General features: G+C 34.8%; 57 protein-coding genes and 1 riboswitch (2 of these 58 only partly in view). Of the genes, 28 read left to right on the top strand and 29 right to left on the bottom strand.

Going from position 1 to position 57,671, the window contains the following annotated elements:
- A protein-coding gene (locus tag PBT91_RS07450) for a peptidylprolyl isomerase (RefSeq protein WP_270061150.1) crosses the window boundary here: on the top strand, positions 1-277 show its 3' end. It extends 482 nt beyond the left edge of the window; the window shows 277 of its 759 coding nt (coding positions 483-759); its start codon lies off the left edge, out of view; its stop codon occupies positions 275-277.
- Between the two features lie 149 nt (positions 278-426).
- Here the strand turns inward: PBT91_RS07450 and PBT91_RS07445 are convergent, their stop codons facing one another.
- The gene (locus tag PBT91_RS07445; RefSeq protein WP_270061149.1) at positions 427-1,140 is read right to left on the bottom strand and encodes an RDD family protein; all 714 of its coding nucleotides are present in this window, start codon (positions 1,138-1,140) and stop codon (positions 427-429) included.
- A 38-nt stretch (positions 1,141-1,178) separates the two neighbouring features.
- Between PBT91_RS07445 and PBT91_RS07440 the strand changes: the two genes are divergently transcribed.
- The 8 genes from PBT91_RS07440 (at position 1,179) to PBT91_RS07405 (ending at position 9,231) form a co-directional block, all read left to right on the top strand.
- A complete protein-coding gene (locus PBT91_RS07440) occupies positions 1,179-2,144 on the top strand; it encodes a stage II sporulation protein M (protein ID WP_270061148.1) in 966 nt (321 codons plus the stop codon).
- The gene (locus tag PBT91_RS07435) at positions 2,134-2,997 is read left to right on the top strand and encodes a hypothetical protein (protein WP_270061147.1); all 864 of its coding nucleotides are present in this window, start codon (positions 2,134-2,136) and stop codon (positions 2,995-2,997) included. Before PBT91_RS07440 ends, PBT91_RS07435 begins: the two co-directional genes overlap by 11 nt.
- The gene (locus tag PBT91_RS07430) at positions 2,994-3,767 is read left to right on the top strand and encodes a DUF4129 domain-containing protein (protein WP_270061146.1); all 774 of its coding nucleotides are present in this window, start codon (positions 2,994-2,996) and stop codon (positions 3,765-3,767) included. The genes PBT91_RS07435 and PBT91_RS07430 overlap by 4 nt, the downstream gene beginning before the upstream one ends.
- Positions 3,760-4,998: a DUF4350 domain-containing protein gene (locus PBT91_RS07425; RefSeq protein WP_270061145.1), complete on the top strand. Its 1,239-nt coding sequence runs from the start codon at positions 3,760-3,762 to the stop codon at positions 4,996-4,998. The genes PBT91_RS07430 and PBT91_RS07425 overlap by 8 nt, the downstream gene beginning before the upstream one ends.
- 55 nt (positions 4,999-5,053) lie before the next feature.
- Positions 5,054-6,067, top strand: a complete 1,014-nt coding sequence (locus tag PBT91_RS07420) for an AAA family ATPase (RefSeq protein WP_270061144.1) — start codon at positions 5,054-5,056, stop codon at positions 6,065-6,067.
- Positions 6,068-6,069: 2 nt separating this feature from the next.
- Entirely contained in the window at positions 6,070-7,398 is a 1,329-nt protein-coding gene (locus PBT91_RS07415; protein WP_270061440.1) for a DUF58 domain-containing protein, read from the top strand.
- 274 nt (positions 7,399-7,672) lie between these two features.
- Positions 7,673-8,101, top strand: coding sequence for a DUF2141 domain-containing protein (locus PBT91_RS07410; protein ID WP_270061143.1), 429 nt, complete (start codon positions 7,673-7,675; stop codon positions 8,099-8,101).
- A gap of 167 nt (positions 8,102-8,268) precedes the next feature.
- Positions 8,269-9,231 (top strand): LysR family transcriptional regulator, encoded by a 963-nt coding sequence (locus PBT91_RS07405; protein WP_270061142.1) that lies wholly within the window; start codon positions 8,269-8,271, stop codon positions 9,229-9,231.
- A gap of 60 nt (positions 9,232-9,291) precedes the next feature.
- On the opposite strand, the gene PBT91_RS07400 is transcribed toward PBT91_RS07405, so the two are convergent.
- The 3 genes from PBT91_RS07400 to PBT91_RS07390 all read right to left on the bottom strand — a co-directional run bounded on the left by PBT91_RS07400 (position 9,292) and on the right by PBT91_RS07390 (position 10,944).
- Positions 9,292-9,489 carry a hypothetical protein gene (locus tag PBT91_RS07400; RefSeq protein ID WP_270061141.1) on the bottom strand — a complete coding sequence of 66 codons (198 nt, stop codon included), beginning with the start codon at positions 9,487-9,489 and terminating at the stop codon, positions 9,292-9,294.
- Between the two features lie 125 nt (positions 9,490-9,614).
- On the bottom strand, positions 9,615-10,415 hold the full coding sequence (locus tag PBT91_RS07395) for a TIGR00266 family protein (RefSeq protein WP_270061140.1): 801 nt from the start codon (positions 10,413-10,415) through the stop codon (positions 9,615-9,617).
- Between the two features lie 67 nt (positions 10,416-10,482).
- Positions 10,483-10,944, bottom strand: a complete 462-nt coding sequence (locus PBT91_RS07390) for a DUF4442 domain-containing protein (protein ID WP_270061139.1) — start codon at positions 10,942-10,944, stop codon at positions 10,483-10,485.
- A 283-nt stretch (positions 10,945-11,227) separates the two neighbouring features.
- On the opposite strand from PBT91_RS07390, the gene PBT91_RS07385 reads away from it, so the two are divergent.
- The 6 genes from PBT91_RS07385 to PBT91_RS07360 all read left to right on the top strand — a co-directional run bounded on the left by PBT91_RS07385 (position 11,228) and on the right by PBT91_RS07360 (position 16,338).
- On the top strand, positions 11,228-11,719 hold the full coding sequence (locus PBT91_RS07385; protein WP_270061138.1) for a DUF4870 domain-containing protein: 492 nt from the start codon (positions 11,228-11,230) through the stop codon (positions 11,717-11,719).
- Between the two features lie 10 nt (positions 11,720-11,729).
- A complete protein-coding gene (locus tag PBT91_RS07380; protein ID WP_270061137.1) occupies positions 11,730-12,125 on the top strand; it encodes a hypothetical protein in 396 nt (131 codons plus the stop codon).
- Between the two features lie 17 nt (positions 12,126-12,142).
- Positions 12,143-13,015, top strand: coding sequence for a DUF5694 domain-containing protein (locus tag PBT91_RS07375; RefSeq protein WP_270061136.1), 873 nt, complete (start codon positions 12,143-12,145; stop codon positions 13,013-13,015).
- A 70-nt stretch (positions 13,016-13,085) separates the two neighbouring features.
- A complete protein-coding gene (locus tag PBT91_RS07370) occupies positions 13,086-13,430 on the top strand; it encodes a PadR family transcriptional regulator (protein ID WP_013071826.1) in 345 nt (114 codons plus the stop codon).
- Positions 13,423-15,156 (top strand): PspC domain-containing protein, encoded by a 1,734-nt coding sequence (locus PBT91_RS07365; protein ID WP_270061135.1) that lies wholly within the window; start codon positions 13,423-13,425, stop codon positions 15,154-15,156. The genes PBT91_RS07370 and PBT91_RS07365 overlap by 8 nt, the downstream gene beginning before the upstream one ends.
- A 363-nt stretch (positions 15,157-15,519) precedes the next feature.
- Positions 15,520-16,338 (top strand): GIN domain-containing protein, encoded by an 819-nt coding sequence (locus PBT91_RS07360; protein WP_270061134.1) that lies wholly within the window; start codon positions 15,520-15,522, stop codon positions 16,336-16,338.
- Positions 16,339-16,519: 181 nt separating this feature from the next.
- Here PBT91_RS07360 and trxB read toward each other — a convergent pair whose 3' ends face one another.
- Positions 16,520-17,500, bottom strand: a complete 981-nt coding sequence (trxB, locus tag PBT91_RS07355) for a thioredoxin-disulfide reductase (protein ID WP_270061133.1) — start codon at positions 17,498-17,500, stop codon at positions 16,520-16,522.
- A gap of 184 nt (positions 17,501-17,684) precedes the next feature.
- Between trxB and PBT91_RS07350 the strand changes: the two genes are divergently transcribed.
- Positions 17,685-18,314, top strand: a complete 630-nt coding sequence (locus PBT91_RS07350) for a trimeric intracellular cation channel family protein (protein ID WP_270061132.1) — start codon at positions 17,685-17,687, stop codon at positions 18,312-18,314.
- Between the two features lie 150 nt (positions 18,315-18,464).
- Here the strand turns inward: PBT91_RS07350 and PBT91_RS07345 are convergent, their stop codons facing one another.
- The 8 genes from PBT91_RS07345 to PBT91_RS07310 form a co-directional block, all read right to left on the bottom strand.
- Entirely contained in the window at positions 18,465-18,878 is a 414-nt protein-coding gene (locus PBT91_RS07345; RefSeq protein WP_270061131.1) for a DUF6691 family protein, read from the bottom strand.
- Between the two features lie 3 nt (positions 18,879-18,881).
- Complete coding sequence (locus PBT91_RS07340) at positions 18,882-19,442, bottom strand: YeeE/YedE family protein (RefSeq protein WP_270061130.1); 561 nt, start codon at positions 19,440-19,442, stop codon at positions 18,882-18,884.
- 151 nt (positions 19,443-19,593) lie between these two features.
- Complete coding sequence (locus PBT91_RS07335; RefSeq protein ID WP_270061129.1) at positions 19,594-20,496, bottom strand: NAD(P)-dependent oxidoreductase; 903 nt, start codon at positions 20,494-20,496, stop codon at positions 19,594-19,596.
- Positions 20,497-20,806: 310 nt separating this feature from the next.
- Positions 20,807-22,351 carry an acyl-CoA carboxylase subunit beta gene (locus PBT91_RS07330; RefSeq protein WP_270061128.1) on the bottom strand — a complete coding sequence of 515 codons (1,545 nt, stop codon included), beginning with the start codon at positions 22,349-22,351 and terminating at the stop codon, positions 20,807-20,809.
- A gap of 147 nt (positions 22,352-22,498) precedes the next feature.
- Positions 22,499-23,953, bottom strand: coding sequence for an acetyl-CoA carboxylase biotin carboxylase subunit (gene accC, locus PBT91_RS07325; protein ID WP_270061127.1), 1,455 nt, complete (start codon positions 23,951-23,953; stop codon positions 22,499-22,501).
- Positions 23,954-23,980: 27 nt separating this feature from the next.
- Positions 23,981-24,466, bottom strand: coding sequence for an acetyl-CoA carboxylase biotin carboxyl carrier protein subunit (locus tag PBT91_RS07320; protein WP_270061126.1), 486 nt, complete (start codon positions 24,464-24,466; stop codon positions 23,981-23,983).
- 202 nt (positions 24,467-24,668) lie between these two features.
- Positions 24,669-26,006, bottom strand: coding sequence for an MBL fold metallo-hydrolase (locus tag PBT91_RS07315; RefSeq protein ID WP_270061125.1), 1,338 nt, complete (start codon positions 26,004-26,006; stop codon positions 24,669-24,671).
- Positions 26,007-26,022: 16 nt separating this feature from the next.
- A complete protein-coding gene (locus PBT91_RS07310) occupies positions 26,023-26,904 on the bottom strand; it encodes a sterol desaturase family protein (protein WP_270061124.1) in 882 nt (293 codons plus the stop codon).
- A 205-nt stretch (positions 26,905-27,109) separates the two neighbouring features.
- On the opposite strand from PBT91_RS07310, the gene PBT91_RS07305 reads away from it, so the two are divergent.
- Positions 27,110-28,102 carry an aldo/keto reductase gene (locus tag PBT91_RS07305; protein ID WP_270061123.1) on the top strand — a complete coding sequence of 331 codons (993 nt, stop codon included), beginning with the start codon at positions 27,110-27,112 and terminating at the stop codon, positions 28,100-28,102.
- A 247-nt stretch (positions 28,103-28,349) separates the two neighbouring features.
- On the top strand, positions 28,350-29,912 hold the full coding sequence (locus tag PBT91_RS07300; RefSeq protein ID WP_270061122.1) for a M1 family metallopeptidase: 1,563 nt from the start codon (positions 28,350-28,352) through the stop codon (positions 29,910-29,912).
- A 1-nt stretch (position 29,913) separates the two neighbouring features.
- Here the strand turns inward: PBT91_RS07300 and PBT91_RS07295 are convergent, their stop codons facing one another.
- The 3 genes from PBT91_RS07295 to PBT91_RS07285 all read right to left on the bottom strand — a co-directional run bounded on the left by PBT91_RS07295 (position 29,914) and on the right by PBT91_RS07285 (position 34,995).
- Positions 29,914-30,459 (bottom strand): hypothetical protein, encoded by a 546-nt coding sequence (locus PBT91_RS07295; protein WP_270061121.1) that lies wholly within the window; start codon positions 30,457-30,459, stop codon positions 29,914-29,916.
- 63 nt (positions 30,460-30,522) lie between these two features.
- Positions 30,523-33,924: a VIT domain-containing protein gene (locus PBT91_RS07290; RefSeq protein ID WP_270061120.1), complete on the bottom strand. Its 3,402-nt coding sequence runs from the start codon at positions 33,922-33,924 to the stop codon at positions 30,523-30,525.
- A gap of 39 nt (positions 33,925-33,963) precedes the next feature.
- Positions 33,964-34,995: an MBL fold metallo-hydrolase gene (locus tag PBT91_RS07285; RefSeq protein WP_270061119.1), complete on the bottom strand. Its 1,032-nt coding sequence runs from the start codon at positions 34,993-34,995 to the stop codon at positions 33,964-33,966.
- 174 nt (positions 34,996-35,169) lie between these two features.
- Here PBT91_RS07285 and PBT91_RS07280 point away from each other — a divergent pair, with 174 nt between their 5' ends.
- Positions 35,170-35,583 (top strand): hypothetical protein, encoded by a 414-nt coding sequence (locus tag PBT91_RS07280; RefSeq protein WP_270061118.1) that lies wholly within the window; start codon positions 35,170-35,172, stop codon positions 35,581-35,583.
- Positions 35,580-35,774 carry a helix-turn-helix transcriptional regulator gene (locus PBT91_RS07275; protein ID WP_270061117.1) on the top strand — a complete coding sequence of 65 codons (195 nt, stop codon included), beginning with the start codon at positions 35,580-35,582 and terminating at the stop codon, positions 35,772-35,774. The genes PBT91_RS07280 and PBT91_RS07275 overlap by 4 nt, the downstream gene beginning before the upstream one ends.
- 51 nt (positions 35,775-35,825) lie before the next feature.
- Here the strand turns inward: PBT91_RS07275 and PBT91_RS07270 are convergent, their stop codons facing one another.
- The 7 genes from PBT91_RS07270 to PBT91_RS07240 all read right to left on the bottom strand — a co-directional run bounded on the left by PBT91_RS07270 (position 35,826) and on the right by PBT91_RS07240 (position 42,457).
- Positions 35,826-36,881, bottom strand: a complete 1,056-nt coding sequence (locus tag PBT91_RS07270) for a glycoside hydrolase family 43 protein (RefSeq protein WP_270061116.1) — start codon at positions 36,879-36,881, stop codon at positions 35,826-35,828.
- A gap of 78 nt (positions 36,882-36,959) precedes the next feature.
- A complete protein-coding gene (locus PBT91_RS07265; protein WP_270061115.1) occupies positions 36,960-38,003 on the bottom strand; it encodes a cytochrome d ubiquinol oxidase subunit II in 1,044 nt (347 codons plus the stop codon).
- Positions 38,004-38,005: 2 nt separating this feature from the next.
- Positions 38,006-39,307, bottom strand: a complete 1,302-nt coding sequence (locus PBT91_RS07260) for a cytochrome ubiquinol oxidase subunit I (protein ID WP_270061114.1) — start codon at positions 39,305-39,307, stop codon at positions 38,006-38,008.
- A 210-nt stretch (positions 39,308-39,517) separates the two neighbouring features.
- Entirely contained in the window at positions 39,518-40,333 is an 816-nt protein-coding gene (locus PBT91_RS07255) for a sulfite exporter TauE/SafE family protein (protein WP_270061113.1), read from the bottom strand.
- A gap of 78 nt (positions 40,334-40,411) precedes the next feature.
- Positions 40,412-41,044 (bottom strand): Crp/Fnr family transcriptional regulator, encoded by a 633-nt coding sequence (locus PBT91_RS07250; protein WP_270061112.1) that lies wholly within the window; start codon positions 41,042-41,044, stop codon positions 40,412-40,414.
- A 62-nt stretch (positions 41,045-41,106) separates the two neighbouring features.
- Positions 41,107-41,751: an HD domain-containing protein gene (locus PBT91_RS07245; protein ID WP_270061111.1), complete on the bottom strand. Its 645-nt coding sequence runs from the start codon at positions 41,749-41,751 to the stop codon at positions 41,107-41,109.
- 355 nt (positions 41,752-42,106) lie between these two features.
- Positions 42,107-42,457, bottom strand: coding sequence for a winged helix-turn-helix transcriptional regulator (locus PBT91_RS07240; protein WP_270061110.1), 351 nt, complete (start codon positions 42,455-42,457; stop codon positions 42,107-42,109).
- Positions 42,458-42,643: 186 nt separating this feature from the next.
- On the opposite strand from PBT91_RS07240, the gene PBT91_RS07235 reads away from it, so the two are divergent.
- Complete coding sequence (locus tag PBT91_RS07235) at positions 42,644-43,291, top strand: DUF2652 domain-containing protein (RefSeq protein ID WP_270061109.1); 648 nt, start codon at positions 42,644-42,646, stop codon at positions 43,289-43,291.
- 80 nt (positions 43,292-43,371) lie between these two features.
- On the opposite strand, the gene PBT91_RS07230 is transcribed toward PBT91_RS07235, so the two are convergent.
- Positions 43,372-44,256, bottom strand: a complete 885-nt coding sequence (locus tag PBT91_RS07230; RefSeq protein ID WP_270061108.1) for a sugar phosphate isomerase/epimerase family protein — start codon at positions 44,254-44,256, stop codon at positions 43,372-43,374.
- A gap of 197 nt (positions 44,257-44,453) precedes the next feature.
- A riboswitch (TPP riboswitch) is annotated at positions 44,454-44,547 on the top strand.
- A 64-nt stretch (positions 44,548-44,611) separates the two neighbouring features.
- On the opposite strand from PBT91_RS07230, the gene thiM reads away from it, so the two are divergent.
- From thiM to tenA, 4 genes are read left to right on the top strand one after another with little or no spacing between them, the layout of a single operon-like run.
- Positions 44,612-45,406, top strand: a complete 795-nt coding sequence (gene thiM / locus PBT91_RS07225) for a hydroxyethylthiazole kinase (RefSeq protein ID WP_270061107.1) — start codon at positions 44,612-44,614, stop codon at positions 45,404-45,406.
- Positions 45,406-46,053 (top strand): thiamine phosphate synthase, encoded by a 648-nt coding sequence (thiE, locus tag PBT91_RS07220; protein ID WP_270061106.1) that lies wholly within the window; start codon positions 45,406-45,408, stop codon positions 46,051-46,053. The genes thiM and thiE overlap by 1 nt, the downstream gene beginning before the upstream one ends.
- Positions 46,040-46,873 (top strand): bifunctional hydroxymethylpyrimidine kinase/phosphomethylpyrimidine kinase, encoded by an 834-nt coding sequence (gene thiD / locus PBT91_RS07215; protein WP_270061105.1) that lies wholly within the window; start codon positions 46,040-46,042, stop codon positions 46,871-46,873. Before thiE ends, thiD begins: the two co-directional genes overlap by 14 nt.
- Positions 46,860-47,507, top strand: a complete 648-nt coding sequence (gene tenA / locus PBT91_RS07210) for a thiaminase II (protein WP_270061104.1) — start codon at positions 46,860-46,862, stop codon at positions 47,505-47,507. Before thiD ends, tenA begins: the two co-directional genes overlap by 14 nt.
- Here tenA and PBT91_RS07205 read toward each other — a convergent pair whose 3' ends face one another.
- Together PBT91_RS07205 and PBT91_RS07200 are read right to left on the bottom strand one after the other, a co-directional pair.
- Positions 47,508-48,359 carry a universal stress protein gene (locus tag PBT91_RS07205; protein ID WP_270061103.1) on the bottom strand — a complete coding sequence of 284 codons (852 nt, stop codon included), beginning with the start codon at positions 48,357-48,359 and terminating at the stop codon, positions 47,508-47,510.
- Positions 48,360-48,423: 64 nt separating this feature from the next.
- The gene (locus tag PBT91_RS07200) at positions 48,424-49,446 is read right to left on the bottom strand and encodes a helix-turn-helix transcriptional regulator (protein ID WP_270061102.1); all 1,023 of its coding nucleotides are present in this window, start codon (positions 49,444-49,446) and stop codon (positions 48,424-48,426) included.
- Positions 49,447-49,743: 297 nt separating this feature from the next.
- Between PBT91_RS07200 and PBT91_RS07195 the strand changes: the two genes are divergently transcribed.
- From PBT91_RS07195 to PBT91_RS07185, 3 genes are all read left to right on the top strand, one after another.
- Complete coding sequence (locus tag PBT91_RS07195) at positions 49,744-50,820, top strand: glycosyltransferase (protein WP_270061101.1); 1,077 nt, start codon at positions 49,744-49,746, stop codon at positions 50,818-50,820.
- A 74-nt stretch (positions 50,821-50,894) separates the two neighbouring features.
- A complete protein-coding gene (locus PBT91_RS07190; RefSeq protein WP_270061100.1) occupies positions 50,895-52,652 on the top strand; it encodes a metallophosphoesterase family protein in 1,758 nt (585 codons plus the stop codon).
- Positions 52,653-52,753: 101 nt separating this feature from the next.
- On the top strand, positions 52,754-53,305 hold the full coding sequence (locus PBT91_RS07185; RefSeq protein ID WP_270061099.1) for a hypothetical protein: 552 nt from the start codon (positions 52,754-52,756) through the stop codon (positions 53,303-53,305).
- Between the two features lie 178 nt (positions 53,306-53,483).
- Here the strand turns inward: PBT91_RS07185 and PBT91_RS07180 are convergent, their stop codons facing one another.
- From PBT91_RS07180 to PBT91_RS07170, 3 genes are all read right to left on the bottom strand, one after another.
- A complete protein-coding gene (locus PBT91_RS07180) occupies positions 53,484-54,599 on the bottom strand; it encodes an alkaline phosphatase (protein WP_270061098.1) in 1,116 nt (371 codons plus the stop codon).
- 66 nt (positions 54,600-54,665) lie between these two features.
- Positions 54,666-56,474: a RagB/SusD family nutrient uptake outer membrane protein gene (locus PBT91_RS07175; protein ID WP_270061097.1), complete on the bottom strand. Its 1,809-nt coding sequence runs from the start codon at positions 56,472-56,474 to the stop codon at positions 54,666-54,668.
- Between the two features lie 16 nt (positions 56,475-56,490).
- Positions 56,491-57,671, bottom strand: the 3' portion of a protein-coding gene (locus PBT91_RS07170; RefSeq protein ID WP_270061096.1) for a SusC/RagA family TonB-linked outer membrane protein. 1,729 nt of this gene lie beyond the right edge of the window; the window shows 1,181 of its 2,910 coding nt (coding positions 1,730-2,910); the start codon falls outside the window, past its right edge; its stop codon occupies positions 56,491-56,493.

Here is a 57,671-nt window from a genome sequence, read left to right as displayed (position 1 = left end):
TTTAATCCCGAATGAATTAAATGCAGGCCACACCCATAATCGTAGAGCTTTTTCTGCAGCAAAGTATGCGGAGCAGAATACCAGCAAAGCATCGAGTCCGTTTGAATTTTTCGTGGTTTTAAATCCTAATGGAGCGCATCATTTGGACGATGAACATACTGTTTTTGGGTATGTTTCCAAAGGAATGGATGTTGTAGATAAAATTTCTAAAGTCGAAACTGGACAATCAGAATGGCCAATCGATAATATCGAAATGAAGGTCGAGATTATTGAATAGTTTTTCAGTTTGCAGTGAGCAGTCTCAGTTGGCAGAGATCAATTAACAATTAACAGTTAGCAATTATCAATAATCTAAGTTTTACGGTGCTATTTTTAATGAAGAATGTCTAGGTTCTAGGCTCTAATATCTTAAATCTAACTTCTAACCTACTGTTGCGTAAAATAATTATAATCTTCGATCACTCTTTTTACAAAAACCATTGGTTTTTCTTCAAATTTCACTCCCAGTAAGTTCGATAATTTTTCAGCTAAAGCAATGATCACATTATGATTTCCATTCATTCTTGCTTTTCTGTAAATTTCTTTAATTTCTTGTACATCCCGATCGTTTAAAACTGTTACCTGTGGATATTTTGGACTGTAATCTTCAGGGATTTCAACAGCTAAGGTATTCGCTAAACTCACTTTTCTTTTTTCAGAAATTACTGTGGTTTTTGCGGCCATATCGCCTAAACGCTGTCCTTTACCATTAAGTAAAATAGTAACTACAGCGATGCTACCACTTCCTAAACTAATGTCGATAGTTCGCAATAACCATCGGATAAGATAATTTGAAAAAGCCGGCCGAGATCCATCCAATTTCACCACTCGTATTTTTAATGCAGACTTCCCAGGAGTTTTACCGTCCCAAAAAGTTTCAAATAATAAATAATAAAGAAAAATAGGCAAACCTATCACCACATAATACACGCCTTCGCCAAAACGATCGGCTTCTAAACCTGCCAATAATAGCATGCTAAGAATACCATAGGCGGCAATTATAAAAAGATCTATTAAAAATGCTAAAATTCGATCTCCGATAGAAGCCGAATTTTGCTGAATTCCGATATTTTGAGCGGTTTCAATTTGAAAATTATCCATTAAATATGTTTCTTTGAGGATCTAATCTAATCCTGAATATGCGCGAGGCTGCTTTTGTGAAGCAAAATAAAGATAAATGGCTTAAGTTTGAAAGTCTCCTGAAAAATAATAGTAATATTTCTCCGGATCAGCTCTCTGCTTTTTATGTAGAAATTACCGATCACTTAAGCTACGCCAATACTTTTTATGCGGGAAGTAATACAGCTCGTTATCTTAACGATCTTGCATCTTCTGCGCATCGAATGATTTATAAAAATAAAAAGGAATCGAAGAATAAGTTTCTTTTATTTTATACGAAAGAGTTTCCTTTATTCTTTTATCAGTACCAGAAACAACTCTTATTTAGTTTTTTAGTATTTGCGATTTTTGCCATAATTGGTGCTTTTTCCGCGGCAAGTGATGCTAATTTTGTACGCGCAGTTTTAGGTGATGCTTATGTAAACGCGACACTAAATAATATTGAGAATAACGATCCCATGGCTGTTTATAAACAGGCTTCAGAAACCGATATGTTTTTGGGGATCACCATAAATAATGTTAGAGTTGGCCTAATGGCCTTTACCCTTGGCGTTCTTGGCGGTTTAGGAACCTTGGTAATAATCATGCAAAACGCAATCATGTTAGGTTCATTTCAGTATTTCTTTTACGATAAAGGCTTACTTTGGGAATCGGCACGAACCATTTGGATACATGGTACCATAGAAATTTCAGTAATAATTATCGCAGCATGCGCCGGTTTGGTTGTCGGAAAAAGTATTTTATTCCCAAAAACCTACAGCCGATTGCACTCTTTTGTTACTGGTATTAAAGACGGATTAAAAATCATAATTTCTACCGTTCCTTTTTTTATTATTGCCGGATTTTTAGAAGGATTTGTAACAAGACATACAGAAATGCCAGATGCTCTGGCTATTTTAATTATAAGTTTATCTTTTATTTTAATCCTTTGGTATTACGTAATATTACCACATCGTTTACATAAAAAATTTGTTGATGGAAAATAATATATTCAGATTTAGAAAAACCAGAGATTTTGGAGACTTACTAAGTGATACTTTCAAATTCTTAAGGGAAAATGCTAAAAGCTTTTTCAGTATAAATTTAAAAGTTTGTGCTCCATTTTTGGTGGCATTAATCTTGACTAATGCCTACTATACGTATATGACCATTGGCACTGGCTTTGAAGGTTATACAAATTTAACAGGATTTTTGATCCCGGCGCTCATAAACATGCTCGCTCTTTTTGTTTATATTACCGCACTTTATTTAAGCGTATTTAACTATATAAAATCATATATAGCAAATGACGGTATTGTAAGTGAAGAAGATGTAAAACAAGGTCTCAAAAACGATTTAGGCAGTGGTCTGGCATTAAATTTAGTTGTAGCAATATCTATCTTTATAGCCTTTCTTTTCTTAGTCTTACCAAGTATATACCTAGGTGTGGTCTTTACTTTGGCTTTACCCATATTAGTTTTTGAACAGAAAAGTTTGGGAGATACGATATCCTCTTGCTTTCAACTAATTAAAGATAATTGGTGGATGACCTTTGGTCTTTTAATTGTTTTTGGAATTATCATGTATGTGATTAATGTAGTTTTCCAACTTCCTTTAATAATTTACATGCTGGTAAATATGATCTCCGGATTTGATGCAGGAATAACAACAGTTGCCGAAAATATGCAAAGTAAAGATCCAATTCTAATAATACTATCTGTGCTTTCTTCCATAGCGCAATACGTATTATACATTATCACACCATTATTTACTAGCCTTTTATATTTTCATTTACACGAAGAGAAAAACTTTACCGGAACTTTTGAAAGTATTGATAAGCTTGGTAGCGATCGCGAATGAAAGTCTTAATTTATTTTCTTTTATTACTGAATTTCCATTTTGCGTTTTCGCAGCAAGATTCTATTGTCCAATCTGAACCTGAAAGTGAAAGTAGAAGCGTACGTTATGATGAAAATAATAATATAAGTCCGCTTAAGTTTGAAAAAACTACGATTGAAAATCTAAAACAAAATGAAGATTTTAATTATTTAGAAGAAGAGCAACATAAAAACTGGTGGCAGCAATTTAAAGAGTGGATCAATCAAAAATATCAGCAATTCCTCAATTGGCTATTTGGAGATTATGATGCTGGCAGCTTTTTTGGGCTTATCATAAAAATAATTCCTTATATCCTTTTGGTTGGTATTGTTATTTTGGTGATCTGGTTATTTACGAGAATAAATCCCGGTAAAAACATTTTACAAGAACCAAAAGCGGCAAATGTAAATCTAGATAACGAAGAAGAAATAATCCAAAATGCTGATATCCCGGCTTTAATAAAAGAAGCTATTGAAAATGGCCAATATCGTATGGCTGTTCGTTACTATTACCTTCAGGCGTTAAAAGAATTAGATCTCAAAAACGTTATCGATTTTGAAGCGCAAAAGACGAACGACGATTATATTTCAGAAATAAGCAATTCGCAGTTAAACAACATTTTTAAAAAAGTTACTCGCATTTATAACTTTATCTGGTACGGCGATTTTCAGGTTTCTAAAGAAGACTTTTTGTTAGCAGAGAAAGGTTTTTCAGAATTAAATACCAATATTAAAAACACCAAAAATGAGTAAATTTTATAAAATTTCGCTTGGTGTTTTTATCTTCTTAATAGCCTTTCTCACCTATTTAGAAGCTATCGAGCCTACGCCCATAAACTGGTATCCCAGCTACGCTAAACAAGATAAAATCCCTCTAGGAACTTATGTTTTTTATGAAAACTGGAAAGCCAGCAATCCAGATAATTTTAAAGAGATAAATATCCCTCCTTTCGAGTATCTAAGCGATAGTGCAGGTATTGAGAATGGCACCTATTTCTTTTTAAATAATTATGTGAGTTTTGATGAAGATGAATTAAATAAATTGCTGAATTGGGTTGAAAAAGGAAATACGGCCTTTATAGCTTCAGATGTATTTGGCGAGCATTTCTTAGACACACTTAATTTAGACACCAAACCTTACAACAAGAAAATTGAAGATGAAATTTCGTTTATCCCCAAAACGGAATTAGACCTGGTAAACCCAAATTTTGGCGAGAATGGCCCATTCGAAGTTCCGCATGAGTTTAGTTCTATTTACTTCAGCAAAATAGATACCTTAAAAACGACTATTCTGGGAACCGTAAAATATGATGACGATACGATAACTGAGCCGCAAATAAATTTTATTGAAACTGAATTCGGAAAAGGAAAAATCGTTTTACATAGTACGCCAGAAGCTTTTGGAAATTATTTTGTACTGAAAAACAACAATTTTAAATATGCTGAAAATGTATTGGCTTATATCGATCAAAATCAGCCTATTTATTGGGATAATTATTACAAAACCGGTAAAGCCCAACCTACAAGTCTATTGTATATCATCATGCAAAACAAGCCATTAAAATGGGCCTATTATCTTATGATCATTGCATCGCTGCTATTCATTATTTTTGAAGGAAAACGGAAGCAGCGCGCAATCCCGGTGGTAAAACCTTTAAAAAATCAGTCGTACGAATACACACAAACGATTGCCGATCTTTACCTTGAAAAAAAGCAGGTGGACGAGTTGACAAAAAAGCGTATTCAGCATTTTAAGGAATATATTCGTACAGAAATGAAACTGGATCCCGATAAAAAAAGAGATGAATTTTATCCAATTTTAGCTGATAAAACAGGAAATTCTATAGATTTTATAAAAGAATTGTTCGAAAATATAGAAGCGGTAGAAAGTAAGAAAGCTACCGCACAGGATTACGAAACTATATGTAAAGGCATCCATAAATTTAAATATGCAAATGCCATAAAAACCAAAAATATCGTTTGATTTTCTATAAAATCAACTAAAAATAAAACTTCGAAAGAAGAAAAACCGAAACCCAATGGAAGAACAAAATATACAACCAGAAAACGACCAAAATAAAGAACTGAATTTTGACAATCGAATTCCGCTAGAAGACTTAAAAAATTCAGTCGAAGATTTAAAATCTCAGCTTTCGCAGATTATTGTTGGTCAAACCGAATTTGTAGAATTGCTTATTGTAGGCTTACTTTCTAATGGCCACGTTTTGATAGAAGGTGTTCCCGGCGTTGCAAAAACGATAACAGCAAAACTTTTTGCGAAATGCCTGCAAACCGATTTCAGCAGAATTCAGTTTACGCCAGATTTAATGCCGAGTGATGTTTTGGGAACTTCAGTATTAAATATGAAAACCTCAGACTTCGAGTTTAAACCAGGCCCGGTATTCTCAAATATCATTCTTATCGACGAGATAAACCGTGCACCTGCAAAAACACAAGCCGCTCTTTTTGAGGTCATGGAAGAACGACAGATTACAATCGATGGAAAACGCCATCAATTACAAGATCCTTTTATGGTGTTGGCTACTCAAAACCCCGTAGAACAAGAAGGAACTTATGCGTTACCTGAGGCGCAACTGGATCGATTTCTTTTTAAAATTGAAGTTGATTATCCAAAATTAGAAGAAGAAATTGAAATTCTTAAAGGTCACCACGAACGAAAAGGCCAAAAACCTGAAAGTAACATCACTTCCATCCTTTCACCTGAAAAATTAAATGAACTAAAAACGCAAATTTTCGATATCAAAATTGATGAAAAGTTATTGCATTATATTGCAGAGATTGTAAGTAAAACACGCCAGCATGCGCATCTCTATTTAGGTGCTTCACCAAGAGCTTCGATTGCGATAATGAATGCAGCAAAAGCCTTCGCTGCCATAAATGGGCGTGATTTTGTAATTCCTGAAGATATTAAGAAATCACTAAATCCTGTTTTAGGACATCGTATTATCCTTTCGCCAGATCGTGAGATGGAAGGCATGAAAACCAAAGATGTAATTCAAATGATTAGCCAATCTGTAGAAATTCCGCGATAGTGATCAAATTTCTAAAATCCTTATACTTAACTAAGCATTTCTTTTACGCGATCGCTGCGATTGCTGTACTTTTCCTATTTTCATTTTGGATACCTGCAATCTATCCTGTTATTTGGGTGATATTGGTGATTTTAAGCATTGCTTTATTATTTGATATTATAGCATTATTTCAGGGAAAGGGATTGACCGCAAAACGAATTTTACCAGAAAAATTCAGTAATTCTGATGCGAATTCAGTAAAAATTCAGATTAAAAATGCTTATTCTTTTAAGGTTTTTGCTGAAGTGATCGACGAGCTTCCAATTCAGTTTCAAAAAAGAGATTTTTTATATACTTCCGAAGTAAAACCTACTAAAAACTTCGAATTTGAATATGAAGTTACGCCTTTAGAACGTGGGGAATATATCTTCGGAAAATTAAATATTTACGCCCAAACCATACTAAAATTAGCCAAAATCAGGAAGGTTTTTGATGCTGAACAAATGGTAAAAGTTTATCCGTCGTTTATCCAGATGAAAAAGCTGGATTTCTTGGCGATTGATAATAGAATTTCGCAATCTGGACTCAAAAAAATACGTCGCCTGGGGCACACGATGGAGTTTGAGCAGATTAAAGAATACGTAAATGGCGATGATGTAAGAACCATTAATTGGAAAGCCACCGCCAAACATCGAAATTTGATGGTTAATCAATTTCAGGATGAAAAAGCACAACCCGTTTATTCAGTGATCGATACGGGCAGAGTGATGAAAATGCCTTTTGAAGGACTTAGTTTGCTGGATTATGCTATTAATAGTAGTCTGGCTTTTTCAAATATTGCCCTACGGAAAAAAGACAAAACAGGACTAATTAGTTTCTCTTCTAAAGTTGAAAAAATATTAAAAGATTCCTCCAGGATGAGTCAGTTACAGCGAATCATGGAAAGTCTTTATAATGTAAATACCGATTTTAAGGAATCTGATTTTGGAAGTTTATACGCCGGTATTAATAGGTTTATCACGCACCGCAGCTTATTAATGCTCTATACTAATTTTGAGCATCCATCGGCTTTAGAACGACAATTACCTTATCTAAAAGCGATAAATAAGCGCCATGTTTTAGTGGTTATTTTCTTTGAAAATACCGAAATCACTAAATTGCTACACTCCTACCCTGAAAATCTTACCGAAAGCGCACACCAGGGAATTGCTGAGGAATTTAGCCAAAATAAAATAAAAATGGCTAAAGAACTTCAACGAAACGGTATCCAAACCGTACTTACAAAACCAAAAGAATTAAGCGTAAATACCATTAATAAATATCTTGAAATTAAAGCACGAGGATTGATTTAAATTATTCGAATATGGGATCGTTGGTATTTTAGAACTTTTGAATGCTGAGAATATGCATTTTACTTCTCCTACCATATTACCATAAACTTCAAGCTTTAACACATTTCAGTTTTAAATTGAATTCCAGTTCTCGCTAATTATTAATGTTGACTGGCAACTGTAAACCCAAAAATACAATTCAGCAGTAAAAAATTACAGTTCAGTAGGTTACTTGCTATTTCATAGAACATCTTTTCTACTTTTACAGTGTTCAACTAAATAAAACTATCTCATTATGAAAAATTTGGCAATTATTTTATTCCTACTTATTACTGGAGTATCTTCCAAGGCCCAGGAAACATCAAAAGGTGCTACCGGAAGCATTACTGTAGAAATTGAAAATATTAGCAGTGATAAGGGGAAGATTTCATACGGTCTTTATACCGAAGACACTTTTATGAAAAATCCAAAATATTCTAAAACTGCAAAAATAAAGGATGGAAAATCGACAGTTACATTTGATAAAATTCCTGAAGGAGAATATGCCGTGATATGTTACCATGACAAAAATGATAACGATCAAATGGATTTTGAAACCAACGGAATGCCGAAAGAAGATTATGGTATGTCGAACAATAAAATTAATCCTTATGGCCCACCAACCTGGGATGATGGTAAGTTTGGCTTTGATGGTTCTTCCAAAGAAATAGGCATCAAACTCTAAACTCCATATAAATCTTTAAATAGCCCCATAATTGATGAACTTCAATTATGGGGTTTTGCATAGATAAACTTTAGGTTTTATATAATTTCAATAGAAAAAACTAATATATTTGTAGTAATGATAAAAAATTAAGCATCAAACTTACACTATAATATTGTTCACAAATTATGACGATTACACAGTTACATTACGTTCTTGCGGTTGCAGAGCATAAAAATTTTACCAGAGCTGCACAAAAAGTATTTGTTACCCAACCCACTTTAAGTATGCAAATACAAAAATTGGAAGAAGAGCTGGATATTCAAATTTTTGACAGAAGCAAAAAACCGATTGAACTTACCGAAACCGGAAAGAAAATTGTGACCCAAGCAAGGAATATTGTAAATGAAAGTGATCGCATTCAGGATATCGTAGATCAGCAAAAAGGATTTATTGGTGGTGCTTTTCGCCTTGGAATTATTCCAACGATTATGCCTACCCTGCTTCCCATGTTTATCAATAACTTTATTAAAAAATATCCAAAGGTTAAACTTCAAATAGAAGAATTACATACTGAAGCTATTATTGAAAAACTAAAGGAAGGGCATCTTGATGCCGCTATTGCTGCTACACCACTTAGTATTGATGGAATTAAAGAGAATGTGTTGTATTACGAGCCTTTTGTAGGTTATATACCACCCAGCCATCGATTGCATAAAGATCATAAAATTGATGTAGGAGATTTAGATATTGATGACATCTTATTATTACAAGACGGCCATTGTTTTAAAGATGGAATCATCAATTTGTGTAAGACTGTAAAATCTACTGAAGCCGAACATTTTAGACTGCAAAGTGGAAGTTTCGAAACCCTAATCAAATTGGCCAATGAAGGTTTAGGAATGACGTTATTGCCTTATTTGCACACATTGGACCTTCCTGATAAGGATAAAAATAATCTGAGAATGTTTAAAGATCCCGTACCGGCCAGAGAGGTTAGTTTAATTTACAATCGTAGTGAATTGAAAATGCAAATAATAGATGCGATGCGTAAAGTAATAGGATCTGTGGTGAAAGGTGCGATTGCATTCCAGAATGTAGAAATTATAAGTCCCACACAACAAAAGAAAAAGAACGAATTAAAATATTAAATAAATAGTGATATTAAAAATTAAAAGCGGCTTTTAGCCGCTTTTTAATGTTTTATCATTTTACGAATTTAAATAGATTAAGCACTGGTTTAGTTCCGGATTCTGCTTAGTAAGCGCTTCTAACCAAATTTTGAGTTCTTCAACTTCATGAGGTAATAATCTAGAAATTGCTTTTTGAACTTCTTTACAGAATAAATTAGCATCAAAACTCACCTTATTTAGGATGACTTTTGTGTAATCAAACATCGCTCTCGCCATAATTTGATAATTTTAAAAATACATGAATTAATATAATGTAATTTTTTCTATAAGCTGAAAATAATTAGATGCTTAAATATAATAAAAATCGATGCTTACTTTAAGAGTAAACATTATTTTAACTTTTAAAATCTGTTATCACCACTAATAATATCACCCAAACCTCCTAAAATACTTCCTTCTCCTTTATCTTTCCCGCCAGCTTGCGGTGCTGCCTGTAAAACTCTATTTGCTAACCTGCTAAATGGTAATGATTGTATATAAACCACACCAGGACCTGTAAGTGTTGCAAAGAAAAGTCCTTCACCGCCAAAGATCGTATTACGAATTCCGCCTACAAATTCTATATCATAATTAACAGTTTGTGTAAAACCAATAATACATCCCGTATCTACTTTTAAGGTTTCTCCTATAGCTAATTCTTTTCTAGCCATAGTGCCGCCGGCATGCACAAATGCCATCCCGTCGCCTTCTACTTTTTGCATTATAAATCCTTCACCCCCAAAAAAGCCTCTTCCAAGTTTTCGGCTAAATTCAATTCCTATAGATACTCCTTTTGCTGCACACAAAAATGCATCCTTCTGGCAAATAAATTTACCGCCAAATTGCGTAAGATCGATAGGGATAATTTTCCCGGGATAAGGAGATGCAAAACTAATTTTCTTCTTTCCCTGCCCCATGTTCGAAAAGATCGTCATAAAAAGACTTTCTCCGGTAAGTAATCTTTTTCCGGCACCAAGCACTTTACCCAGAAAACCTTCATTTTCTTTACTTCCATCACCAAAAATGGTATCCATTTTAATACCATTATCCATCATCATAAAATTACCGGCTTCTGCAATTGCAGCTTCTTTTGGATCTAACTCCAGCTCTACATATTGCATTTCTTCTCCAAATATTTCGTAATCTATTTCGTGGGCATTCATATTTTAAGTTTTAGTGGTTTTATAATTAGAGTTGAAAAATCTTAAAATGTTACAAACTAGATTAAGTTTATTTTTTGGCCTTTACCTTAACCGTCCATTCAAATTCAAAAGTAGAAACCTCTACGCCATCTCCATTAGTTCCTATGGATTTCATCCAAAAGGTTTGTCCTTCTCCGGTTTCTAATGTTTTGGCAATCGCATTATCTATTAAAGCACCATCTTCACATTTAAAGGTGATCTTTCCCGTTGCCTTTTTGCTGAACACAGACTTATTTTGAGCTACCAACATCGAGATTGGTTGTTTTTGTGCTCTTATTTTCGAAATCACTAAAGCGCCAGTACTTAATTCAGCAGCCATTGCCTGAACCGCAAAATACATGCTTCTAAAAGGATTTTGATTGATCCATCTATGTTTTACCCCAACACTGCAATCTGTTTTAGAAATTGCTTTCACCCTTACCCCACATATCCATGCGCTTGGTAACTTGAGCATTAAAAATTGATTGAGTTTCTTAGGCGTTATTTGCATATCCTTAATTATTTCTTTTAAAGATATTTAAATTATTTCACATGTAAATCACGATCAAAATCATAATTAAATGTTAATTTTTAGTACTATGCTTTGCAAAATACCTTCTTTTAACCATATATTTGTATAAGAAATTAACTGGTATAGTACTTTTACATTTAATTAGTTAAGCTTTATAATAAGTTATCAATCAAAAACCATCCTTCATCAGGATATTGAAACCGGACTTAAAACCATCAAATAACCATCATTTTAAGTCCGGTTTATTAAAAAAGAAAACGCAATGGAATCATCAGCAATCAAAAAACAAGATCAAACCCTGGCCACGATCATCCACCTTTCGGTTTTTTCAAAATTATTTATCCCTTTTGGCAATTTCATCTTTCCAGTGATTATCTGGCTGGTAAGTAAAGAGAAGAAATTTGTAAATCATCATGGTCGAAATGCCGTAAACTTTCAGTTAAGTTTAATCCTGTATTATCTCGTTATCGCATGCCTACTCATTATCGCGTTACTTATTTTTGTTGCCAGAATTCCTCTAGAATTTTTAGAATTTAATGAATACAATATCAGGATTGATACTGTAGATAATGAGCAGGTCTTTCCTTTGCTAGTCATTCTTATTACCGGCGGCTTCTTCCTTTTTGGACTGATAGTTCTCGAACTGTATGCAGTAATTAGCGCCGCAAAAAATGCAAGTGAAGGAAAAGAATTTAAGTTTCCGCTATGCATCAATTTTATCAAAGAAGATACTACTCTAAAAGAAGCTTCTTAAAACATTTATCATGAAAAAGTTAATCAACATCAGTCTAATATTAGTCATTTTATTCAACATTTCTTGTGTGAAAATTGAAAATGAATTTGCAGATACTAAAAGCTACGATCTTGACGGAAGCTGGGAATTACACGACGGTAAAAACGATATTAAAAGAATCGATTTTGAAGATAATAAGGTAGTTCTCAAATCTGAAGATGAAACTATACAAGGAAAATTAGGGACTTACATTACAAGCACTTCTTCTATAGATTTATTTATTTTCTCTACTGTAAAAAACAAGAAAATACCATCAATAGAATATTATAACAGCGAAAAAAAAATAGAAATCCCTATTTATTACGAAATCCTGGACGACGAGTATTTTATCACTTTAAATGACGACGTATATCAAAAAATAAAATAATTATTAATTTATCGAATATGAATCCATCAATCAAAATATCACAAATCATCATCGCCATTTTGTTTGCTTTCCAATCAAGTTTTGGTGTAGCTCAGCAAAATGAAAAAATAGAGATCATGCTTGTAGGTTTTGCACACTTAAGCCAAATGCAAAATGGCACTGAGGCTGCAAGTATGTTTAATCCTAAAAAACAACAAGAGCTTGAAAAATTAACATTTAAAATTGCACAATTTCAACCAGATGCGATTATAGTTGAATTGACTCCGCAGGAACAAGAGTGGGTAGATAGCCTTTATCAGTTATATAAAAACGATAAGCTAGATCTTAAGAAGTTTGAGTATGGTGCAGGTGAGACTTACCAGATAGGTTTTAGGCTAGCGAATCAGCTTCATTTAGATCATGTTTACGGAATCGACTTCAATTCTTCTACATCACAGAATTTACTAAACGAAGGCGATCATTTTGAGTATTTCCAAGAGCAATTAAAAAAGCTTCAGCAAACCGCGAAACCTTTAGGAAAACAAGAGATGGAAAACTATTTATCACTATATGATTTTACGAAAAAGATCAACGAGCCAGAAATGCTTGATCTTTCTTATAGAGCCGTTTTCAACTATCCTGCTTATGTGCAAAACGGTGATTTTGATAAGGAGGGTATTAATTACAGAGAATTAAATTCCGAAGAAAAAAGATATGCAGGCGCCGAGTATATTAGTCTGTTTTTCGATAGAAATATTAAGATTTATTCAAACATTTTAAACATACAATTAAAAACCGGAAGCAAGAGAATTTATGTAATGATGGGACAGGCTCATATTGGGATTTTAAAAGATCTTTTAGAAGATAACCCCAACTATGAGATTGTAGACGCTCTTGCTTATTTAGATTAATCATCCAATTTATCAAACATAATCATCAATCAAAAAATGAACATTTTAACAACATTCAAAACCAAGCGCTATGAAGATAGAGAACACCAAAGCACAAATGCGTAAAGGTGTACTGGAGTATTGTATACTTTCGGTTTTAAAAGATGAAGATGCTTACGTAGCTGAAATCTTAGACACCTTAAAAGATGCCAAATTACTGGTGGTTGAAGGAACGATATATCCTTTGTTAACCCGACTTAAAAACGCCGGACTTCTCTCCTACCGTTGGGAAGAGTCTACCAGTGGGCCACCAAGAAAATATTATGGATTAACCGAAACTGGCAGATTGTTCTTAACCGAACTTTCCTCGACCTGGGATGAGCTGCAAACCGCAGTAAACATTGTAACCACTCAAAAAAAGAAAAATCATGAATAAGACGATAAATATAAATCTTGCGGGCATGTTCTTTCACATCGATGAGGATGCCTTTAACAAACTTCAACACTATCTAGATGCCATAAAGCGATCGTTTACCGATAATCAGGGACGTGATGAAATTATAATGGATATTGAAGCTCGTATAGCTGAACTTTTTGCTGAAAAAAGAGCAAATAAAAGTCAGGTGATCAGCATGAAAGATGTAGATGAAGTGATCGCCATCATGGGCCAACCTGAAGATTATATGGTAGATGAAGACATCTTTGAAGATGAACCGGAAACCACTTCGGCTAAAACTAAAAAATCATCGAATAAAAGACTTTATCGTGATACTGAAAATTCTTATGTTGGTGGTGTAAGTAGTGGTTTAGGTCATTATTTAGAGATCGATGCGATTTGGGTTAGGTTACTATGGGTAGTATTAACGCTGGCTTCCAGTGGTATCTTTTTGTTGATCTATATCGCCTTCTGGATTTTTACCCCAGAAGCAAAAACGACGGCTGAAAAACTATCCATGCGAGGTGAAGAAGTAACCATCTCGAACATCGAAAAAAAAATAAGGGAAGGATTTGATAATGTTTCAGAAAAAGTAAAAAATGTAGATTATCAAAAATATGGCAATCGCGCAAAAGCCGGTGCGGGATCTGCAGCTTCAGCATTTGCAAGAATCATCAACGTATTTTTAAGGATCATTGTGGCTTTTGTGGGTATTGTTATCTTATTAACCGCAGGTTGTGGTTTAATTGCTTTATTTATTAGTCTGTTTACGTTTGGCACCTTTGGTATAATCGAAGCTCCCTGGAATGATCAATTAATGATGCATATCTCAGAAACTTCCATCTGGGTAGGCGCTATACTAAGCTTCTTTGCTGCAGGAGTTCCTTTGTTTTTTCTGTTTATATTGGGATTAAAAATTCTGGTAAAAAATCTAAAATCAATTGGAACCACAGCAAAATTAGTATTGCTAGGATTGTGGATACTTTCGGTTATAGGATTAGCAATAATTGGTATTAGAGAAGCCACCAGTAGAGCTTTTGATGAAGAAGTGACGGAAACTTATGTTGTTCCCACTAAGGCACAAGATACGTTAATGGTAGCTATGAGAAACAATTCACAATATTCTTCCCATTTTGGATGGAATTCTGATGAATTTGAATTGAAATACGATGAAAATGAAAATAAAGTACTTTACAATGAAGATCTAAAGCTAATAATTCGCTCTACTAAAGACACTGTCGCAAAATTGGATATTATCAAATCTGCAGAAGGTCGAAGTATTTTGGACGCCAAGAAAAGAGCAGAAAATATTGAATATCACTTCGAATTTTCAGATAAAACGCTCTATTTAGATAGCTATTTTTTGGTAAAGGGAGATCTAAAAGCCAGAGATCAGGAAATCGATCTAGTGTTATGGCTGCCAGAACAAAGCTTTATTATTGTAGATAAAAATATAGAAGCTTATCACAGAAACAGTTATTCTTCTTACGATATTTTACAAAATGGACAGGAAGGTTACACACTACGTGTAGAAAACGACAATGCTGTTTGCTTAGATTGTCCTGTAGAATTAATCGAAGAAGAAGATGAGGACGTTTTCGATACAGAAGATGATGGTTTTAATACCACAGCAGAAGAGAAAAAGTATCTCGAGGAACAAAAAAAGCGATTTGAACAAGACCCTGAAGGTATGGATGAACCAACTGACGCTTCAGATGATTTCTGATGCGTTAGTTTCTTATACTAAAAAAATGTATAAATATCATTGCTAAAACTTAAGCATCAATCAAAAACCAACCAATTATGATTAGTCTTTTAAATTTGATCATCGGTTTTCTTATGCTTGTACTTTCCTCTCGATTGGAGATTGCACGACAAAAGGATAAAATTCTTGAAGTTTCCAATAAGATTGAATGTAGTTATAAAGAAAATGATTTTTTAAATAACATTTGAACTATTTTAAAGCCTCTATTAGTTAGCTAAAGAGGCTTTAATTTTTTTCCGCTAGATATTTCGTATTTTAGTTTTCAATACAATCTGTTTTATGGCGTTCTTTTTGATATTGCTTTATTGAATGAAAAATAGAATTATGAAAAAAGGTATTAGTCTCCTACTGTTTTTAGCTACGTTCATTTCACAAGCGCAAGTTGTGGGAAACCGAAATGTTGTTAATAAAAAAAGAAATCTTGATAATTTTACTGAAATCCACATCACTGGAGAATTTGAGGTAAGCCTGGCAAGAGGAAATTCGGCTTTTGCAGAAGTTGAGGCCGACGAGAATCTCCATGATCTAATTCGAACCGATGTGGTAGATGGGGTTCTTTTTATTAAACCGGCAAAAAAAATTAAACGTTCTAAACGACAGGAGATAAAAGTTGAATTTCCAGAAACCATTACCAAAATTACACTTGAAGAAGATGCTGAGTTAGATGCTTCAAAAGGTTTAAATCTCTCTAATGTTGAAATTGAAACCATGGGTAAGTCCAAGCTGTTTCTAACCTTAAATGCCACAAATTTTAAGCTTAAAAATGGCGAAGATGCTCAAATTGAATTAAATCTGGAAGCTAAAGAAGCTTATTTCCAACTAAATGGAAGTAGTAAAATAAAAGCTTTGGTTAATGCTCCAATTTTTAAATTAGATAATTACGAACGTGCTGAGGCTGAAATTGAAGGAGCAGTTGAAGATTTTCAGTTAAGAACAGAACACACCAGCTCTTTTGAGGGTAAAAATCTTACTGCAACTAATGCTAAGCTTATTGCAGAAGGACGTTCTAAAAATGAAATTTCAGTAACCGAAAATTTAAGCATCACCGCTGAAGATCGCAGCGAAACCATCATTTTTAATACACCAAAGATCGAAATCGAAAAATTTACAGGAGAAGCTGTTTTAAAGAAAGCTGAGTTTTAATATTTCAAGTAAATTACCTCTGGGCAAGCCAATAAGACATTTATCAGAAAATTATTTATTATTTCGAGGCAATCTTCGGAGCATTTAACCTCGATGATTATCGAGTAAATATTTTAAAATAGCAAGGCCGGATTTTAAAATCCGGCCTTGCTGATAGTTATGAGTAAATTACTACTTATACTTAGGCAGTAACTTCTTTTTGCTCTTCTTCTGTGGTTTCAATTTCAGCTAAATAACGTTCAGCATCCATTGCAGCCATACAACCAGTCCCGGCAGCAGTAATTGCCTGGCGATACTCTTTATCCTGTACATCTCCAGAGGCAAAAACTCCGGGTATATTTGTTTTTGTAGATTTTCCCTGAGTAATTAGATAACCGGTTTCGTCCATATCTAAATGCCCCTTAAAAATATCTGTATTTGGTTTATGACCAATTGCAATAAATAAACCGGTGATCTCGATTTCTTCTTTCTCGCCAGTCTCATTATTTATCATTCGTAAACCTTCAACCACTTGCTCACCAATAACCTCGTCTACTTCAGTATTATAGCGAACTTCCAAATTTTTGGTGTTATTTACACGATGTTGCATCGCTTTAGAAGCTCTCATTTCGTCTTTTCTAACCAACATCGTAACTTTTCTACAGATGTTTGCTAAATAAGTTGCTTCTTCTGCAGCAGTGTCTCCACCACCAACAATCGCTACATCCTGATTTTTGTAAAAGAATCCGTCACAAACTGCACAAGCTGAAACTCCGCCTCCTCTTAATTTTTGTTCACTAGGTAATCCTAAATATTTCGCCGTAGCTCCTGTAGATATAATTACAGTTTCAGCTTCTACCCATTTAGAATTATCGATACAAGCTTTATGGATTCCACCAGCTTCTTTGCTAAATTCAACTTCGGTAACCATTCCCATACGAACTTCTGTACCAAAACGTTCAGCTTGCTTTTGTAGATCCATCATCATGGCCGGTCCATCTATACCTTCAGGATAACCAGGAAAGTTATCAACCTCGGTAGTTGTAGTTAACTGCCCACCAGGTTCCATCCCGGTATACATAATTGGTTTTAGATCTGCTCTGGAAGCATAAATCGCTGCGGTATATCCGGCAGGACCAGATCCAATGATCAAACACTTAATTCTTTCGATTGTCTCGCTCATATGTTCTTTAAATCTTATTCTTTATTTAGATTGTAAAAGTAGTAACTTCAATTAAAAACTTACAGTAAATCACATATAGATTTACTATATATCGATAGTTGCAGCATATTAGTCTGTTTAACTGACTAATAATTACTTACTGCATTTTTACAAATTTAAAACAATAAAATTACCTTTGCCAATTATGGAGTTTAGTCTGTTTAATATACTCGATATTCTTGGTACCGCAGCTTTTGCGATTTCTGGTGCATTATCTGCTATGAACCGCAGGTTAGATCTCTTTGGTATTTTTATCATTGCATTTGTAACTGCTATTGGTGGTGGCACATTACGCGATGTTTTGATTGGTAATACTCCTGTTACCTGGATGGAAAACACACTCTACATCTACCTTATTAGCGTAGTGACAATATTGGCCATTTTATTCAGAAATTATTTAAATCATCTAAAGAAATCACTCTTCTTATTCGATACGATCGGTCTTGGAGTTTTTACAATCACCGGCGTAGAAATAGGAATTAGAAATGAACTAGATCCTATAATTTCTATTGCATTAGGTGGAATGACGGGTGCTTTTGGTGGTGTAATTCGGGATATTCTTTGTAACGAAATTCCCGTAATTTTTAGAAAAGAAGAAATTTATGCGACGGCTTGTCTGGTAGGCGGACTCATTTTCGTAATCATGCACGATCAAAATATAAATACTGATATTACTTACATGGTGACGTCACTAACCGTAATTATCTTAAGACTATTGGCCGTAAAATATCATATCACACTTCCCGACTTTTATCCTGAAAAAGAGCAAAAATAAACTTCCTAAGATCTAAGCCTTGGGGCATTTATCTTAATTTTTCTCTCATTTTGAAGCAAGCCATGCATTTAACCTTCTTTATCGAGTGAATCGCTAAAATTGGAAAATCACTATTTAAAATTATGCTTTAAATCGCATTAGTAGAATTTTCTAATGTGGCAATTTCTTCCGAAGTAATCCATATAAAAAAGTACCCAGCATCGCACCGGCAAAAACTACCAATATTGGCAAGTATCCTGCTCCTGCCAATACGTAAATAGGGCCAGGACAAGCTCCTACTAATGCCCAGCCTAATCCAAAAATGATCCCGCCAAACATATAGCGGCTAAAGCTTTTATCCTTCGGAACAAAATTTATTGGCTTTCCGAAGAAAGATTTAAGATTCTTTTTCTTAATTATCTGAACGCCAATCACCCCAAATAATAGCGCTGAACCAATGATGCCGTACATGTGGAACGACTGAAATTTAAACATCTCGTAAATCCTAAACCAAGAAGCAGCTTCAGACTTAAACATCACAATCCCAAAAAATATTCCTATCACTAAAAATCCTATCTGTTTCATGCTCTAAAATATTAATGGATATAAAAAATGAATCATTACCAAACCACCAATAAAAAAGCCAATTACGGCAATTAAGGATGGTAATTGCAGATTGCTTAATCCTGAAATTGCATGCCCAGAGGTGCATCCACCGGCATATCTTGCTCCAAAGCCAATTAAAATTCCGCCTGTTAAAAGCACCAAAAGCGTAAGCGGTTCAGAAAAAACATCTGTTGAAAATAACTCTTTTGGCAAATAGGCTTTCCCAGCACTTTCAAACCCAAGATTGTTTAAATCCTGAACTGTTTCTGAAGAAATCGCAACGGTAGTTGGATCTTCGCTCAAATAAAAATGTGCGATAAAACCACCAATTACGGCACCTAGCAATACCAGTAAATTCCATTGCTGTGCTCTCCAATCGAAATTAAAAAAATCTGCTTTCTTATCTGCACCACAAATGCTACACATGGTTCGCAGGTTGGAAGACATTCCAAACTGACGGCCCATAAATAGGAGCAAAAACATGGTAAAAGCAATCAATGGTCCGGAAACATACCACGGCCAGGGTTCAAAAATCCAATTCATACTCTTCTTTTGTGCAAATAAACCGGAAATTAAGGAAACAGCTTGTAACATTAGTTACACTATTGAATAAACATAAAATCTAAGATTTGATATTCTCGTCATTCCGGACTTGATCCGGAATCTCATATTATGATTCATTTCGAAAATTACATCAATTTTCCTGAAGGTATTCTTTAAAATTACTCAGCACTTTCTCCGATAATCGCTCTTGCGTTTTCAGCGTCCAGCCGGCGCTTTTCTTCCCGATCACTACATTATTTCTTTTCTGAATATCCTGCGGAACATCTTTTTTAGCATCTCCATCGAAAATCGCAAAATTTGAGGTCGATTTTATCCAATTTCGAAAAGCTTCTAAATCGAACGGCATTCCTAAAGAAGTATTGATAAATATTTTTTCGTTACCAAATTTCTCAAAATGCTCTGGTTGAAGAATCTCCAGATTTTTGGGAAGATGAATTGAAATTACATCAACGGTTTCCAGAAGTTCATCCAGTTCTAAATATTCCAGTCCCTTTTGTTCGTATTGAAGTTTTCTACTTCTGCTGAAGTAATACAAATCTGCACCAAAAGGCAATAAACAATCGGCTAAAAGCTGCCCGGTAACCCCAAGACCTATAATCCCAATTTTAAGATCGGTAAGTTCTTGCGGAATTTCCTTCCACTGCTTTTCAGCATAACCGTGGATAAGCATGATCAATTCTGAAATCACAAATTCTGCTACTCCGGGATCGCCATAATCAAAAATTCCGGTTACCGTAATTCCTTTATCGCGTGCATAATCTACTGCAACATTGGCTGACGCATCATCGAATAAACTACAGCACATCCCAATATATTTAAGATTAGGGCTTTTTTGAATAATTTCTTCTGTGATCTGCGTTTTCCAGGAAACAAAGATCACCTCAGCATCACCAATTCTATTTAAAATTTCCTCATCGGTTTCCGGGAAATCATCAGGATGAATTATTTTTTCTTCGGAATATTCCTGAAGCTGAGCAATAGCTTCATCATTCATTTTTGTATAATCGACACAGGCGATTTTATTGAATTTCATCTATATTTTTTTGGGAACATAAGAAAAAATAGAAGATTTTTAGCCATTAGCACTCAGCTTTTAGCTTTAAATATCATCAATAAGGAATCACATATAATAGATTATCCAAACTAATAGGATGAGATCCTGAATCAAGTTCAGGACGACTTTACTTATTATAATATCAAAATCGCTATACAATTAATCCTATTCTTAGTTCTTGCCAACTGACTCATTCATACAACATTCAGCATTCAAAATATAAAAAATCCAGATTCTAAAAGCGAAGCGATCTAATATCTCAAATCTAAAAAGCTTAGCCGTCTAAACTCTATAATGGAATATTCCCATGCTTACGATCTGGTCTTAGAACCGTTTTATTTTCGAGCATACTAAAGGCTTTTAATAATTTTCTGCGCGTGTCTTTTGGCATAATTACCTCATCAATGAATCCGCGTTGTGCAGCTTCAAAAGGATTAGCGAATTTTTCTGCATATTCAGCTTCTTTTTCGGCTAATTTTTGTTCGGGATCTTCAGCTTCTTTAATTTCTTTTCTGAAGATTATTTCACTTGCTCCTTTGGCTCCCATTACGGCAATTTCAGCACTTGGCCAGGCAAAATTCATATCGGCACCAATATGTTTGCTGTTCATAACATCGTAAGCACCACCATAAGCTTTTCTGGTAATCACGGTTACTTTTGGCACGGTCGCTTCGCTAAGCGCATACAACAATTTAGCACCATTCAGAATAATCCCATTCCATTCCTGATCGGTTCCCGGTAAAAATCCAGGTACATCAACTAAAACCAATATCGGAATATTAAAACAATCGCAAAAACGTGTAAAACGAGCCGCTTTTTTAGAACTGTCCACATCTAAAACTCCGGCTAAACTCATAGGCTGATTGGCAACAATACCAATACTTCTACCACCTAATCTTGCAAAACCAACGATAATGTTATCGGCATAAGCTTTATGAATTTCAAAGAAAGAATCCGCATCGATAATTCCTTCAATAACCGAATGCATATCGTAAGGTTTGTTCGAACTATCGGGAATAATTTCATCCAGTTTTTCACGAATTTCATCCTGAGGCTCAAAAGCTAATTTTTCCGTTTTTTGCTTATTATTTTGGGGCATATAGCTTATCAGCTTCTTGATCTCTTCTAAGCAGGTAATATCGTTATTGGCCGTTAAATGAGTAACACCAGATTTTGTGGAATGCGTACTCGCACCACCCAACTCTTCTGAAGTTACATTTTCATTAGTTACCGTTTTTACCACATTTGGTCCGGTCACGAACATATAACTGGTATCCTCTACCATGATTGTAAAATCGGTTATTGCGGGAGAATACACCGCTCCCCCAGCACACGGCCCCATAATAGCGGAGATCTGCGGAATCACTCCTGAAGCTTTAACATTACGATGAAAAATATCGGCATAACCACCAAGAGATTTAACGCCTTCCTGAATTCGCGCTCCTCCAGAATCATTTAAACCAATTATCGGCGCGCCGGTTTTTACCGCCAAATCCATTACTTTGCAGATCTTTTCAGCATGAGTCTCAGACAGCGCTCCACCAAAAACCGTAAAATCCTGAGCAAAAACATAAACAAGTCGGCCATTAATCGTACCGTAACCCGTTACAACCCCATCTCCATAGAACTTTTGATCCTGCATTCCAAAATCGGTAGTACGATGCGTTACCAAAATCCCTATTTCTTCAAAAGAACCTTCATCTAGCAGATAATCAACCCGTTCTCTTGCGGTAAGCTTTTTCTTTTCATGCTGCTTCGCTATTCGCTTTTCACCACCGCCAAGATGCGCCTGTTCAATTCTTTGATTTAATTGCTCTATGTTTTTCTTACTCATGGGTTTTAATGTTTAGCTGTCAGCTGCTAGCATTCAGCTTTCAGTAGTAATGCTATCGATTAGAATTTCAAAATTGACAAATTAGCACATTTTCAAATTTACCCTCACTGATAACTGTCACTACCCACTGATAATCGCCTACTGCTCTTACTCTCTGGCTTCAGTAATTGGTAATCTTAGTTTTTTCTGATCTTTTAAATATTGTCTCAAAGCAATTAGAGCGGCCAGGCTGGATTCTTCTTCAATTTCATTTTTAAGCTTTTCAGGGGAATAATATTTCTTTACAAAATGGGTATCAAAATTCCCTGAAGTAAAAGCTTCATGTTCAAAAACAAATTTCCCGAAACTCAGCGTTGTAGAAACACCTTCCACCTGGTAATCATCTATGGCTTTGATCATTAATTGGATCGCTTCTTCTCGATTTTTTCCGTAGGTAATTAATTTTGCCAGCATAGGATCGTAATAAATTGGTACGTCCATTCCTTCTTCAAATCCATTATCTACCCGAATTTTCTCTCCGGAAGGAATTTTATATTTCTCTAATTTCCCAACGCTTGGCAGAAAATTGTCCATAGGATCTTCGGCATACACCCGCAACTCCAGCGCATGACCAGTAATTTTCAATTCCTCCTGTTTGATGCTTAGCTGCTCTCCCCTTGCAATTTTAATTTGCTCTTCAACTAGATCTACTCCTGTGATATATTCGGTTACGGGATGCTCTACCTGAAGTCTTGTATTCATCTCTAAAAAATAAAAGTTTCGATTTTCATCGAATAAGAACTCCACGGTACCGGCTCCAACATAATCGCAGGCTTCTGCAACCCGAACGGCTGCTTTTCCCATTTCGTCCCGAAGTTTCTCATCTAAAACTATAGATGGAGCTTCTTCTATCACTTTTTGATGCCGACGTTGTACCGAACATTCTCGCTCAAATAAATGCAATGTATTCCCATGCATATCGGCCAAAATCTGAATCTCGATATGTCGTGGAGAAGCTACATACTTTTCGATAAAAACAGAACCATCCCCAAAGGCAGATTCGGCTTCACTAATGGCACGTTTCATTTGATCTTCCAGATCTTTTTCCCGCTCTACCACTCGCATTCCTTTTCCGCCGCCACCTGCGGAAGCTTTTATCAATATAGGGTAACCAATTTCTTTAGCGATGTTTTTAGCTTCCGCCGTATCGGTGATCGCTTCATCGATCCCGGGGACCATAGGAATATCGTATTTTTTCACCGCGTCTTTGGCAGCGAGTTTGCTTCCCATGATTCGTATGGCTTTACTACGCGGACCGATAAACGAGATCCCGGCCTCTTCTACAGCTTCAGCAAAATCGCCATTCTCACTTAAAAATCCGTATCCGGGATGAATTCCGTCAACATTCAATTCTTTACATATTTCAATAATTTTATCTCCTAATAAATAAGACTGATTAGAAGGTGCAGGGCCAACACAAACTGCTTCATCAGCAAATTTAACGTGCGGCGCATTTCTATCGGCTTCAGAAAAAATAGCCACGGTTTTAATGCCCATTTTCTGAATAGTTTTTAGTACTCGCAAGGCAATCTCACCACGGTTAGCTACTAATATTTTTTTCATTTTTCCTGATTTTTAAGGCAATAGAGATTACTCCATTTCGATAAGCAATTGATTTTTCTCTACAGTTTCACCATTTTTGATCTGGATACTTTTTACTACTCCGTCTCTGGGTGCTGTAATTGTATTTTCCATCTTCATGGCTTCCAAAACCAGTAAATAATCACCTTCTTTCACAACTGCGCCTTCTTGAACATTTACTTCCAGAATCAATCCAGGCATAGGCGCTTTAATGTTATTGATCAATTGCGCAGATCCCAGGGAAAGACCCATTTTTTCTATTAAAAGATCTAAATCGTTTGCGATACTAATATTGTAAAGATTGGAGTTGATTTTTATCGAATACTGCCTTTTTAGAAAATCACTTTTTTCAACGGAAGCTTTAAAGGATTTATGTTTATGAAGTACATGAAAACTTGCATTATCAGTAGTTTGAATGTCTAAATCTGAAATCTGGTCTTCGGTAAACTCAAATTCTGATGTTTCATTCACTTTAAGCTTAAACTTTTTCCCCATATTTGATCAAATTTTGCTCATTTTAAGCAACAAGCTTTGTAAATATAGAAAATTATTAAGGTTTTTAATTAATTATTAATAATTTATAAATATTCTGAAAATAATGCTCCGAAACATCGAATTTCGACATAAAGAAAAATCCCAATTTCAATTAGAAATTGGGATTCACTCAAAATTTTATAAAAGAAAATATCAATTATAATTATTTGAAATCATTTACAGCATCACTTAGATCAAAAACTTTAATTCCGCTTAACTGCTTATCTACAATGCTGCTTCCGGCTGCAGATCGATAGCCGCCGGCACAATGCACAACGACTGGTTTATCTGTTGGGATTTCGTCTGTACGATCTCTTAATTCATTTAGCGGAATGGCAATCGCACTTTCAAAAAACTTCCCTTCTTCAACTTCAGAAGTATTTCTAATATCTACAATCGTGTATTCTGAAGGATTTTCTTTAAAATCGTCTACCGCTAAAAATTCGGTAGAACCTTCAAGATCTTCAGCAACAGTAATGATCGCTTTCAGATGTTTTTCGTAACCAATTTTAGCAACACGCTCCAACAAAGCATCAATGTCCTCAACTGAAGGCGCCACTAAATAAAAAGCTTCTTTTGGCTGAATGATCGCTCCTAACCATGTTTCAAACTTTTGCTTAGGCGATGTCGCCATAATATTGATACTTCCCGGTAAATGGGATTTTTTAAAAATATCTCCGCCTCTACTATCAACGATCGGTAAACTTTCTTCAATTTCATCTACATTAAGGAAAATCGGAACATTATATTTTGCTTTCTGCACGTTTAAAGCTCCGGCTTTATTAATATCAACATCAAAACCAAAATAAGAAGGAATAAAAGGCTGATCTTTTAGAATTTCGTCTACAAATTCATCTTCGGTTTGTTCTTTAAAAGCCCAGTTTCCCATGCGCTCATTTCCTAAAGTACCGGAAGAATCGCTACTCATATTTTTACCACACAACGAGCCTGCACCATGTGCCGGATATACCAAAGCATCGCCCGGCAAATCATTAAATTTAGTTTGCATGGTGTTATACATTTGCTTGGCAAGATCGATACGCTTGGCTTTCATATTCCCGGCGTTTTCACGCAAATCTGGCCGGCCAACATTTCCTATAAATAAGGTATCTCCGGTAAATAGCGCAGTGTCTTCTCCATCCTTGGCAACGACCGTAATACTATCTGGACTGTGACCTGGCGTATTTAAAGCGCTAAAAGTAACTTTTCCTAATTCGAACGTATCACCTTCGTCAAAACTTTTATGATCATAATCTGCGCCTACCAATTTGCTTACAAAAATAGTTGCGGCAGTTTCTTCATTAATTTGTAAATGACTGCTAATAAAATCGGCATGAGGATGGGTTTCAAAAACCGCGACGATTTTCGCATTGTGTTCTTCAGCAAACTTATAATACGCCATGGGATTTCTTGATGGATCTACCAGCGCCATTTCACCTTCACTTACAATGGCGTACGAATAATGTGCTAAAGCCTCGTCATTAAACTGTTTTATAATCATTTTTTATATTCTTTCGTTATTTCACTTCTTTATTTTTAAACGGAAAAACCATTTGCTCTTTAAAACTTTCCGGGAAATTATCGTCTCCTTCAAAACCCAATTCGATATTTTTTCCGCTCTTCGGAATATATGCTGTCTTAAAAAGATAATCCCAAATACTCAAACTGAGTCCGAAATTCATTCCATAGGGATGTGACTCTGGTAAATCTTTGGAGTGATGCCAGATATGCATTTTTGGATTATTAAAAATATAGCCTAAAAATCCATAATTCCAGCCCACATTTGCATGATTTAGGTGACCAACAAGCACACTGAACATGTGGACGATAAAAAACTCCTGGATGCCAAAACCTATCATCGCCAACGGGATATACTGTGCGGTTTTATAAACAATCGTTTCCATAAAATGAAACCTGAACTGCGCTGCGAACCCCATTTGTTTTACGCTATGATGTACTTTATGAAATTGCCATAACCAGGGACGTTTATGTAGCTGTCGATGAACATTCCACTGAATAAAATCGGCAATCACGAACATGATCAAAAGCTGACCCCAAACTGGCAGGTTTTGGATATTAATGGCTACAATATTTTCTAAGCCAAAAAGTCCCAGAAAATCATTGAAAATAGCTACACCAACATTCGATAATGCGTTGTAACCAATCAACGAAAACAGGAAGAAATTGAAAATGATATAAAAGCCATCCAGCCAAAAATCTTTTCTAAAAACAGGCTGATTTTTGCGCCAGGGCAAAACAATTTCTATAATCCAAACAAGTAAAGAAATGGCGATTAACCAGTAAAAATAATTAGTCCAGGAAGGATTAGTGATCTCCTGCACCAGATAATCAAAATACCCGGTAAACGAATCCTGAATTATTTTTACGTATTTGTCCATTTTTAATTTCTTCCAGAGCAAAAGTAAATAAAACCTTAAGCAAGACCAGTAACTTTTGTTACAATGCTGTTTTATACAGTTATAGAAGCATCAACGAAATCTTAACACGCGAAAAGCTTTTAGTGTTATAAGCCGTTAAACATAGGCGTTATAAAGATATTCTTTAGTAATTTCCCGCTAAATTCAGATTAAAGAAAAGAAGGAAATGAGTAAGAAGAAAAATTTAAAACTTGAAAAACTGGCATTTGGTGGCGTTGCTGTTGGAAACGGTTTTGAAAAAGTGAGTGACAAACAATCCTGGGAAACGCTTGAAGCTGCTTGGGAATGCGGCATTAGACAATATGATACCTCTCCCTGGTATGGTTTGGGTTTAAGCGAGCGCCGTATGGGGCATTTTCTAAAAAATAAGCAACGAGAAGAGTATATTTTATCGACCAAAGTTGGTCGTTTGTTTACTCCAACCAAAAATATTCCAGATACGCAATGGGTAGACCCTGCTCCATTTGATTATCGCTATGATTATTCGGCAGAAGCTGTTCGACGTTCTGTAGAGGATAGTTTGCAGCGACTTGGCGTAGAAAGTATAGATTATGCATTTATCCACGATCTCTCTCCAGATAACAATGCCGATCTTGGCGATTGGGAAGAACATTTTGAAATTGCTAAAAAAGGTGCCATGCCAGAACTTAGCAAAATGCGCGAAGAAGGATTAATTAAAGGTTGGGGACTCGGCGTAAACACGGTAGAGCCTATTTTAAGAACAATTGATTATGCAGATCCAGATTTGTTTCTATCTGCAATACAATATTCCTTGATCGACCATAAAGATTCTTTAGACCGTTTATTTCCTAAAGTTGAAGAAAGCGGTGTTGGTCTAATTGTAGCAGCTCCTTTTAATGCAGGGTTGTTGGGCGGACAAAAGCGCTACAACTATGCTGGGGAAATGCCGGAAGATGTTGACGCTCGCTATAAAAAGATGATCAAAATTGCAGATAATTACGATGTTGATCTTGCGAAAGCTGCGATACAGTTTTCTTATGCACCAAAGGTTGTCGACACCGTTTTAGCCGGAGCCAGCAAGCCTTACCAAACCATCGAAAACATGAAAGCTTTTAATGCGAAAATCCCAAAAGACTTTTGGATAGATCTCAAAAGCGAAGGATTAATTGACGAGCGTTGTGAAACTCCGCAATTCTAATTTTTTAAATGAATAAAATGTGAGCTAAATGTCAAGATGGAATTACAGTCACCCCTGAACTTGATTCAGTGTCTCAGTCTATAATTTTTATTTTACAATCTTTATGAGATTCCGGAACAATTCCGATAGCTATCGGAACGGAATGACGAATAGTTGATAATTAAAAAAGCCGCTTTTTACATAGAAGCGGCTTTTTTATTTTCTAGCTGAATTGAAAACAGTAATTTTAAAGCTCAAAATCGATAAAATGAAACGCAATTTTTTTCTACTCTCTATCCTGAATATCCTGACTCCTGCTCTATTGTTTGCGCAAAATCCAAAAGTAGATATCCTAGAATATGAATTTCATCTAGATCTGAATGACAACAATGATGTCATTAAAGGAAAAGCGCTTATCGATTTTAAATACACAGAAGATTCAGGTGTTTTAGCGCTGGATTTTGCTTCGGAAGAAAATGGTAAAGGAATGAGTGTAGACAGTATTCTTCAAAATGGTAAAAATCTAGATTTCAAACATTCCGAAGAGAAATTAAGCATCAGCACTACTTCTGAAGAAGAAATTAGGATCTATTATCATGGAGTGCCAAAAGACGGACTCATAATTAGTGAAAATAAATATGGAGATCGTACATTTTTTGGTGATAATTGGCCAAATAGAGCACATCTATGGCTGCCGGTAATCGATCATCCTTCAGATAAAGCGAAGGTTTCTTTTTATGTGTCTGCACCTTCAAAATATCAAGTTGTGGCTACAGGAACACTTCACGAAATGACCAATCTTAACGAAGAGAAAACACTTTATGTATATTCTTCGCCATTAAACTTACCTACCAAAGTGATGGTGATTGGCGTGGCTGAATTTGCCGTACAGCATTTGGGCGAAATTGATGAAATTCCGCTTTCATCTTGGGTGTATCCTGAAAATAAAGAAGCTGGTTTTTACGATTACGAACAGGCTGAAGAAATCTTATCATTTTTTACTGAAAATATTGCGCCTTTTCCGTTTACAAAATTAGCGAACGTACAATCGACCACTCGATATGGGGGAATGGAAAACGCCGGAAATATCTTTTATTTTGAAAATTCTGTTGATGGGAAACGTTCATCAGAATTTCTTTTAGCACATGAAATTGCACATCAGTGGTTTGGAGATTCAGCTTCCGAAATTGACTGGTCGCATCTGTGGCTAAGCGAAGGTTTTGCCACTTATTTTACCGATCTGTATGCTGAGCATAAATACGGAAAATCAAAATTAGACGAGAAATTACAAGAGGAACGACGCCAAGTAATCGGTTTTAGTCAAACGACAAAAACGGCGGTCATCGATAGTTCCAGAACCGATTTAATGGAATTACTGAATCCAAACTCCTATCAAAAAGGTGCATGGGTGTTGCATATGCTTCGCAGAAAAGTAGGCGACGATAATTTTTGGAATGCTATTAGAGAATATTATCAAAAATTTAAATTCAGTAATGCGACTTCAGCAGATCTAAAAGCTGAATTCGAAGCAGCTTCAGGAGATGATTTAGATCTATTTTTTGAGCAATGGACCACGCAATACGGCCAGCCAAAATTGAAGATCGATCAAAGTTTTAAAAATGGAAAACTTAAAATTACGGTTCGGCAGCTTCAGAAAAATCAATTTAAATTTCCGTTAGAGCTTCAACTAAATTTTGCCACAAAGGAGCCAAAAACTATCGAATTTGATATTACTAAAAAGAAAGAAACTTTTGAGATTGAAGTTTCAGAAAAACCGGTATCGATAGATTTAGATCCAAATACTAATTTACTATTTGAGGAAGCACTGTAAGTTATTCAGCGATTATAAACATAGAAGGAAACCTGGTGGAATATTGTATCACAAATTGCTGTCCCTGCAATCTCGTACTAAATTGACCATTTCGATAATCGATAGATCTTCGTATTAATTTCTTCCGAAGTTTAGGATTTAACTTAATGCCTTGGTTTTCGATGGTACCGTAATTATTCGGATATTGAAAAACTGCAAACTTTTCGTAGCCTTTGTCACTAATACTTGTTTTGATTGCTTGCTCGCCTGTAACGGTAGCTGTTGTTTTTTGGTAAGAATTATTAATAATTGTATTAGTAAGATAGTAATTTGCTCCTTCGGCAATGTGCTCTGTTACAATTGCAAAGCCAGCTACCCCAACTATAAGTATTATTTGCATTAATGTTACCATGCTATAGGTTACAGGATCTTTTTTGAAAGTTCCTTTTTCTATATTTTCAGATCGCACAAAAATTCCTGCAAACAAAAAGCATAAGCCTAAAAAAATAAAAATAACACTTACATGTTTTATTAATGCCCAGTAATCTATCAAATGCGTAAAAAGCATTTTAAGCAAAAAACCGATAGCCAAAAAACCCAATCCAGTTAAATACCTAGTTTTTAGCAAATTTTAGAAGTTTATTTCGCCGACTTTTAGCTCGTCGTCACTATTTTCTAATCTATAAACTTTTAATGTTTTTTGCTGTTCTTTAGTTCCGTAATTTTTGAAAACTGTGATTTTTAAAAATGTTGGTCCAGATATTTTCTGAACATTATCGCTATAATAATCAATAAACATCTCGTAATTGCCGCTTATAGCCTCTTTTAATTTAAAAGACTCAGGGCCAAAGCCTTCGGTCATATCATCAGAAAGTTTCCCGCCTATTTTTGTTTTTTTATTTTTGTACCAGCATTTTTCATTTTTAGGATCGATCACCCAAAGATCAATATCAGTATCGTTATGATTCCAGTCGAGCACCACGCGAAGATCCATTTTCATTGGACTAATAAACTTTTTATCAATATTCGATAAATCCAATTCATTTTTATGAAGCGTGATTAGGTTATTCATTTCTACAAAAGAAATATCCTCGATTCCAGAAAATCTGCGTGCTTCATCTTTTTCTACTAATTCACCACTTACAATTTTGTAAAGCAATTCTAAAGCTTCCTGAAAATGTCCATTTTCAATTTTAATTAATGCCAAATCACGATAAGACTGGATATCTTCAGGGCGCAATTCTAAAACTTTGGTATAAATATACTCGGCCATTCCTGTTTTTCCTTCCGCTTCCAGTTTATAAGCTAAGGCTCGGCTCAACTCATAATTATCTAATTCGATTTCAGCTATATTAGAAATAATTCTGAAGGCTTTTTCAGTTTCATTTTGGCTCAGAAAATAATCGGCCACATCCATATAAAAGGACGGCATATTATTATATTCTTCTCTTAATTCGCGATATAATTGATAGGCTTCTTCCGCAGAATTTGTTCTTTTGAGTTGCCTAATATATGCTGAATTTGGATTCCATCCTTTTAATTCCAGTTCATTTTCAATTTTCAATTCCAGCTCGGCTATTTTATCTTTTTCCTTTTCTGAAAGCTCTTTAGTTTTAATAACAACTACACCGCCGACCGCTTGAGCACCATAAAGTTTAGTGGCATTTTCTGAATTTATACTGTAAAACTCCGCTATATCATCAGAATCCAAATTAGGCATTTCACCGACTAAATTTCCATTCACAATATAAATTGGGTCTTTGTTAGATAAATTATTTGCACCTCTTAAACTAACAATTTCTTCTTCATCGTTTACTACCTGAATTCCGGCAACTCTACCCTGTAACGCGGTTACAGCACTCGTCCTAGTATTAGACGATTCGCTCTGATACCCCATAACCACTACTTCATTTAAAGTTGAAGCATTTTCTTCTAATTCTACATCAATTAGATCTCCTGTAACAACTACTTCCTGAGTTTCAAAACCAATATAGCTGAAAATCAATTTTTCACCTTCGTCTACATAAATTTGATAATTTCCGTCAAAATCGGCTTGAACTCCGTTTGAGGTTCCTTTAACAATAACATTCACCCCCGGTAAAGGAAAATCATCTCCTGCCGCCGTTACGTTTCCTTTTACTAAATGATTTGAATTCTCATTACCGGGAATATCTTCTCCTGAATTTGAATTAGATGTTGAATTTGAACTTGGTTCACGTTCTGGAGCTTCCTCGCCAGAATCTACTACGCTAGTCACAGGATCGTTGGTTCTTTGAGAAATAGTATCTTTTGAAATATCAATTTTGGGCGCTTTCCCGTACCATTTTTGAATATCGTTATATCCATCAATAATCAATAAACGTTTTGCTTTCAGGTTATTTTGGTGATTTGCAAGACTGGATTTTTTACGACGCATCGCATCCTGATACTCCGCTAACATTTCGTCTGGTGGCGTGACTTCGTACTCGATATAATCTGAAAGTCGATCTAAAACCAACAAGGATGTATAATCTGAAAGTACCTGATAATCTTCACTTACTTCGATAATTTCATCTTCCAAATCCTCATTTTGGACATTTAAGAAATCAATTTTTTGATTCGCCCATTTCTTATCGATTCCCCAATCTTTAACATCGATCGCATCCACAGGATTAATCTCGATCGTATTCACTACTTCATTACCAAACCCAAATTTTAAAGTAATCGTTGTATTTTCAAAACCTTTACCGGTTAGTGTAAAATCTTTATTGAGTATTTTTTTCTCTTTTGGATAAATTTCAAGCGAATTATCTTCTGAAGTTGCTCCTAAGAATAACAAAGGCTGATTTTTCAGTTTTGAAATTGCTTCTTCTAAGCCCGAATTTTTAAGATTGATATAATTTCCGCCAGATTGCAAAGAAACCTGTTGAAGCTCTTTATGATCTGCTGAGGTTTTGCTGTTTATAGCAAAAATTGGAAGATTAAATTTCTCCTCAAAACCTCCAAAATTGTCTAAACCATCGCTAAATAATAAAATAACCTCACTATCTTCACTATTAAAATCTAATTTATTGTAAGCCGTACCACCGTCATAAATTAGAGATTTTAAAAATTCGAAAAGTGCTTTAGAGTCTCCATTTTCGACTTTAAAAGTAGATTTTTTTCGCTCTTTATAGTCGAATGTGATTAACTCGACTTCAACATTTCTTAAATACTCAAAATAGCTTTTTAGAAGATCGATTTCCTTTTGAATTTGCCTATCTTTTTCTGAATACGAAACATCCCAAAAGATACTGATTTTTGAAGGTTTTGGCCTGATGCGCTCTTTGGCTTCTATAGAATTATACCAGTAAAAAAAGTCATCCTGAGCTACAAATGTTGGTTTTGCATCATTTTCAGCAATTCTGAAAATAAAATCCTGATCTAATTTAAAGTTCTCCTTCTCAATTTCTGAAACTAAATTTCCGCCAAAATTCTCGAATTTCAAGTTTGATTTTAAAGTAGAAGCATCATCAATACCGGCCACGCTAATTTTTAAGTTAAAATTCTCGAGTTTTAAATCATATTCTAACGGTAATTGATAAAATAATTCGCCTTTATTCAGAATCAGTTCTTCATCATAAGCCAAAACTACACGTTTATAAGATTTCGCTTCGATAGGAAAAATTCGTGCTTTATAATTATTTCCCTGCGTTTTCTCAAGCAATGCAGGATCGATACGTCGTCTAACCGTACTTTCAAAAGCAACGCGAGCTTTCTCCTTTTCAACAATTACCGCTTCTCTTAGCTTTCCTTTGATATCTAGCGCAAACCGGCTTACTTCCCGGCCTTCGCCTAGTGGGAAATTTAACTCACCTTCCAGTCTTTCATCGTTTGGATTGTAGAAAAATAATTCGAATGTTGTGGTGGCTAGGTTTCCGGCAATTTTCACATCTACGTTTAGTTTTGCAAGATCCAGTTTTTTATTGCCAACCTTAATTTCTGGTGAGTTCTGAGAAAACAATGTCAGGCTTGCCTGAAACATCAGAAAAGAAAATAATATTAATTTTTTCATAGTTAAGGAGTACGAAATATCCTATGAATTTAATCGAAATTATTCAAAATCCCACCAAACTTCCTGCTTAAATTCCTGATTCAATTGATATAATTCTCCAATTTTCGGACTTACATAATTAAGCTTTTCCTTTTCAGCTGATTTTGTAAAACGTATTATAGGTTCATTCCACGGATGGGTAGAAAGCGTAAATTTTGCCCAATGAACAGGGATTACTTTTTTGGCTTGTAGATCGTTTGCAGCCTTCACCACTTCTTCTGGAAAATTGTGAATCTGTGGCCAGTTTTTCCCGTATTGTCCACATTCCAAAATTGCAAGGTCAAATTGGCCAAATTTATCACCTATTTCTTTAAACTGCGGACTATATCCTGAATCACCACCTAAATATAATTTGTATCCAAAAACTTCAAAAACAAAAGACGACCACAGCGTATTGCCGCGCTTAAATAAGCGTCCTGAAAAATGACGGGCAGGCGTAGCAGTAATTTTAAAATTACTTTTAATTTTTTCAGATTCCCACCAATTTAATTCGGTAATCATCCTTTCTGAATATCTCCAGTATTCTAAATGCGCACCAACTCCTAAGGAACAAACCACTCGTTTTACCTTCGATTTTAGCTTTTCTATCGTTGGATAATCTAAATGATCGTAATGATCGTGCGTAAGCAGTAAAATATCAATTTCAGGCATGTCCTCTACTCCATATTCATTGGCGCCATCGTAAGCTTTTCCGAAGAAAGAAACCGGCGAAGCATTTCCGCTAAACACAGGATCTACCAAAATAGTATACTCTTTTATTTTCAGTAAATAAGAAGAATGTCCAAACCATACAAAAGAAGGCTCTTCAGCTTCTATAGTGTTAAGATTAGTCTTTACAGAAGGGATTTTGTTTGAAGGATTTACCGATTTTGGGCGATTTCGCATATCTTTCATCATTGTGAACATCGATACGTTATTAGGGTTTACCGAGGTTTCTTCTATGTTCTGAAAGCTTCCATCTTTAAAATTTTTGCATTCTTGTATTCTTGCTAATCGCTTACCAGATGGGGCTTTTCCAAATTGCTTTATCATAATTTATGGGGTATAACAATGAATCTGAAGTTGTTGTATAAAGGTATTTATTAAGGTTGGATTGACTTATTAAATATTTCAGAAAAAATAAAAATGTAAACAAAACTTGACATTTTAAAAAAACAGCCTATATTTGTAAAATAAACTTTACTTTTAGTTAAATACATTTTACTTATGAAAGCAAAACAAAATAACTGGCGCAGTGAATTAAAAAAGAACACTAATGCTTTGGCTGTATGGACATTTTTATGGGTTTTCACCTTGGCATTTGTTGCCTTTGGCCCAAAATTTATCTGGAACGAAAATAAAATCATTACCATTGTAATGATCATAATAAACGCTCTTGTAGGGTTTGGTATGATATTAATCAATCGAAAACATCTTAACAGCCAGGATCCCTTACAACGTAAAATAAGTATGGATGCTATGGCTATAACTTTAGGAATTACATTGATCGTTGGAATTAGTTACTCTATGTTAGATACCACTAACCTGATCTCCTTTAATGCTGAAATCTCTCATTTGGTTTTCGTCATGGGAATCACTTATTTGGTTGCAATGTTAATTGGAAATGCTCGTTACAAATGAAAAATCGAATCAAAGTATTACGAGCCGAGCAAAACATTACGCAGGCAGAATTGGCCAATCGCGTTGAAGTGTCTAGGCAAACCATAAATGCAATCGAAAAAGGCAAATTTGATCCCAGTTTGCCACTGGCATTTAAAATCGCCAGATTATTTAATCTGAAAATTGAAGAAATTTTTCAGGATGAAGAGTAATAACAAAAAAGCGCCGACTGGCGCTTTTTTTGTTTATTATCATATTAAAAATTAGTCTGTTATATCCTGCCCGAAATCCGGGAATCCGTTTTCATCCCATGTAAAGGTTCTTGCTCTTGTATGACGATTAAAATCATATAAAGAATTACCTCTTATTTTTTCGTAAACTCTTGCATGATAAATTAGAACATCGGTCTCACCATCTTCAGCAACTGTAAATGAACTATGGCCGGGACCAAATCGTCTTAATTCAGCATTTGTAGAGAAAACAGGCTTTTCAGATTTATACCATGAATCTGGATTCATTAGATCGGCATCTTCCTCTGCCCATAACAATCCCATCGCATAATTCGCATCTGTTGCACTTGCAGAATAAGTCATAAAAATTTTTCCGTTTCTTTTAATAACCGCCGGCCCTTCATTAACCAGGTAACCTATACGTTCCCAATCATACTCAGGATTTGTGATTTCAATTTCTTCACCTTTAAGTTTAGTGGGAGACTCCATTTTAGATAACAAAATTGAAGTTCCTCCTTCTTCTCTAACGGCTTGTGCCCATGCATAATAGTGTTCTCCATTATGTTCAAAAGTAGTAGCATCTAAAGAAAAAGAATCGCGCTTTGTAGCTATTTGTCCTTCTTCCTTCCATTCCCCTTCCATAGGATCTTCTGAATCATTAGACAACGCGAACATTCTTATTTTCCATACATCTTCTACTTCTCCTGCAGCAAAATAGACATACCATTTTCCGTCAATCTTATGCAGCTCCGGAGCCCAAATATGAGCTCCCATTTTACCGGTTTCATGCTTTGTCCAGATTACTTTGGGTTCGGCAGTTCCTAGTCCATTTATCGTTTTAGACTGGCGCATTTCTATACGATCGTACTCTGGCGATGTAGCAATAAAATAATAAGTACCATCTTCAGCTTTTAAAACCCATGGATCGGCACGTTGGGCCACAATTGGATTATGGTAGGTGATTTGTTGAGATTCTGATTTTATATCAGCTTTTTGCTGATCTGAAACTTCAGCATTTTTACAACTACTAAATGAAGCAAAAATAATCCCTAGTAAAAGATAGCTTGAAACGTTAAATTTAAATGACATTTGAAAGATTATAGATTTATTGTCTAATATCTAACATTTTGACAAAAAATAAAAGTTAAGTGCAGTTTTTACACTTAATTATTTTTCCTGAAATTGCTGCTCATCTCTTTCAAAAATTTTAATCATTTTAAAAGATTTCATTAAATGAAATAATCCCGGCAATATCACTCCGCCTCCTATAATCAAAGATATTCCCAAAACCATAATTACAGTATCTGGTGATATATTTTCTAATAGGCTAATTTCTTCTTCTGAAGTAATGATAACATACGGAAAATGAGCGATCAATGCTGCAAAAAGTACTAAAACCACTTGAAGACCGGCAAAATACCTACTTAGAACTCTACGACCAGAACGTATATATTTCCACAATGGAAATAATAAAATTCCTGAAAGTATAATACAAACGATAGAGATCGGATTTGTTACAAAATCCCTTATAAAAGCGATCTCATTAAAAAATCCGTAAGCGATTAAAATAAACCCAAGAATTACTAAAATACCTGTAAATATTTTTGATTTTCGGATATACATATTTCTTATATCACCTTTACTTTCGCCTATTAATAAAGTTGAGGCTAAAAACGCACAAAGTGAAGCATAAAATAATCCCATCAAAATACTAAATCCATTAAACCAAGGCTGCATAAAAAGATCGTAAAAGCCGTAATTGGTATAATCTTCAGTAACTATCAATTCCCCACCAACAAGCGCAGCGAAACACATTCCTAAAAAAACCGGTGTTACAAAACTCGAGAATCGAAATAAACTATTATAAACCATTTGAGATTTATCTTCGAATGCATCGTAATGCCTAAAAATAAATGAAACACCACGCATGGTAATTCCCAAAAGCACTAGAGTTAAAGGCACATGCAAATAGATAATAATAATATTGAAATATATTGGAAAAGCAATCCATAAAATAACAATAAGGATAATTAACCAAATATGGTTGGCTTCCCAAATTGGCCCCATCACTCTATAAATGGTATCACGATTTACTTTTTTATTTTCTCTGGAAGAAAAAAGTTCTACTATACCGGCGCCAAAATCGGCTCCTCCCAAAAGAACATAAAGCAAGAGCGAAAACAGTAAGAAAAATAAAACTACGTACAACATACTTAATCTTTTTGGGTGTTTAGGGCTTTAATTTGTCGTTGCATTAACCAGGTTACCGTAATCGCCAATAAAATATAAACGGCGACATACATAAAAAAACTAAACTTCATTCCCGGCATTGGTGTAACGGCATCACTGGTTCTCATGATCTGGTAAATAATCCAGGGTTGCCGACCAACTTCAGTAACTACCCAACCTGCTTCTAAGGCTAGAAATCCAAGGGGAGCTAAGAGCATAAAAAACCACCAGTATTTTTTGCTATCCATCCAGGATTTCTTTTTTAAACTTATAAAAAATAGCAAACCGGCTAAGGCGAGCAAAGTGCCGATCCCCACCATCACCTGAAAAGCATAATGTACGATAGCAACAGGTGGAATTTCGTCTTCAGGAAATTCGTTTAGCCCTTTTACTTCAGCATCAAAATCTCCAAAAGCAAGGAAAGAAAGTGCTTTTGGGATTTCTATTTTATAGTTTACTTCTTTATTTTCTTCATCTACTATTCCGCCTACAAACAGTGGTGCGCCTTTTTCGGTTTCAAAATGAGCTTCCATCGCGGCTAATTTAGCTGGTTGTCGTTCAGCTACATCCTTGGCAGAAAGATCTCCACTTAGCGGTTGTAAAAGCGCGGCAATTGCTCCAAAGAATATAGAAATTTGAAATGCCTTTTTGTGCACTTCTAAAAATTTGCCTCTTAATATTTGAAACGCATGAATCCCGGCAACTCCAAAACTAGTTGCTACAAAAGCTGCTAACGTCATGTGCAGGGCTTGGGTAAACCATGCAGGATTTAGCATCGCGCCAACTGGATCTACATTGGTAAATTCTCCATTAATATATTCAAATCCGCTTGGAGCATTCATCCAGCCATTTGCTGCCACAACCAAAATACCAGATAGCACACCTGAAATCCCTATGATTACGCCGGTAAACCAGTGAAATTTTTCTGGAAGTTTGTTCCAACCATAAAGATAGAATCCCAATGCTATTGCCTCTACAAAAAAGGCAGCTCCTTCCAGCGAAAAAGGCATTCCTATAATTGGGCCGGCATGTTTCATAAATTCTGGCCATAACATTCCCAATTCAAAAGAAAGGGCGGTACCCGAAACGGCACCGGTCACAAAGAAAATAGCGACTCCTTTAAGCCAGGCTTTGGTAAGTTTTAAATAAACAGGATTACGGGTTCTTAAATATCTATGGTGAGCAACAACCATAAAAAATGGCATGACCATACCTATACAAGCAAAAATAATATGAAAGCCTAAAGTAAAGGCCATCTGAAGACGAGCGTAATCTAAATTTTCCATTTTTTAAATTTTGAAACAGCCTTTAAAATAGCGTGTTATCGTGATAATGAAAAGCTTTATAATTACCCTTAAATTTAAGTAATAATACTCCTACAGCATTATTGGAAAGCAGAAAATTTAAAATGATTTTTGTTAAATCATATATTCTAACTTATGATCAAAAAATTGTGAGAATTTGGTAGACGATCTTGTATAGAACTACTTAATATATTAGATGCTACTGGCGGTAAGTTCTTTCCAAAGAATATAAATCCCCATCACCAAAACCATGTATCCAAAAGCTTTTTTCAACTTCCGAGAGTTAATGTACCGACTCAAATATATTCCGAAGAAAATACCGATTATTGATAAAAATGTAAAGATTAAAAGAAAGACCCAATCAACCCGTAAATGCCCTAAATCCCCCAGAAAACCGATAATAGAGTTTATTGAAATTATAAAAAGTGAGGTACCTACAGCTTCTTTCATCCTTAATCCTGCTAAGAAAACCAAAATAGGAACGATAATGAAACCTCCGCCAGCACCAACTAAACCGGTAACAATACCAGTTAAAGCACCCAAAATTATCATCAATAAATTTATAGGATTAGAGTTGCTATCAGATTCATCTTTACAAGTTTTATCTTTTTTGAATATCATAGAAAAGGAAGCCAATAACATTAATATTCCAAAAAAGATCATGATCATCAAATCTTTTGTGAGCTCGAAAGTTCCTATATTTAGAATATGATGTGGTATAGCTGGTAATAAGAATTTACGAGTACAAAATATTGCAATTACCGCAGGAAGTGCAAAAATCACAGAACTTTTAAAATCGATTCTTCCTTTATTAAAATTATCTATAGCCCCCACAGCAGAGCTGGATCCCACTACAAAAAGGGAATAGGCCGTTGCTGTTACTGGATTTATATGTAAAATGTATACAAATACAGGTACGGTAAGAATGGAGCCACCACCACCGGTTAGTCCCAATACCAAACCAATAATTAATGCACCTATAAATCCTATAATCTGAACTAGCTCCATTATTGCAATTTGACGGCAAATATACTAGTCACACTGGAAGTAAGCGGTAACCTTTGTTACAAAAATTAACTTTTTTAGCTATAATTCTAAAACTTCGATTTGATTTCTAAATAATTTAATTTTGTTCTCAATCTCCATTTTTTTTAGAATTCTGGAAACCATGACTCTAGAAGTATGCAGATCGTAGGCTATCTGTTGGTGCGTGCTGTTAACTTTTTTATCTTGATTTATTTTAGCTTTATTCTGAAGGTATTTTAAAATTCGTCCATCCATGTTTAAAAATGCGATGGTATCTATGGTATCGAGCATTTCAGTTAAACGCATTTGATAACTTTCAAATACAAAATATCGCCAGCTTTTAAATTTGGCAGTCCACTCATCCATTTTTTGAATAGGAACCATAATTAAACTGGTATCTCTCTCTGCAACTGCTCTTATCTGGCTTTTGGTGTTTCCAAGACAACAACTTAACGTCATTGCGCAGGTGTCTCCACGTTCCAAGAAGTAAAGTAAAAGTTCGTCACCGTCTTGATCTTCGCGTAAAATCTTAATTGCTCCGCTTAAAAGAAGTGGCATAGATTTTAAATAATCCCCAATTTCGATGATCACATCGCCTTCTTTAAATTCTTTCAGGTAACCAGATTTGTTAATTTCTTCCAATAATTCCTTTTCAAAAACAAAATGATAAGCTTCTTTTAATTCTTCAAACATTTTATTCCAGAAATTTAAATATTAGAAAAGCTAATAGCAATAAGTTTACTCAACTTCGAATTCTATTTGTTGGCAAGTAATCTGGCATAAGCCTTTTTTACTAACTTCAGATTTTTTTCTTTCTTCGGAAGCAAAATATCATTCCCGTAGTTTGTAAAGTAAGAATGAGATTCTAGAAAACAAATATTATTTTGTAACCATTCGATATCACTATAATTTTTATTGAAGCATTTAAACCATTCTGATCTTAGCAATTTATTTTTTGATCGAAAAGAATTTGTCCCTAAATGAGCTAAATCTGCATCACATAACACCTCTTCAATTTTATTTTTAGGAGCCTGCGGCATTTGGGTAGCGCAAATGCAAGAAACCACTTGATCAATTTTCTCCTGCGGATAATCTATTTTCGATAAAAACTCTTCGGCATTTTTAGCACTAATCTTTTCGTGCTCTTTAAAAGAATTACTATTTCCAGTATCATGAAACAAGCTGGCTAAAATCACAATTTCTCTATCTTCTTCAGACAAATTCTCATAATCTGCAATCCTCTTTGTATACTGATAAACCTCGAAGGTATGCTGAATATTATGATAAGGCAGCTTAGAACATCTACTATTTTTTAAAAGCTTATGGCAATAATCCATCGCTTCTCTTATCACAGAGGTATCCTCCTTATATCTATAATTCAGCATTTCTAGCAACATCATTCGGTAATTTGGGACTTATCTATAACAAGTATTTTGCCAAAATATTATGCAAAGATTTAATAAGGTTGAAATTAAGGAAATTATTGTAACACCAAAAATAAATTTGAAAATTAGGAGGAATTTTAATCAATATTATTAAATTTTATTAAAAAAAATTCATCATAAGATTTACTTTATATTCAAATAAAGCCTTTCTTATCGAAAGGCTTTATAATACCACTTTTGATTAGGCTAATTGTGGTTAATCTATAATGAAAAATTCAACAATATGAACTCCTCAAAAAAATAACGGTAATTTTTACGGTTTATTATATAGTACCAAAATTATTTTCAAAAATATGATGATTCAATACATTTAAGAACGTTCATCAATTAGTTTTTGACGATGTTTGATTCCCCAAGAACTTAATGCTTCTAATATTTCAGAAAGAGAATTACTGTAATCTGTTAATTCGTATTCAATCACAATTGGAACCTCGGTATAAACCTTTCGGTCTACAAAGCCGTTTAGTTCTAAATCTTTTAACTCTCTGGATAACATTCTTGCTGAAATATTTAAAGCTCGCTGTAATTCGTTAAAACGTTTATTACCCTCCTTAAGCGCGATTATGATTTTCAATTTCCACTTCCCGCCAATTGCATAAAGCGCATCATCTATTGCTCCAAGCTTGCTTTCGCAAGCCTTTTTTTCTAATAATTGTCCCATAAAATTGACGTTTGCAAAATAGCTTTATTTGTTTTTTATTAATTAACTAACTTTAGTAAAGCAAATATACTATTTTTAGCAGTATTTTTTGCGAGCACTGTAAGTTTGGACCTTTAAAATAGACCAAAATAAGGTAAACAGCTTGAGCTAAAATATGAGTTTAGCCTGTTTGTATAAAAATTAATAATGAAAAACAAAATTACACAACTACCCTATATTGTTAATCCTGGAGTTTATCAACCAAAAGTCTTAAAAGGAACTGTTATTATCCCAGATATAAGTGGTTTTAGTCGTTTTGTTGAAAATACAGATTTTGAAACCGGGAAACTAATAATTTCGAAATTGCTCAACGCGATTATTAAGAGCAACACTCTTGATCTTAAAATTTCAGAAATTGAAGGTGATGCTGTTCTTTTCTTTAAATACGGTAAACGTATCAGCGCAAAAGAGATTCTGCATCAATTTTGTTTGATGAAAGAAGGATTCCATCAAGAAATTGGTTTTTTAGAAGAAGAATTTCAGTTAGACATCGATTTATCCTTAAAATTAATTGCACATTACGGGCCACTTGCTCAATATAATATAGGCAAATTCGAAAAATTATATGGACAAACTGTTGTTGAAGCTCATCATTTGCTCAAAAATTCTGTTGAAAGTAAAAGCTATGTATTACTTTCAGAAGAATTATTAAACTCCGAAGAAAATTCAGAATTAAAGAATATCAGCCAATTTATAGAAAATACAATTTGTGAGATCTATGACGGTTTTAAGGAAATTTGCTATACCTTTTTTGACTTTGAAAATAATCGCAGTAAGAAATACCTTTTGGAATAGCTTACATTTTTTTTGAAATTATTACAACAAGAAAACCCTCTGAGAACGTCAGAGGGTTTTTAGTTATATGTATTAACATCTTATTTTTTAAATTTCACTTTGTTGAATCCCAAATCGCGAAGATTTTCATGGCTAATTTTAATTGCTTCAAGAGGTTCTAAATCAAATGTATTATCCTGCTCTACGATATAATACTTCATCCCAGATTCCTTTCTTTTTTCTAAAATCCTCTCGAAATCTATAGTTCCCTCTCCTACCGGAGTAAAATTACCTGCTTCATCCATATCTTTTATATGCCATAATTTAAAACGGCCAGGATATTTCTCGAAATAAGCTACAGGATCTGCACCAGCTTTTGTCACCCAAAATAAATCCATCTGAAAATTCACCAAATCTGGATCTGTATTCTCTAAGAAATATTCTATTGGTACTATTCCATTTTCATTTTTCTTAAACTCAAAATCGTGATTATGATACAATAATTCTATCCCGGCTTTTTTACATTTTTCACCTATAGTATTAAAGATATCGACTAAAAAATCAAGATCATCGTCCATTCCCATAGTCTGAGTTTGCTCATCAAAAGTAAACTTACCCATTGGCGGTACAGGAATCACAAAATATTGAAAGCCGGCTTTTTTCACATCAGCTATCATCTGATCTACATTTTCCATGGTTACGCCACCTTGATGGGAGCTTAATGGTTTGGTGTGATATTTACCTAATAATTTTTTAAATTTCTTAGGCTTCATTCCATAAAACAGACCATCGTTATAACCAGCAGCTTCTATATATAAATATCCAATATCTGCAACTTCATCGATAGTTTCCTCTGGGGATTTTGCCATCTCTTCCCTAACCGTATAAAGCGTAGCTGCACCAAATTGTCGCTGTCCGAAAATCGGGAAAGAAGCAAGTAGCAATAATATTAGTAAAGTACTGCGAAAATTTTTAAGAGCTTTCATATAATTACATTTTAGAAAAAGGATGCCCGCAATACCATTTTAAATATTGAACTAGTGCTCCGGTTTACCTAATTTAACGAATATTCTTGCTAAATATAGAATATTTAATGTTTAATAAAGGAACGTTACGCAAAAAATAAACCTGGTAAACTTAATTCATCAAAAATTTTATCAGCCCTCATTTTTACCTTAATTTTACGATGCTTTAGGGGTATTCTGAAAGAAGAATTGAGAGAGTCCCTTTGAACCTGATACGATAAAATCGTCGTAGGAAAAAGTTTGCCAAACTTAGGCTCGTGAACTTGCCTTTATTTTTTCTAAGCAGTTTTCTCTAAAGCCAAAAACTGACCCAACTATGAAAAAAATTCTTTGGCAACATATTCAAGATTTAAAAAAATCGGTGCCATTAATTCACAACATTACTAATTATGTAGTGATGAATAATACTGCAAACGCTTTATTGGCCGCTGGAGCTTCTCCTATTATGTCCCATGCCCAATCTGAAATTGAAGATATGGTAAGCATCTGCCAGGCGCTAGTGATTAACATAGGAACTTTAGATGAGTATTGGAGCATTAGCATGATTAAAGCTGCAAAAAAGGCAAATGAGCTTGGTAAATCCTGGCTTTTAGATCCTGTAGGTGCCGGCGCAACGCCTTACCGCAACGAAATTATCGCCGAGTTACTAGAGCTAAAACCCACAATTATCAGAGCAAATGCTTCAGAAATTATGGCTTTGGCTAAAGCTTCAAATCTTACTACAAAAGGCGTAGATAGCACTGCTGAAAGTACTGAAGCTATCGAAGCAGCCAAATCTTTAAATAAAGAATTTGGAGCAGTGGTTTGTATATCGGGAGAGACCGATATCATTATTGATGGGCATCAAATAATTTCACTAAAAAATGGTGATGCACTAATGGCCAAGGTTACCGGTCTTGGGTGCTCGGCTTCCGCAATTACAGCTGCTTTTGCGGCAGTTATTGATAATAAATTTGAAGCTACCACCGCAGCCATGGCTTTAATGGGAGTTTGTGGCGAAATCGCTGCTAAAAATTCGGCCGGGCCAGGTAGCCTTCAACTAAATTTACTCGATAAATTATACAATATTACTGAAGAGGAATTCCTTTCTCATCTTAAATTAAGCGAATAATGCATCCTGATTTTCCGTACCAATTATACTTGGTTATTTCAGAAGAAAGTTGTGTGCATTATCCTTTACTTCAAGTAGCTGAAATGGCTATGGAAGGAGGAGTAGATATTATCCAGCTTCGGGAGAAAAATTTAAACACTTCAGCATTCATCAAAAATGCCGAAGCGCTAAAAAAAATCACTGATAAATATCAAATTCCCCTTATTATTAATGATAATCTTAAAGTTGCAAAAGCGGTAGATGCCTTCGGAATTCATGTGGGGAATAATGATATGCCTCCTTCTGAAATTCAGCAAAAATGGAATAAAAATAAATCTATTGGATATTCTATCGAATACTTGGAACAACTTGAAAACGCTCAAACTAAAGTAGCTAATCACTTAGGAATTAGCCCGGTTTACAGCACCAAAACCAAAACCGATACAGTAACCGAATGGGGCATCGACGGAATTAAAAAAATACGCGCTTTAACCCAAAAACCACTTGTTGCTATTGGCCGCATGGATGCTAGTAATGCTGCTGAAATAATAAAAGCAGGTGCAGATTGTATTGCTGTGGTGTCTGCGATTTGCGCTTCAGAAAATCCTAAAAAAGCCGCAGAAAAAATTAAAACTCAAATTCAACAAAATCAACGTGAAAACCTATAAATATCCTTCAGCATTAACCATCGCTGGTTTCGACGGTAGTGGCGGCGCAGGAATCCAGGCCGATATCAAAACTATCTCGGCTTTAGGATGCTATGCCACCTCGGTGTTAACCGCACTTCCCGTACAAAATACTACTGGGGTAAAAAATATTTTCTCTATTCCCTATCAGGCTGTTTCAGAACAAATAAAAAGTATTTTTGAAGATATTTTTCCTGATGCGGTGAAAATCGGAATGGTTCATACATCAGAATTGGTAGAAACCATTGTAAAAGAATTACAGAAATATCCAAAAACGCCTCTAGTTTTTGATCCTGTAATGGTTGCCACAAGCGGCCACAAATTAATAGAAGACGAAACAATAAAATCGATTGTCGAGAAATTGTTTCCGTTAGCTGATGTCATTACACCTAATATGGATGAAGCTGCGGTTTTAGCTGAAATGAAAGTTGAAACGCTGGAAGACATGAAAAAAGCAGGAGAAAAAATAATGAAAATGGGCTGCAAATCGGTCTTAATGAAAGGCGGACACTTAAAAGGCGATAAAATCACCTCACTTTATTTTGCTGAAAACTCGCAAGTTTATTCTTACGAATTTGAGAAGTTTGATACCAGTAATACGCATGGTTCTGGTTGCACATTATCATCTGCAATTGCTGCATATCTCGCACAAGGCAAAGAATTAGTTGAAGCTATAAAATTAGGGCAGAATTTTGCCCATAATGCCATTAACCATGGTAAAGATGTAAAAACAGGAGATGGAAATGGTCCCTTAAATCACTTTTTTAACCCACAAAAATTAATAAAAAATGAGCTGGAGTAAAGAAACCTGGCAAACGATAAGTCCAATTTACGACCGAATTATTAAAATGCCGTTTATAGAAAAATTGATGGATGGCAGTTTACCATTAGAGAAGTTTCAGTTTTATATGAGTCAGGATTCGGCATATTTAGAAAATTTTGGACGTGCGTTAGCATTGATTGGTGCGCGCGCTTATGATACTGAAAATATGCTTACTTTTCTTCAATTTGCTGAAAATGCTATAATTGTTGAGAGTGCATTGCACGAATCTTATTTTAAGGAATTTGGTGTTTCTGAAAAAGCTATTATCCAGCCGGCCTGCCACCACTATATCAATTTTCTAAAAAGTACCGCTGCTTTAGAAAATCTTGAAGTAGCAATGGCTGCTGTGCTGCCGTGCTTTTGGATTTATAAAGCAGTAGGTGATTATATTTTGGAAAATCAAAAAAAGGGCGAAAATCCATATCAAGCTTGGATTGACACTTATGCGGGAAAAGAATTTGGTGAGGCTGTAAACAAGGCTATCCAGATTTGTGATAAGCATGCTGAAAATACTACACCAATTGTTCGTGCTAAAATGACTGAAGCTTTTATTACTGCTTCTCACTTAGAATATCATTTTTGGGATGCTGGATATTCGCTAAGAAAATGGTAATTAATTAACTTCTTTTAAAAGTAAAACAGGGACACTTGGATCAAACTCAATATCATCTACTTTAGACTGCGAGAAAAGTTTAGAGAAAAAACCCTGTTTTCTTTTATATAAGGCTAACATGGTACTTTGCCGACTTTCGATAAATAAATGAATTCCTGTAGATGGTGTTGTTTTTGTAAGCCTGTGAAATGAGTGCTTTATTGTTGAAAGATGTCCTTCAAAATTGGTTTGAAGTGTTTTTTGCTCTTCAGTTAAACCTTTATTATCACTGTCTATGTATAAAATTCTAATTGGCGAACCAGAATTTGAAGCTAAATCCTTTAGTGGGTCTAATTCTCTCTCTTTAAAAGGGAATCTAAGTGTGGTAGGAAAAACAATTTCATTTAATGGCTGAGCGGTAAGTTCTATTTCTTCAGGAACAAAAAGCATAGCACAATTTTGTATGCTATTGGCCAGTTTAGATAATTTTGATTTATAAGAGCTATGAATATTTACATTAGCACCCTCTGCACCTATTAGAATTAAATCTATTGCACGGGTATTAATAATCTCTTGCACGGCATCATCCAGATCTCCTTCTAAAGATAAAATTTCAAATTCGTGATTAGGATTTTCTTTTCTAAAACTTAAACCTTGCATAATTCGGTCTAAACCACTTTTAGAAGTTTCTTTGGTATTCGCGTTATCTTCAGACTTGACACCAACAATTCTATCGCTTAAACCGTGACTATCTTCATAAACATTCAATAAAATAAATTTACATGAAATTTTTTTATACAGTTTAAGTCCAAAAACTAAAGCATTCCAGGCATATTTTGAAAAATTGGTAGGCACCAAAATCTGCTTTTCCATAAATTCTAAATTTTATGACCAATTTACAAATAAGAACTTCATATTTAAAAAGCTTATCATTTTATTATTCGGAAGCCTCGGTTAAATTCTTATTATTTAATACGTCTTTAGGCAAAATCCCGTAACGTCTTTTAAAAATTTTTGAAAAATAGCTGCGGCTGGATAGTCCTAATTCGTAAACCACCTCTCCTACTCCTTTCTCTCCACTCAAAAGCAAATTCATTGCTCTGGTTAACCGCACATCCCTTATATAGGAATTAACCGTTTTACCATAAACTTCCTGAAAACCATCCTGCAACTTATTTACATTCACACCGCTAATTTTTGCTAATGTTTGCACTGTACCAGTGTTAGCTATGTTCTCATTAATATAGCTTACAGCCCTCTCTATCGCTTTTAGATCGCGCTTTTTCAATCGCGGCTCTTGTGTTCTATTACCTTCCCTAAACTGTAAAAGCATATGAGAAAATACTTCGAGAGCTTTACCGCCTAAATAATTAATTCTTGGAAAACCTTCTAAACTACAATTTTCGATTTCTCTAATAGTATCTAGTGTGCGAAGTCCATAACTACCAGTCTGAAAGACCTCATTATCACCTTCGATATCACCAAAGAGTCTAAAGTATTTTTCTTCAATTTCATTTAAATCGAACGAAAGGTAATTTTTAAACTTCAAGCGATTTACTTCTAAATAGCAAACCAGTACCTTATCCCCTCCTTTAAATTTTAGAGATTGTATCCCGGTAGAAGTGGTTGCAGCAATTAAATGCTGATGGCTTTTAAGCACACAGCCACTATCTTCCTCGATGTACGCATTTAGATCGCCTTCTACGCAATATATAAACCGAATAGGACATACATTTGGATGAATAATTTTTAGACAAGTGTCTTCTAAAAATTTTAGATCTAAGGTATATAAACCAATACCGTTAGGAAAATTTATACAATTAACTTTACCACTTCCATAATCGGAAGGAATGCTTACCGTAAATTCTCCCAATTTATTCTTAAATCCTATTCCTAACTTTTCTGCGAGCTTCGGCACGAAATCTTCGACATCATTCAACTGTAAATGATACGTATTCATTAATATACTTGATTTTAAAAAACTGAGTAAAAAACATCATTTTTTTTTAATTTCTATAAAAAGTTACAGCCTTAGACTTAATATATCCGTTAAAATATTATTAAAAACATCTTTTGTTACCATACTCTTAGCAATAAAGCACATTTTAGCGCTAAATTTTCATGAACTTACACTAGAGTTTTCCTTTCTGTTAAATTAATAGAGGAAAATATTTTACCCGAAAGCGATAAGTTTTTTACAAATACTAATCTTTCGCTTTAAGGAGATTTACTACATTACAATTAAAACCTACCAATTATGAAAGTAGCCATTATAGCCGACCATCGCCACCCTTTAAAAAAACCATATGCCGGCGGACTAGCCATGATTACTCACAAAATGGTACAAAAACTAGCAGAAAAAGGCATAGAAGTAGATATTTATGCAAAATCTGGATCGCAATGTGAAAATTTACAGAACCTAGACCATCACTTTGCAGAAGATAGTCCTTTTTCTTGTATCTATTCTGAAAAATACAATCCTACTGAAATTAAAAACACCATTGTTTATTCTGAAATTTTCCAAGATTTAGAGCGTAACGAATACGATATAGTACACAATCACACTTTACATTATCTTCCAATTATTTTAGGAAATAAGCTAAGAACCAAGTTTATAACTACTTTACATACCATGGCTTTTCCTGAAATTAAGTTCGCATTGGATTATGTAAAAAAAGATTTAAACCAGGAATTTGTAGTAGTAAGTGAATCACTTAGAGATCAATATTCTAAATTTTTAAATTTCCCAAAAGTAATTAGAAATGCAATAGATCTTAACGACTGGGAAGCTAATTTTGAAGCAGATAATCAATACTGCATGTGGTATGGTTCTATTTGCAAAGAAAAAGCACCTCATTTAGCTATCGAAGTGGCCATAAAAGCTAACAAACCCATTATTCTCGCCGGTCGAGGTAAAAACAGCGAATATTTTGAACGTTTCGTGTCTCCACTGCTTAAAAACCCATTAGTCTCTTATGTAGGAGAACAGGACAAAACTCAAATAAATCGGCTTTTAAGAAATGCTATGGCTCTATTATTTACCAGCGTATGGGAAGAACCTTCGGCATTGGGAATTTCAGAAAGTCTGGCTTCAGGAACGCCTGTACTAAGTTGGGACAAAGGTGTAGCTTCTGAAATAATAACAGATAAAGTTGGACAAATATTGGATCCATTAGACACCACAGCAATGGCTGAAGCGCTTAAAAATATTGAAAGATTCGATAGAGAAGCATGTAGAAAACACGCAGAACAACACTGCAATATTGATAACATGATTGATAATTACGTCGAATTTTACGAAGCTCTGATAGAAGAAAATGCTGAAGTCTACTAAAATTTATCAACTTAACCTAAGGATAATATTAAACTAATGTTTTGATTGTATCATCGCATTAAAATTAATTAAAGATGAAGCGAATTTCGCTATTATTGATTTTAATGTCATTATCCATCATTGCTCAGCAAGAGCCTGATAAAATTGCATTTGTTGCAGATATTCACTTGCAGGACATTTATGCCGATTATGAAAATTTTGATGGAATTGAAATTGATGGCAAAAACCAAAAAGCAAAAATACGAAGCATGAGTGCTCAGCTGCACTCAACGCGACTTCTTAATGAAAATTATTTTGTACTGAAAGCTGTTTTAGATGATATTGCAGCACGCGGAATAAAATTAGTTGCTTTTCCCGGCGATTATACAGATGATGGCCAACCCATAAACATAAATGGTCTTGCTGAAATTTTAAAAACTTATAAAGACCAATATAATATTTCATTTTTTATAACCACAGGAAATCACGATCCTGTACGACCATATAGCATCGCTGCAGGAAAAAATGATTTTTTGGCCAAAGACGGTAGGAATCAACCCATTTATAGTGAAGTTGGTTTATATCAAGAAAAATTAAATGAGCATAAAGTTCTTATAGAGCCCAGATTAGAGAAAGCCGGTTATAATTATATTCTGAATGCTTTAGCTGAATTTGGTTTTTTTCCGCAGCAAAAATATCATTATTGGGAAACTCCTTTTTCTAACTACGACACAAATAATTATACATTCCAAAAAGCTCATAAAGCTGCCCAAATTTCTAACCGAAGGTACAGTGTTAATGATTCACTCTCCATCCCCGATGCTTCCTATTTAGTGGAACCTAAACAAGGACTATGGCTTTTGGCAATCGATGGTAACTCTTATGTGCCCCAAAAAGATGGTAATCTTAGTAGTGCTAGTATTGGATATAACCAAACGATTGCACATAAGAAACATCTATTTAAATGGATAAAAACAGTTGCTGAAAGAGCTAAGAAACTCAATAAGCGGTTAGTTGCATTTAGCCATTATCCAGCCATAGATTTTAATGAAAATGCTTCACCAGAATTAGAGAAATTTCTGGGTAAAAATAAATGGCAATTAGAAAGAGTTCCTCAAGAACATATTGCAGAAACTTTGGCCGAAGCAGGAATTAAACTTCATTTTGCTGGCCATATGCATATTAATGATACCGGAAAACGAATTTACAACAACAAAGATTTTCTAGTAAATATTCAAACACCATCGCTGGCCGCTTATATTCCCGGTTATAAAATTCTTAATTTAGATAAGGATTTTGCTGAAATAAAAACAGTGTCTATAAACGAAGTCCCAAGATTCGACGAGCTTTTTCCACTTTATAAACTGGAATACGAATATTTGAAAAATTCTAATAGAGAAATATGGAATATCGATATTTTAAACAGTAAAAATTATCATGATTTTACAGAATATCATTTAGAAAATCTTGTAAAACTAAGATTTCTTCCTAATGATTGGGATGCAGATTTTAAAATATATCTGTCTAATCTTACCAGCAGCGAATTACTGAAAACTGTTTCGACAAGTTCTAAGCTTTCACAAAATTTTTCAGAATGGAAAGGCTACGATATGATTTTAGACTTCTATAAAATAAGAAACGCCGATAAATTGGCTTTTCAGGATATTCCAGAACGAAGATTGAAAGAATATAAAACGATTATTGCTGAAGCAAAAGCCGGAAAAATTTCAGAACATATAATTGATAAAAAATTACTACAGTTTTTAAGTATTTTTGATAAATTTATTAATGGTTTGCCTGCCAATCGTTTTAAAATTGATTTGCATAATGGTGATATTCAAGAATTAGAGTAGTTGATATTTCGGTAAATACCACTGTTGGATAATCCTATGAGACATCGATCCAAAATTTTTTTTTCGAGAAAATCCTCGGAGAATTTAATTTCGATTATTAAATGAAAAATAAATTTTATACTTCAATCTTGCTTATTTCCTGTTTTCTATTAACTGGATGCCCAGATGATAGAAGTATAACATATTCTACCATTAAAAGTGTTAAACCACTACTTTTCTCTTTTCAGGAAAATGGAATTTATCCATACTTAGATCATTTTAATCGAGAAGAATTGGGCATTGTTATAATACCCGATTCGACCATGGATAAAAGGATTTATTTTAGTGCTTTGCTATCAGATCTACCCACCTACGCAAGGAGTGATCCAAATGAATATGTTCAAACTAACCAAATAGATTCTGTAAATATTTTTACGGTATACGATTTTAATGAAAATTATCCTGCAGGCAGTAAAATAAATGAAATGCTACTTTACCTTGACGGCATGGGAGATACTTCAATCATACAAAACTTAAGTGAACAAAAATTTGTATCGCTGAGCCTTAAATTTTCAGAAATTCCATCTCATGATACCTTGCAATTTAGGGTTACCGGAAGAATTACTGATGAAGGTACTTTTGACGAAAAAACGGAGTTAGTTATATTGGATTGATCTGCTATGGTAGAAAAATTGAATGAATTAGAGTAAACACCAAATTCAGCTCTTCGATCATCTTTCTTATGTTAAAGTGTGGTGAAGAGCTGAATTCCGTATTTTATTACTCCAAATTTTATATGGATAGTCTTTGCATTTTTATAAATGCCATTAAAAATATCAATTCTGCAAATACTTAATTTTCTTCTATCGCCTGCATCAATTTGTGATAGATTTCGTTGTTTTCGTAAATCCCTCTGAACAATTTTTCTCCTTTACCTTTAGCAAAAACAGGAATCAACTCGGTACTATGTTGATCGGTATTAAAATAAACCTGAACCTGCTGCGGAATTTCTTCCCCGGCCTCATCGTAGGCTTTACCGATACTTACTCCACCTGTTTCGTGATCTGCAGTAACTACAACCAATGTATTAGGATGAGCTTTTACAAAATCTAATACCACTCCAATTGTTTTATCAAAATCCAAAACCTCCTGAATCATCATATTATCGTCTTTGGCGTGGCCTCCCCAATCGATATAGGATCCTTCAATCATCATAAAAAATGGTTTATTATTCGCCGCAAAATATTCTAATCCCAATTTGGACGCTTGCTGAAGAAAATCTGTTCTACCTTCAGGTTTGGATGGCAAACCTTCTTCGGTTAAAACATACGCGTTTCGCATATCATTGTTAGGCTTACTTAATTCTAAAGTATCCAACTTATATTCTTTAGCTTTTAAACTATCAAAAAGATTCGCCCCATCTTCTCTACTCCTAAAGTATTTTTTACCACCTCCGGCAAAAAAATCAACTTCAACATCGATAAGTTGTCTTGCAATTTCCTCGTGCATATCACGATCTTCTACATGCGCATAAAATGCAGCGGGAGTAGCATGCGTAATGGAGGTTAAACTCACTAACCCGGTTTGATACCCTCTATCTTTTAACTGCTCTAAAATTGTTGGAAGCGGTAGCGTATCTTTAGAAACTCCGATTGCTCTTTTATAGGTTTTCTCTCCTGTTGAAAAAGCGGTGGCACCGGCAGCAGAATCTGTTATTAAATGACTGGTACTCGACGTTCGGCTTAAACCTATATTTTCAAATTGTTTGAAATTAGGCTCGCCTTCACCAAAATAAAAAGCACTGGAAACTTGCGGAATTCCCATCCCATCCCCTACCATAAAGATGATATTTATCGGTTCTGCTTCAGATTCTTTAGTAGTCGTTGTTTTTTCTTCGGAAGTTTTTCCGCAGCTTAATGCAATCGATACTGCTGAAAATGCAATAATTTTTTTGAAATTTCTCTTCATAATTTTATATAAAATAGCGGTAGCAGCTCAACGAACTCCTACCGCTTATCAGACAATTGAATTTATTTAATAACCAGGATTCTGTAACAAGTAACCTTCTACATTTGAAGCTCCATCGATAGCTTCTTGCGGAATCGGGAATAATCTATGGTTAGGATCACTATCTGACTTTGAAGTCCAAGAATCTTCATACTTCCCAAATCGAATTTGGTCTTGGCGACGATGCATTTCCCAATAAAACTCAAAACCAAGTTCTCTGTATAAAGATTCTAAATCTATAGACGTTAAAGCTTCAGGAGTTTGATCTGGTCTTGCATCTCTAGATGTTCTTACCGTATTTACATCTTGCAAAGCACCTGCATTATCGCCCATTCTTAATTTAGCTTCAGCTCTCATTAAATAAACATCTGCCAAACGTAATAATACAAGATCTACACTACTGTAATTATTACCATCGTCTGATGTTTTACTGAATTGCCATTTTGCAAAGCGATAACCACTAGCATAACCGGCGCTGCCATCAAGACTAATATCTAAAGTATGATCTACATAATAAGTAATATCTTCGGTATCCGAACCATTTTCACGTGCTTCAGCTAAAGGAAAAATTTTATATCCTGAGTTTCCATTAGCATCAGTTCCCGTCATAAAACTACCAGAGCGAAATTCCGTTTTTCTTGGTGCCCACATTGTTCCTCGGATAATTCCGCGATCTATTTCAAAATCAGAACCTGCAACAAAATAATGATCTTTGTCGCTTACTTTTCCTAAAGTATCATTTTTATACGGCGTTAATCCTGAAATATCTTCTAACTCAGCAGGAACTTCTGCATTCTTTTTATAGAATCTGGCATCGGCATCAGCGGGATCGGTATCACCGTAAGCATTTACCCAGGTTTGATAAAAATCTGGTGTCATAGCAGGACCATCGGTACCATCCATGCTTAAATAAAATTCTCCCGGTCTTGGAAATAATGAACCCGACATTGACCAATATGCCCAACGGTTGTGATCGTTATTAAGAACACCTCGAAGATCTAAAGCAAAAATAAGCTCTGAATTATCGTGATTCTCATCATTAAATAGATCAAAGTATTCTGAGGATAACGAATAGCCTCCATTATTAATGATATTATCGGTATAGTCTACCACTTTTTGCATATCTGAATCGCTAAAGTTTGGAGTTCCGTAGGGATCTCTGTAAACCGCTGCATTCAAATATAATTTTGCTAGATATCCATAAATAGCATCTTCTGTCATCCTACCAGGACCGCGATCGTTATTGATATTTTCTAAAGCTGCTAAAAATTCAGATTCGATATATGCAACAGCTTCTTCACCTCTTAAAATTTCAGAAGTTTCTGAAGTCGTTTCTTTACCAAATGCTAATCCCCAGCTATCTAAAAATAGCATATTTTCATAAGCTCTTAAGGCTCTCATTTCAGCTAACGCCTGTACTGCTTCTGCGTCTCCATCATCAGCCATTGGTGTAATTACATCTATAGCTGCAACAGTTCTAAACAAAGCAGTTGTTAAATAGCTCCAGGCACCTGTTACTAAACTATTATTTGAAGACATTAAGTGTCTATGTGCTGTAGTATACGTATCATTATCTGCCCACTGCGTCCCGCCAAGGCCTGTTCTTGGAGGCAAGATCGCTTCATCTGAAGGGATTTCCTGCAACCCAAAATACCGAGTATGTCTAAAGGTTTGAGGAAGAATACCGTAAGCTGCAGCCATCGAACCGTTAATGGGTTCAACAAGACCTTCAGATCCGGTTAATGATTCGTCTAATATTTCTTCTTCTAAATCTGTACAATTTGTAAATGCTAATACGCTAAGTCCCGCAAATACAGTTAGAATTCTATGTTTCATTTTTACTTTTTTAAAATTAGAAAGATACATTTAAGCCAAAAACAAATGTTCTTGCTTTAGGATAGGTGTAATAATCGATACCAAAAGACTTCGCATCTCCAGAAGTTCCTGTATTAAGTTCAGGATCAAAACCGCTATAATCGGTAATTACAAATAAGTTTTGTCCTGTTACTGATAATCTGAAACTCTTTAACCAATCGCCTAAACCTATAGAAGTAGGATCTAAATCATAAGCCAATGTGGCGTTGTTTAGACGTAAAAAGCTTCCATCTTCAAGATATCTTGTTGAAACAGTATTAGTGTTACTAGGATCTTCATTTGCAAACTCGATCGCTTGATCTGTAGTGTTTAATGAATTTGAAATCTGAGTTTTATTAAACAAACTCATTCTGGTATGGTTATAGATTTTGTTACCACTTACTCCGTTGAAATTCAATCCTAAATAGAAGTTTTTATAATTGAATTTGGCGTAAAAAGCATAAATTAAATCTGGTACTGCGCTTCCTGAAGATACCCTATCGTTATCATCTATCTGCCCATCACCGTTAATATCGGTAAACTGGTTTAAACCATCGGCACCTATACCTTCAAACTGTCTTACATAAAAGTTACCAATAGGTTGGTTATTCATATATCCATTAATCGTTGCTCCTGTTTGACCAGATCCTTGGGCGGTTCCTGTAGTAACAATTGTAAATGGAGAATCTGTAATTTCATTTTTGATGTAAGAGAAATTACCGCCAATATTATAAGAAAAGTCTCTTGTTTTGTCACTTTGATAGTCTAAAGAAAATTCTAAACCAGAATTTTCAATTTTCATATCAGGTATATTTTGCCAGGTATATCCAACCTCATCAATAGGATCCTGAGTAGAGAAATAAAGCAAAACATCGGTTGTTTCTTTTAAGAAATAATCTACCGTACCGGTTAATTTTTGGTCGAAAAACCCAAAATCTAAACCAATGTTAGTTTGCGCTGTTTCTTCCCACTGTAAATCTGGATTTGCAGTACGAGCAAATACTAAACCATAAGGATAGTTCTCTCGGGTAGTTTCATCACCATTCATTGGGTAGATGTCATTATCCTCAAAACTCTCCCCATAACTTAAATTGGTTTGCTTAGAAGGAATTTCCTGATTACCCGATTTACCCCAGCTCGCTCTTAACTTTAAATTACTAACAGCTGAGTTTTCTAAAA

Source organism: Zunongwangia sp. HGR-M22 (genome assembly GCF_027594425.1).
Classification (GTDB): Bacteria; Bacteroidota; Bacteroidia; order Flavobacteriales; family Flavobacteriaceae; genus Zunongwangia.
The sequence above is the reverse complement of the archived record's forward strand: the minus strand, read 5'-3'. Positions and strand labels throughout refer to the sequence as shown.

Excerpts from the sequence above, each read along its gene's own strand:
- PBT91_RS07365 (WP_270061135.1), top strand. The coding sequence starts at position 13,423 with ATGAATAAGACGATAAATATAAATCTTGCGGGCATGTTCTTTCACATC.
- PBT91_RS07345 (WP_270061131.1), bottom strand. The coding sequence starts at position 18,878 with ATGAAACAGATAGGATTTTTAGTGATAGGAATATTTTTTGGGATTGTG.
- PBT91_RS07290 (WP_270061120.1), bottom strand. The coding sequence starts at position 33,924 with ATGAAAAAATTAATATTATTTTCTTTTCTGATGTTTCAGGCAAGCCTG.
- accC (WP_270061127.1), bottom strand. The coding sequence starts at position 23,953 with ATGAAAAAAATATTAGTAGCTAACCGTGGTGAGATTGCCTTGCGAGTA.
- PBT91_RS07245 (WP_270061111.1), bottom strand. The coding sequence starts at position 41,751 with ATGATGTTGCTAGAAATGCTGAATTATAGATATAAGGAGGATACCTCT.
- PBT91_RS07200 (WP_270061102.1), bottom strand. The coding sequence starts at position 49,446 with ATGAATACGTATCATTTACAGTTGAATGATGTCGAAGATTTCGTGCCG.
- PBT91_RS07265 (WP_270061115.1), bottom strand. The coding sequence starts at position 38,003 with ATGTTGTACGTAGTTTTATTTTTCTTACTGTTTTCGCTCTTGCTTTAT.
- PBT91_RS07375 (WP_270061136.1), top strand. The coding sequence starts at position 12,143 with ATGAATCCATCAATCAAAATATCACAAATCATCATCGCCATTTTGTTT.
- PBT91_RS07340 (WP_270061130.1), bottom strand. The coding sequence starts at position 19,442 with ATGAATTGGATTTTTGAACCCTGGCCGTGGTATGTTTCCGGACCATTG.
- PBT91_RS07300 (WP_270061122.1), top strand. The coding sequence starts at position 28,350 with ATGAAACGCAATTTTTTTCTACTCTCTATCCTGAATATCCTGACTCCT.
- PBT91_RS07180 (WP_270061098.1), bottom strand. The coding sequence starts at position 54,599 with ATGAAGAGAAATTTCAAAAAAATTATTGCATTTTCAGCAGTATCGATT.
- PBT91_RS07330 (WP_270061128.1), bottom strand. The coding sequence starts at position 22,351 with ATGAGTAAGAAAAACATAGAGCAATTAAATCAAAGAATTGAACAGGCG.
- PBT91_RS07240 (WP_270061110.1), bottom strand. The coding sequence starts at position 42,457 with ATGGGACAATTATTAGAAAAAAAGGCTTGCGAAAGCAAGCTTGGAGCA.
- PBT91_RS07400 (WP_270061141.1), bottom strand. The coding sequence starts at position 9,489 with ATGGCGAGAGCGATGTTTGATTACACAAAAGTCATCCTAAATAAGGTG.
- tenA (WP_270061104.1), top strand. The coding sequence starts at position 46,860 with ATGAGCTGGAGTAAAGAAACCTGGCAAACGATAAGTCCAATTTACGAC.
- PBT91_RS07370 (WP_013071826.1), top strand. The coding sequence starts at position 13,086 with ATGAAGATAGAGAACACCAAAGCACAAATGCGTAAAGGTGTACTGGAG.
- PBT91_RS07445 (WP_270061149.1), bottom strand. The coding sequence starts at position 1,140 with ATGGATAATTTTCAAATTGAAACCGCTCAAAATATCGGAATTCAGCAA.
- PBT91_RS07420 (WP_270061144.1), top strand. The coding sequence starts at position 5,054 with ATGGAAGAACAAAATATACAACCAGAAAACGACCAAAATAAAGAACTG.
- PBT91_RS07190 (WP_270061100.1), top strand. The coding sequence starts at position 50,895 with ATGAAGCGAATTTCGCTATTATTGATTTTAATGTCATTATCCATCATT.
- PBT91_RS07430 (WP_270061146.1), top strand. The coding sequence starts at position 2,994 with ATGAAAGTCTTAATTTATTTTCTTTTATTACTGAATTTCCATTTTGCG.
- PBT91_RS07320 (WP_270061126.1), bottom strand. The coding sequence starts at position 24,466 with ATGGGGAAAAAGTTTAAGCTTAAAGTGAATGAAACATCAGAATTTGAG.
- PBT91_RS07295 (WP_270061121.1), bottom strand. The coding sequence starts at position 30,459 with ATGCTTTTTACGCATTTGATAGATTACTGGGCATTAATAAAACATGTA.
- PBT91_RS07310 (WP_270061124.1), bottom strand. The coding sequence starts at position 26,904 with ATGGACAAATACGTAAAAATAATTCAGGATTCGTTTACCGGGTATTTT.
- PBT91_RS07440 (WP_270061148.1), top strand. The coding sequence starts at position 1,179 with ATGCGCGAGGCTGCTTTTGTGAAGCAAAATAAAGATAAATGGCTTAAG.
- PBT91_RS07250 (WP_270061112.1), bottom strand. The coding sequence starts at position 41,044 with ATGTTTGAAGAATTAAAAGAAGCTTATCATTTTGTTTTTGAAAAGGAA.
- PBT91_RS07270 (WP_270061116.1), bottom strand. The coding sequence starts at position 36,881 with ATGTCATTTAAATTTAACGTTTCAAGCTATCTTTTACTAGGGATTATT.
- trxB (WP_270061133.1), bottom strand. The coding sequence starts at position 17,500 with ATGAGCGAGACAATCGAAAGAATTAAGTGTTTGATCATTGGATCTGGT.
- PBT91_RS07260 (WP_270061114.1), bottom strand. The coding sequence starts at position 39,307 with ATGGAAAATTTAGATTACGCTCGTCTTCAGATGGCCTTTACTTTAGGC.
- PBT91_RS07435 (WP_270061147.1), top strand. The coding sequence starts at position 2,134 with ATGGAAAATAATATATTCAGATTTAGAAAAACCAGAGATTTTGGAGAC.
- thiM (WP_270061107.1), top strand. The coding sequence starts at position 44,612 with ATGAAAAAAATTCTTTGGCAACATATTCAAGATTTAAAAAAATCGGTG.
- PBT91_RS07280 (WP_270061118.1), top strand. The coding sequence starts at position 35,170 with ATGAAAGCAAAACAAAATAACTGGCGCAGTGAATTAAAAAAGAACACT.
- PBT91_RS07275 (WP_270061117.1), top strand. The coding sequence starts at position 35,580 with ATGAAAAATCGAATCAAAGTATTACGAGCCGAGCAAAACATTACGCAG.
- PBT91_RS07305 (WP_270061123.1), top strand. The coding sequence starts at position 27,110 with ATGAGTAAGAAGAAAAATTTAAAACTTGAAAAACTGGCATTTGGTGGC.
- PBT91_RS07335 (WP_270061129.1), bottom strand. The coding sequence starts at position 20,496 with ATGAAATTCAATAAAATCGCCTGTGTCGATTATACAAAAATGAATGAT.
- PBT91_RS07390 (WP_270061139.1), bottom strand. The coding sequence starts at position 10,944 with ATGCAAATAACGCCTAAGAAACTCAATCAATTTTTAATGCTCAAGTTA.
- PBT91_RS07380 (WP_270061137.1), top strand. The coding sequence starts at position 11,730 with ATGAAAAAGTTAATCAACATCAGTCTAATATTAGTCATTTTATTCAAC.
- PBT91_RS07285 (WP_270061119.1), bottom strand. The coding sequence starts at position 34,995 with ATGATAAAGCAATTTGGAAAAGCCCCATCTGGTAAGCGATTAGCAAGA.
- thiE (WP_270061106.1), top strand. The coding sequence starts at position 45,406 with ATGCATCCTGATTTTCCGTACCAATTATACTTGGTTATTTCAGAAGAA.
- PBT91_RS07405 (WP_270061142.1), top strand. The coding sequence starts at position 8,269 with ATGACGATTACACAGTTACATTACGTTCTTGCGGTTGCAGAGCATAAA.
- PBT91_RS07230 (WP_270061108.1), bottom strand. The coding sequence starts at position 44,256 with ATGAAAGCTCTTAAAAATTTTCGCAGTACTTTACTAATATTATTGCTA.
- PBT91_RS07395 (WP_270061140.1), bottom strand. The coding sequence starts at position 10,415 with ATGAATGCCCACGAAATAGATTACGAAATATTTGGAGAAGAAATGCAA.
- PBT91_RS07360 (WP_270061134.1), top strand. The coding sequence starts at position 15,520 with ATGAAAAAAGGTATTAGTCTCCTACTGTTTTTAGCTACGTTCATTTCA.
- PBT91_RS07350 (WP_270061132.1), top strand. The coding sequence starts at position 17,685 with ATGGAGTTTAGTCTGTTTAATATACTCGATATTCTTGGTACCGCAGCT.
- PBT91_RS07410 (WP_270061143.1), top strand. The coding sequence starts at position 7,673 with ATGAAAAATTTGGCAATTATTTTATTCCTACTTATTACTGGAGTATCT.
- PBT91_RS07205 (WP_270061103.1), bottom strand. The coding sequence starts at position 48,359 with ATGGAAAAGCAGATTTTGGTGCCTACCAATTTTTCAAAATATGCCTGG.
- PBT91_RS07255 (WP_270061113.1), bottom strand. The coding sequence starts at position 40,333 with ATGGAGCTAGTTCAGATTATAGGATTTATAGGTGCATTAATTATTGGT.
- PBT91_RS07315 (WP_270061125.1), bottom strand. The coding sequence starts at position 26,006 with ATGATTATAAAACAGTTTAATGACGAGGCTTTAGCACATTATTCGTAC.
- PBT91_RS07425 (WP_270061145.1), top strand. The coding sequence starts at position 3,760 with ATGAGTAAATTTTATAAAATTTCGCTTGGTGTTTTTATCTTCTTAATA.
- PBT91_RS07185 (WP_270061099.1), top strand. The coding sequence starts at position 52,754 with ATGAAAAATAAATTTTATACTTCAATCTTGCTTATTTCCTGTTTTCTA.
- PBT91_RS07195 (WP_270061101.1), top strand. The coding sequence starts at position 49,744 with ATGAAAGTAGCCATTATAGCCGACCATCGCCACCCTTTAAAAAAACCA.
- PBT91_RS07235 (WP_270061109.1), top strand. The coding sequence starts at position 42,644 with ATGAAAAACAAAATTACACAACTACCCTATATTGTTAATCCTGGAGTT.
- PBT91_RS07385 (WP_270061138.1), top strand. The coding sequence starts at position 11,228 with ATGGAATCATCAGCAATCAAAAAACAAGATCAAACCCTGGCCACGATC.
- PBT91_RS07175 (WP_270061097.1), bottom strand. The coding sequence starts at position 56,474 with ATGAAACATAGAATTCTAACTGTATTTGCGGGACTTAGCGTATTAGCA.